Source organism: Algoriphagus limi (assembly GCF_024919275.1).
Classification (GTDB): domain Bacteria; phylum Bacteroidota; class Bacteroidia; order Cytophagales; family Cyclobacteriaceae; genus Algoriphagus; species Algoriphagus limi.
Genome location: NZ_JANWGH010000001.1, coordinates 1,465,996 through 1,523,666 on the forward strand (window position 1 = coordinate 1,465,996; position 57,671 = coordinate 1,523,666).

Consider the following 57,671-nt stretch of genomic DNA (forward strand, 5'->3'; position numbering starts at 1 on the left):
CATCACCACATCTCCGACTATTGTAGCATTGGGAGCTAGCCAGCAAGAGTCTCCAAAAACCGGCTTTTTCCCGTTTATTTCCATGATTAGGGCTTCTTTCATACTTGGAATCATTAGTGAAAAACAAATTTTAATTTTTTTTCGGACTTATAAACTTTTTATAGAAATTTGCGTTCTGTGTCTATACATTAATTAGGAAACTAAATCTTAAACAACTATGAAATTGATTGCTAAATCAGGCCTATTTGTAGCTGCAACTCTTTTGGTGTTTGCATGCGGTGGACCAAGTGAAACAGTAGAAACTTCTGAAGCACAGGAAGTAGCTGAAGCAACTGGTCAAACTTTAACCTTGGATCCAAATGCTACCACTATCTCTTGGGCTGGGTACAAGCCAGCTGGGAAGCATTTTGGTAAAATTCCTGCTACTACAGGTACCCTATCCGTAAATGGTGACAATATCACAGGTGGATCTTTCACTTTTGATATCACTGGTTTGAAAATTGAAGACTTGGAAGAAGGATCCGAAAACTATGGTAAACTTTGGGGTCACCTTCAGTCTGCTGACTTCTTCGATGCTGAAAATCACCCAACAGCAACTTTTGAAATCACCGGTGTAGAGCCATTCAATGCGGAAGATGTAATTACTGACAAAGAAGAATTTGTTACTGAATTCACTCCTGCTTCAAATAGCGAACTTACTCCAGAAACTCCTACTCACTGGATCAGTGGAAACTTGACCATGAGAGGAACAACTAAAAACATCAAGTTCCCAGCTGCTGTTTCCATCGAAAACGGAATCGTATCTGCAAAAGCAGGATTCAACATTGACAGAACTGCTTGGGGTCTTTCTTATGGAGATGAAGCTAATGCAGTTGATAAAGCAAAAGATCAGTTTATCTACAACACTGTCTCTTTGCAGTTGGATGTGAAAGCTAACTAAGGTCTACTAAACCAACGAATAGAAGGGGAATTCTCAGGAATTCCCTTTTCTGTTTTATATTGGTTTGTCATGGATTCTCACGCCAATATTGAAGTCAAAACCCGAAAAATCATTCATGTAGATATGGATGCTTTTTATGCTTCGGTGGAGCAATTGGATCATCCGGAATGGAGAGAAAAGCCATTGGTTGTGGGAGGAAATGCTGCTCGTGGAGTGGTAGCTGCTGCAAGCTACGAGGCTAGGAAATTCGGAATTCATTCAGCCATGTCCTCAGTTTTGGCAGCAAGAAATTGTCCCCAATTAATTTTTGCAAAGCCACGATTTGATCGCTACAAAGAACTATCAAATCAAATTCGGGAAATATTCTACGAATACACAGATCTGGTAGAACCACTTTCATTGGACGAAGCATTTTTGGATGTGACCGAAAACAAAATGGGTCTAAAGTCAGCAATCCTGATTGCCCGTCAGATTCGTGCAAAGATCAAAGAAAAAACAGGCCTAAATGCTTCTGCGGGAGTTTCTTACAATAAATTCCTTGCAAAGACCGCTTCGGATCTGAATAAACCTAATGGTCAGGCCGTCATCTTACCAGACGAGGCTGAGGCATTTTTAGAAAAACTACCCATCCGGAAATTCTTTGGGATCGGAAAAGTAACCGCCGAAAAGATGGAAAAACTGGGAATTTTTAATGGGAGGGATTTGAAGGAATATTCCCTACAGTTTTTGACCAAGAAATTCGGAAAATCCGGTTTACACTACTACAACATCGTTCGGGGAATCCACCTTTCTGAAGTTCAACCAAACCGTATCAGAAAATCCCTAAGCGCAGAAAACACCTTTGAAAAAGACCTGATTACTCCCAAAGAAATGGAAGACAATCTTTATCCTATTTATGAAGAAGTCACCCGAAGGGTAAAGAAGACCGGGATCAAGGGACGAACCATTACCTTAAAGATCAAATATTCTGATTTTACAATCCAAACCAGAAGTAAAACCCTAGAACAGTATCCCGATGAGAAAACCATTTGGGAAGTGGGGCTGGAACTTTTAAACCAAGAAGAAATCCCAAAACCTGTCCGGCTCCTAGGATTAGGACTTTCTAACTTGAACATCACCGAAGAACAAATTCATTTTGGGGAGCAACTGAAGATCCCTTTCGAGCAATCTTGAAATTAGCCAAGAATAAACTGATTAACTCCTGCCATTTTGTCCGATTTTTAGTAATTTCGCATCCTGAAAAAATCAAATTAGATGGATCAACTGATCAAAGACATTGATATTATTTCCGGAGAGGAAGCGCAAGCACTGGATTATAAAACCACCCCTGAGGAGAATACCGGAAAAACAAAGAAGATATATATCGAAAGCTACGGCTGCCAGATGAATTTTTCTGATTCTGAAATCGTAGCCTCCATCATGAAGGAAAACGGCTATGATACCACCGCCGATTTCCAACAAGCGGACGTTGTGTTTTTGAACACCTGTTCAATCCGAGAAAAGGCGGAACAAACAGTCCGAAATCGCCTGAACCACTTCAATGCTGTCAAAAAGAATAAGCCAGAAATGACAATTGGGGTCTTAGGCTGCATGGCTGAGCGATTGAAGGATAAACTTCTGGAAGAGGAAAAAATCGTCGACGTAGTAGTAGGGCCTGATGCTTACCGTGACCTTCCTAATTTGGTGAACGCTGCGGAAGATGGTAGAAAAGGAGTTAATACTTTCCTTTCCAGAGAAGAAACTTACGCAGATATCGCTCCAGTCCGACTCAATTCGAATGGAGTTACCGCATTTATTTCCATCATGCGCGGATGCGACAATATGTGTTCTTTCTGTGTGGTGCCTTTCACGAGGGGACGGGAAAGAAGCCGTGATCCGCATTCCATCGTTGCTGAAGCACGGGATTTATTCGAAAGAGGTTACCGCGAAGTAACCCTATTGGGCCAAAATGTAGATTCCTACAAATGGTCTCCTGAAGAAAACAATAAAGCAAGATTAAATAAGAAAGAGGAAGAGGTTAGTGAAGTAGTGAACTTTGCCAACTTGCTGGAAATGGTAGCTCAAGTAAACCCTTTACTTCGAGTACGATTCTCCACTTCCCATCCGAAGGATATCACAGATGAGGTGCTTTACACCATGAAAAAATATGAAAACATCTGTAACTATATCCACCTTCCTGTTCAATCCGGAAACTCACGGGTTTTGGAATTAATGAACCGAACCTATGATCGAGAATGGTACCTAGATCGAGTAAAAGCCATTCGAGAAATCTTGGGTGAAGAATGCGGGATTTCTTCGGATATGATTGCAGGATTCTGTACAGAAACTGAAGAGGAACACCAAGACACCTTGACTTTGATGGACATCGTCAAATATGATTTCTCTTACATGTTCTACTATTCAGAGCGTCCAGGAACTTTAGCCGCAAAGAAATACACCGATGATATTCCTTTGGATGTGAAAAAACGCCGACTAAATGAAATCATCGAAAAGCAAACTCAGCTTTCTTTGGAGCGTAATAAATTGGATGTCGGAAAGGAGCAAATCATCTTGATCGAAGGAACTTCTAAGAAATCTGAATTTGAATTGAAAGGACGCAACTCTGCCAATAAGGTGGTGATCGTCCCTTCCGAAGGATTGAAAATCGGAGATTATGTGAAAGTAAAAATTAAGGATTGTACTGCTGCTACCCTATTTGGGGAAGTTCTAGAAATTAATCCAGCCTTAGCATGATCACTCCTTCAGAAATACAAAGTGTCAAGCAGCGGTTTGGCATCATAGGAAACAGTCCACTTTTGAATCACGCGATTCAAGTTGCGATGCAGGCTGCTCCTACTGATATGACCGTTTTGATCACAGGTGAAAGTGGAAGTGGAAAGGAAAGCTTTTCTAAGATTATCCATTCACTTTCCCTCCGAAAACACGGAAAATTCATTGCCATTAACTGTGGAGCGATCCCAGAGGGAACCATAGATTCAGAGCTTTTTGGTCATGAAAAAGGTTCCTTTACAGGGGCTCACGAAGCTCGAAAAGGGTATTTTGAGGTGACAGATGGGGGATCAATTTTCCTAGATGAAATTGGAGAAATGCCATTGGGAACTCAAGCTCGCCTTCTTCGGGTGTTGGAAAATGGCGAATTCATCAAAGTTGGCTCTTCAAAAGTCCAAAAAACGAATGTCCGTGTAATCGCAGCTACCAATGTGAACCTCCTTCGTGCGGTGGAAAAAGGGAAGTTTCGCGAGGATTTGTATTATCGATTGAATACTGTTCCCATTTTCGTACCACCCCTTCGTGAACGTGGAGAAGATGTGGTGCTTCTTTTCAGGAAATTCACCTCAGACTTTTCTGAGAAATACCGGGTCAAACCTATCTCTTTAGATCCTGATGCTCAAGCCTTGTTGATGCGCTATCCTTTCCCTGGAAATATCAGACAATTAAAAAATATCGCCGAACAAGTTTCGCTTTTGGAACAAGATCGGGAGGTAGATGCACAGACTTTATCCAAGTATTTACCAACGGATAACAGTCGGCTTCCTATGCCAATTCCTTCTGGAAGTCAAGGTGGGGAATCCATGGATTTTTCAGAGCGTGATCTGCTTTATAAAGTCCTTTTCGACATGAAAAAGGATATGAATGAGTTGAAAAAACTAGTTTTGGATACCTACAAAAGCGGAGGCTTAAGTCAAAGCATTATTCAAAAGCACAGCGAGCTTTTTGAAGATATGGACACAGGAATACCGGTGAAAGAACCAAAAGAAAGCAGTCCAAGCTATCCATTACCTTTGGTTTTGGATTCTCAAAAAAGCAGCAATGGAAATTCGCCTGAATACGAAGAAGAGGCGATAGAAGACATCATGCACGAAGAAGATGACAATTCACTTTCTTTGGAGAAAAAAGAAAAGGAAATGATCGTCAAAGCACTTCGAAAGCATAATAACAAGCGGAAATACGCTGCCAATGATTTGGGGATTTCCGAGCGTACCCTTTACAGAAAGATCAAACAATATGGAATTGATCAATAGACTTTTTTCATTTCTTATGATAGTGTTATTGGGAGTGGGGCTGAACGGCTGCTCAGTAAGCTACAGTTTCACTGGAACCAATATTAACTATGAAGAGGTGCAGACCTTTTCGGTAGAAAACTTTTTCAATGATTCTGGAGGCGGTCCAGCGAATATGGAGCAGCGATTCACGGAATCTTTGAAAGAATTTTATCAGCGAAACACCCAATTGGAATTGGTACGGACAAATGGGGATTTACAATTTGCCGGAGCGATCAAGCGCTATACTTTGACTCCTCAGGCTGTTGTATCTAGTGGAAATCCAAATTTACCCGACCGAGCCGGTCAGATGCGGCTGACGATTTCAGTAGAAGTAGAATACATCAATCAAACCAATGAGGAGGAAAATTTAAAACAAAGCTTCTCCTTTTTCCAGGATTATGATCCACGAACCACTACCCTTCTAGATGTTGAGGATCGCCTAATTGAGGAAATTTTCAAGAATATCATTCAAGATATTTTCACAGCTACGGTGGCAAATTGGTAAAATCCCTATATTGAAAAAAAACTTGAAGTGAACGCCAATCAATTCAAAGACATCCTCAATAGGGCCGATAAACTTGAAAAATCGGATATTTTGCTACTTAGAAAGATCCAGGAAAACTTCCCCTATTTCCAAATTCCTCATGTACTGATTTCCCGGTATGAGATTCAAAAATCTCCAGAAAAAAATTCCGACTCCTTGAGCTGGGCAGCTATAACTAGCCCAGACCGAATTTGGCTTAAAAGCCTGATTGAAAAGCAGGAAGCGATTCAGGAAACCAAGCCGACTGTGGACATTCTGCCTGAAAAACCAAAAGAAAAGCTTGATCTAGCGGACCGTACCGCGAGCTTAGTACAATTGGATGAGAAGCTTAAAAAGAAAACGGATAACTCCCCACAAAAGGAAGAAAAACCGAAATCCAAAACCCGGAAAAAGCGTGCAAGTTCAGACGATCTAATCGAATCAATCAAGAAGAAGGAAAAGAAGAAAATCTTGGACTCCAAAAAGCAGGAGCAGATTGATTTGATCAAGGCATTCAGTAAAAAAGACATCAAATTGGCTACAATTCGTGAAATCGAAGCGAATCAAAACAATGAAAATCTGGCTGAAAGCAGCACTAAAATAAAGGATGAACTCATTACAGAATCCTTTGCCAAATTATTGATCAAGCAAGGTAAAAAAGAAAAAGCGCTTCAAATTTATAAGAAATTGAGTTTGATGTTTCCAGAGAAATCAGCTTACTTTGCGGACTTAATTGAAAACCTGAAAAATACCGACTAATTATATGTTTACTTTCTTGATTTCCGTAATTCTGATTTTGGCCATTCTTTTAATCTTGGTCATTTTAGGACAAAATTCTAAAGGTGGCGTAGGTGCAGCTTTTGGAGGTAGTGCTTCTCAAATCATGGGAGTAACACGAACAGGAAATGTCTTGGAAAAAGCCACTTGGGTTTTGGCTATTTCTATTTTGGTATTGTCTTTGGCATCTTCTGCATTCTACAGCACTCCAGAGGCAAATCAATTTCAGTCTCCTAACATTGAGAGTGCAAAGCAGCAAGTGGTAGCACCTGCATTTGGAGATCAGGAATCTCAAAGCATTTTACCTACTGAAGAATCTACCCCTGATTCCACAGAGAATCAATAAATAAGAGTTTTAATCAATTTTAATGAAGTCCGTCTTTCGAAAGGCGGACTTTTTTTGTACTTTGCTTGAAAGCGTTTTTTCAGCGGATCAAACTCACCCGTTTCTAAAACCTGCTGTTACTTTCAAATCCTATTTATGAATAATCAACCTCTCCGCTTGGAGGATCTACAGTTCGAAAACTGGCCTAACCTAATTTTATGGGCCGCTCCCATCATGTTTTTATTGGTATTTGTCGAATGGGGTATCAGTTGGTACCAAAAAAGAGATGCCTATGACACCAAAGATTTCTTAGCTGCCGCTTCCATTGGCTTAGTCAATGTAGGCATCAGTGCTATGATAAAGCTGGCAACTTTTGGGACAGCCTTGTTTTTTTACAATCTGGCTCCATTTAAAATCCCCGCTACCTGGTGGTCATTCATTGCCTGTTTCATTGCCATTGATTTTGCCCGCTATTGGGCACATCGGGTAGCTCACGAACAGCGATTCTGGTGGGCAACCCATATCACACATCACAACAGTTCGAAGTACAACCTATCGGTATCCTTCCGTCTCGGTTGGACCCAGCATATCAAAATCGTGTTTTTTATTCCTGTGATGCTGATGGGATTTGATCCTTTTGTGTTCTTCATCTGTCATCAGATTGCTGTACTTTACCAGTTTTGGATTCATACCGAATACATTACTAAACTTCATCCGGTCATCGAGTATATTTTCACGACTCCTTCCCATCATCGCGTCCACCATGCTAGTGATGAGCATTATTTGGATAAAAATTATGGATCGACCTTTATTATTTGGGACCGAATGTTTGGAACTTTTATGGAAGAAAAAGAGCGACCGGTTTACGGAATCACCAAACCTGTCACTTCCTATAATCCCATTTACCTAGTATTTCACGAGTGGCGAGACATTTTCAGAGATATCCGAAAAGCTCAAAATCTTAAGGAAATCTGGCTGATTCTTTTTGATAAGCCGGGAGCAGAAATCATCAAAAAACGTCAGGAAAGACAAAGCCGAAAGGAAAAAGAAATCGACAATACAAAGAAAGAACTAGCCGAAGCCAGCTAGTTCTTTTATCCCTTCACCTGCTGTAGGAGCAATCGCTTACTGATTGGAAGCAAGGTCTCTTCAATGGGAAATTCCTGCCGACTATGCAATCTGTAGGTTGCCGGATTCGGCAATTCCTTGATTTCCCGAATTAATTCCAGCTTCAAAGCCTCCAGAGTTCGGACCAAGGTTTTTTGAAAAATCCCAACCAACCACACCGAAATACTTCTAAAGCGCTCCCCCGCAATCTGCAACAATCCCGACTTATAGCGGTAAGCATGAATTTCTGATTTCTTTTCTCGAGTCATCAACACGAATCCTTCACGATTATAAATGGGTAGAATTCCAACCGGTTCAAACTCAACCTGATCCTCCACGAAATTGTAAATAGTCTTTCCTTCCTGAATTTGACCCTCGATTTTTGGCAAGGCGAAATCCGTGATTTGGCTTATCTCCTTCAACACTTCATGGTCTTCAGAGCGAGGTTCATAATTGAGTTTTTTCTCCTTGAAATCAATACTATCCAAGGCCTTGGGAAAGAATTCAGACAGATTTTTCTTTCCCGACTGCAGTTCAGATAAATTCCGGTGATGTTCGATCAATTCACCCAAATGCGGATAAAGTTGGACAGCCTTAAATCGTCTGTCAGTTTCCTGAAGATAGGCCAGCAATTGGTACTTTTTGTACTCAAAATCGATCAATCCTTCCGTGATCCAATTTTTTGAAAGTTTACTCATAGGTCTAAAAGCTTTGATAAAAAGTAATCATTTCTGACATTTTTTTCCATAGGTCTGCGAAATTTTGACAGATTTTAAAATGAGGCAGAAATCAAAACTTGAAAACACTGACACAATTGTAGCCGATTTGTCAGGGTTTTTTCAAAAAAATGGCTTGGCATAGGAATCGCTCAAAGGGCAGTAGGAATTTTAATCTAACCTTTAAACAATCTCATATTATGTCAAACGTGAACATCAAACCACTTGCAGATAGGGTGTTGGTACAGCCTGCTGCAGCCGAAGAAAAAACCGCTTCCGGTCTTTACATTCCGGATACCGCAAAAGAAAAGCCTCAAAGAGGTACGGTAGTGGCTATCGGGACTGGTAAAAAAGATGAACCATTGACTGTGAAAGTTGGAGACACTGTTTTGTACGGAAAGTATTCCGGTACCGAGCTGAACGTGGATGGCACAGACTATCTAATCATGCGTGAGTCTGACATTTTCGCAATCCTTTAATTGAATTAACGAAACCTAAAACTGAAAAAAGAAATGGCTAAAGAATTATTCTTTGACACCAATGCTAGAGACCGCCTGAAGAAAGGTGTGGATGCTCTTGCTGATGCAGTAAAAGTAACCCTTGGACCTAAAGGTCGAAATGTTATCCTTGACAAAAAATTCGGTGCACCTACCATCACTAAGGACGGTGTGTCTGTAGCAAAAGAAATCGAATTGGAAGAGCCTATCGAAAACATGGGTGCTCAGCTTCTTAAAGAAGTTGCTTCCAAAACTGCTGACAATGCGGGTGACGGTACCACTACTGCTACTGTACTTGCTCAAGCCATCTTCAATGCAGGTATCAAAAACGTAGCTGCTGGTGCAAACCCAATGGACCTTAAGAGAGGTATCGACAAAGCAGTAGCTGCTGTTATTTCTAAGTTGAAAGAAAACTCCAAAGAGATCTCTACTAGCAAAGAAATCGCTCAAGTTGCTACAGTATCTGCCAACAACGATGAAGAAATCGGTAAGATGATTTCTGACGCAATGGACAAAGTTGGTAAAGACGGTGTAATCACTGTAGAAGAAGCAAAAGGTACCGAAACAGAAGTCAAGACTGTAGAAGGTATGCAGTTTGACAGAGGTTACCTATCTCCTTACTTCGTTACCAACACTGAAAAGATGGAAGCTGAGCTTGAGTCTCCATTCATCTTGATCTACGACAAGAAGATCTCCTCTATGAAGGAATTGCTTCCAGTATTGGAGCCAGTTGCTCAGTCTGGTAAGCCATTGGTGATCATCGCAGAAGACGTAGACGGTGAAGCTTTGGCAACTTTGGTGGTAAACAAAATCAGAGGTGCACTCAAAGTAGCTGCTGTTAAAGCTCCTGGATTCGGTGACAGAAGAAAAGCGATGTTGGAAGATATCGCAATCTTGACTGGCGGTACTGTTATCTCTGAAGAAAGAGGCTTCAAGCTTGAAAATGCTACTGTTGACATGCTTGGCCGTGCTGAGAAAGTCAACATCGATAAGGACAACACTACTATCGTAAATGGAGCTGGACAGGCTGAAATGATCCAAGCTAGAATCGCTGAGATCAAAGCTCAAATCGAAAAAACTACTTCTGACTACGACCGTGAGAAGCTTCAGGAAAGATTGGCTAAACTATCCGGTGGTGTGGCTATCCTTTACATCGGTGCTGCGACTGAAGTAGAAATGAAGGAGAAAAAAGATCGAGTAGATGATGCCCTTCATGCTACTAGAGCTGCTGTACAAGAAGGTGTAGTAGTTGGTGGTGGTGTAGCCTTGATCAGAGCTTCTGAAGGCTTGGACAACCTAACTGGATCCAACGAAGATCAGGACACTGGTATCAACATCATTAGAATGGCAATCGAAGCTCCATTGAGAACTATCGTTCTTAACGCAGGTGGCGAGCCTTCTGTAGTGATCAACAAAATCAGAGAGAATGCTGGAAACTTCGGTTACAATGCTAGAGTAGATCAGTATGAGGATCTATTCGAGGCTGGTGTAATCGATCCTACCAAAGTGACGAGATTGGCTTTGGAAAACGCTGCCTCTATCGCTGGTTTGCTTTTGACTACCGAATGTGTAGTTGCAGATGTGAAAGAAGATGCTCCTGCAATGCCTCCAATGGGCGGCGGAGGAATGGGTGGAATGATGTAATCCAACCCAAATCATTAAAAAAGGAGGCCAAGGCCTCCTTTTTTGATTTGTACAGATTATCTTTTTTCAATGCAGTCCTAAAAAATACCCTCAAACTTTTTCTCCCAATTGGAATAATCGTATTTTGGCAGTTATACAGCCTGATCTTTACACATTGCATGATTCAATTTGATGCCATTTTTCTTGTGGATGACGATCCGATAAACAACCTCATCAATAAGCGTCTTTTAGGAAAAACTGAAATTTCTGATACGATTCTTGAATTTTTGGGAGCGGATATGGCATTGCAACACTTGGAAGAAATCGAGGCTGAAAAATCCCTTTTGATCTTTTTAGATATTAACATGCCTGTCATGAACGGCTGGGAATTTCTGGATTCTTACAAGGAAAAATTTCCTGACAGAAGAGACAAAATTGTTATCCTTTCAAGCTCGATCGATTTTCAAGACCGTAAAAAAGCCATGGAATATGAAATAGTTTCGGGATTTTTAGAAAAACCTCTTTCACTCGACAAAATCAATTATCAGCTGAGTAAGTATTAAACCTAGCTCTCCTATTTTTTCAAAGAATCTTTTCCTTCCTTATTCGATCACAGGAGCAAATCGATCCCACATATCTCGTATCAATCTATAGGGAATCAATGAAGTATCGGAATGTGCTCCCATTCTGACAATTACTAGATTTTCTGAAGGAATTACCATTAAAAACTGCCCATTTCTCCCCATAGCCTGATACATATCTTTGGGAGCAGAAGGAACTATGGGACCTTCAAATTCCCGCTGAATAGCAGGAAGTTTGAAAGAACTCTTTCCATTTAGCCAAGTGAGAAAACCATAACTCGGATTCAAGCCCTGAGAACTGGAAGTCATCTCTCGGATATAGTCGCTAGTGACAATTTGATTTCCATCCCATTGCCCCTGAGCTAAAAGAAGCAATCCGAATCTAGCCATACTTCTAGCATTGGAATAAAAGACGTGATTTTTACCGGTTCGCTGCCAAAACCCTCCCATACCAATGGGGTCACCTATTTTTTCTTTGAAATATGTTTCGAATGATTGACCACTTGCCGACTCCAATACATTTTTCAAAAGTGTATAGGAAGCATTATGATAACTCCAACGAGTTCCCGGTTTAGCCAAAAAGGTCAAACTTGATGGATCGGTATCATCCAAATCGACCCCTTGATCATTTAATCCCGTCGTCATAGTCAAATGATGGATGAGACGGATAGCCTTTTCCTGCTTTGGGCTCATGGAAGTCCAGCCTTTACCCAGATACTTTTCGGTCCGATCTTTACGCTTTAGTAATTTTTCTTCTTCAGCCATCCCCATTAAGGTAGCTGTGAGCGTTTTGCCAGCAGAAGCCCAATACCAAATCGACCCTTCATTCATTGGGCCCAGACCAGTTAGTCTATTCCCTCTGTATTCCTCGACAACAATTTTTCCATCTTTCAGAATGAGTAAGGCTCGGGTATTAGTGTTTTCCATCCAAGCCAAAAACTCCCCCAACTTCCCTTGGTTCCAACCTGTTTGATTCACGGGCATTTTCTCCCAAGTCTCCTCTCCTAAGGGAGGAAAATACAAGGAAGAAGATGTGCTATTTTGAGCCTTTAAGTTTGAAAAAAGCAGAAACCCAAACAGAAAGAAGCCAAGAGAAGAGAGGAACTGGAGTTTTTTCATAAAATGCTAAAGAGATTATTTACGCTGCGTGTCTTGAATGAAATTTTTCAAATCATCTCGGAAAAGTTTGGCTGAAGGCAAATGAGTATACATCATATGTCCAGCTTCATAATAAGTCATAATAATTCGATCGACAGCTTCTTTTGGAAGATCCAAATGAGAAATCGAATGTTCCACCCCATAGAAAACAGTCGCTAAATCATAATAGCCATTCATAATCAACACTTTCACATTCGGGTCTTTACTGAATGCCTCTGCCATATCCGGCAAAGTAGTCACAGCTGCATCCGCTCCCCAGAAATTATTTCCCTGATGTTTCCAATCCCATCGAAATCCTTCCTTGGAATAAGCCGAAGTTGAATACATCCAATCTTTGCTTACCCCTAATTGGCCGTGGAAATAATCCAAAAACGCCATGGTGTAGGCTGGAGAAATCGCATCACTTTGAGGATCTGTAAAAGCATCCATAGACATTGGATCGATATTGATGCCTTTATATCGGGAATCTAATCGGCCAACAGTATTTTCTTCATCTCGAAGCAATTCTTGGAAGTATTCAGAAGCCGTTATTTTTAAATCAGCTCGCTCCCAAACAGTGGAAGAAATCCCCGTGTAAGCTTCCAACTTTTGAGCTATTTGAGCTTTTTCTGAAGCACTGATTCGATTTCCTTTAAACAAAGCTGGTGCATATTCCTGCTCGGTAAATTCTCGTACCTCCTGAACAAAGTCAGGCAAACTTCCCCCCTTGTTGGCTACTCGATCATGGTACCAAGAAGTGGCCGCCATAGTTGGTAAGTAAACGATATAGGAGATATCCTCATTAGGTGCAAAAAATAAGGTTCTGAGGTCAAAAACAGCGGAAACCATAATTACTCCGTTAAGTGCATATCCTCTACCTAATAGATAATTCATCACTCCGGAGTTTCGAAACGTTCCATAACTCTCACCCAAAATATATTTTGGCGAATTGAGTCTGTCATGTTCTTTCAAAAACTGCATGATAAACAAACTCACACTTCGAATATCCTGATCAACTCCCCAGAAATCCTTGCCTTTGGCCTCGCCGATTGGGACGGACAAACCAGTTCCTACCGGATCCATCATCACCACATCAGCTACATCCAAAATGGAAAATTCATTATTCACCAATTCATAAGGAGCCGCTTGATTGTAATTGGGATCGTCAACCACTACTCTTCTTGGGCCCATTATTCCTAAATGCAACCAATAGGATGAGGAACCTGGACCTCCATTATAAGCGAAAACGATAGGTCTATTCTTCTCCGGATTTTTCTTGAAATACGCAGTAAAACCAAAAAGCGCAATCGGTTTATTGTTTTCGTCTTTTAGTTCCATCGTCCCGGCATGAGCTCTAAGATCAATGGATTTTCCGTCAATAGTTACTGAAATATCAGACTCAAAAACTTCCGCTTTGGGATCCGAATGAGTTTCTGAAGAGCTTGCCGCTTCTTGAGCCATAATCGGAATTAACAGCATCCAGACTAGACTCATGGTTAGTGTAAATTTTTTCATAGTGAGATCTATTGTTATGAATTTCACGATTTATTTTCCATCCGTCCATTGAATGACGTTTGCTAGGAAAGATAGCCAAAATCAATTGGCTTCACTAAACCGATTAGGCTGGAATTTTTAACTATTTAGATAAAGTGCACAGTTTCAATTTTCTATTCCAAAGCTTCTCCCAATTCCTTACCTTTGCAACTTACCAGCTTAAGGACATGATTTTCTTCTTCGAATCACCCCAAAAAGTAGTCTACGCAGTACAGACCCCTCAACCTTTTGCAACCGAAGACATCGAAAAACTCAAGTGGCTTTTTGGTGAAGCTCAACAAATTGAGCAAGCTTCCATAACCGGGAATTATGCCGGTCCGCGCAAAGAAATGATCACCCCATGGTCCACCAATGCCGTGGAAATCACAGGAAACATGGGTATTCCTGGAATTCAACGAATCGAGGAATTTTTCCCGCTTGAAGACGATAGTTCCATTGACCCTATGCTTCAGCATGCTTATCATGGACTAGACCAGGAGGTTTTCGATATTCATTTGGACCCTGCTCCAATTGAAAATATCACGGATATCGCTGCCTACAACGAACAAGAAGGTCTTGCATTAAGCGAAGAAGAAATTACCTATTTAGAAAAAGTTTCTAAGCAATTGGGTCGTCCCTTGACTGATTCGGAAGTTTTTGGCTTTTCTCAAGTTAACTCCGAGCATTGTCGCCATAAAATCTTCAACGGTACCTTTATCATCGATGGTGAAGAAAAACCAAAGACACTTTTTCAACTGATCAAAGAAACTTCCAAGCAGCATCCGAATCGGATCGTTTCTGCCTATAAAGACAACGTTGCATTCATTGAGGGACCAAAGGCCCAGCAATTTGCTCCCAAAACCCAGCATCAGGCTGACTTTTTTGAAACAAGAGAAATAGAAACGGTCATTTCTCTGAAGGCCGAAACTCACAATTTCCCTACAACCGTAGAACCTTTTAATGGTGCAGCTACCGGTTCGGGAGGAGAAATTCGAGATAGACTTGCTGGTGGTACTGCTTCTATTCCTTTAGCAGGTACAGCAGTGTATATGACCTCCTATCCACGCTCCGAAAAAGGAAGAAGTTGGGAAAAAAATTTACCTGAGCGCCCTTGGCTATACCAGACTCCAATGGATATTTTGATCAAAGCATCCAACGGAGCATCCGATTTTGGAAACAAATTTGGCCAGCCTTTGATTTCGGGATCCCTTTTGACTTTTGAGCATGATGAAGGAGAAAAGCACTTTGGCTTTGACAAGGTAATCATGCTGGCTGGAGGTGTTGGTTTTACCAATGCTCGATACGCCAAAAAAGAAGAACCAGGAGCAGGAGATCAAATTATCGTCATGGGCGGAGACAATTACCGCATCGGTATGGGTGGTTCTGCTGTTTCTTCCCTAAATACTGGTGAAGTTTCCAGTTCCCTCGAATTGAATGCTGTACAACGCTCCAATCCTGAAATGCAAAAACGGGTTTCGAACGTCATTCGAGCTATGGCTGAAAGTGATGAAAACCCAATCATTTCTATCCATGACCATGGAGCTGGAGGGCACTTAAACTGTCTTTCTGAATTGGTGGAATCTACTGGAGGAACCATTCATATAGACAAGCTCCCAGTTGGAGACCCTACGTTATCTGCCAAGGAAATCATTGGAAACGAGTCCCAAGAAAGAATGGGATTAGTCGTTGCCCCAAAAGACATTCCTACCCTTTCTCAATTGGCTGCCCGAGAAAGAGCTCCCTTCTATGTAGTGGGTGAAACTACGGGTGACATGCATTTCAAATTCGAGAACCAAAAAACTGGAGAAAAACCAGTGGATTGGGATTTAGCTTATATGTTTGGTTCATCTCCAAAAACAATTCTCGAAGACAAAACAGCAAATTTCCAATTCTCTGAACCAACATACAGCGCCGATCAAATAGCAGGATATATCCGTGAAGTATTGCAGTTGGAAGCAGTAGCTTGTAAGGATTGGTTGACCAATAAAGTCGACCGCTCCGTAACGGGTCGGGTAGCTACACAGCAGACTGTAGGTGAAATCCAACTTCCACTTAATGACGTAGCTGTGATGGCTTTGGATTTCACCGGAAATAAAGGGATCGCAACTTCCATCGGACATGCTCCGGTAGCAGCTTTATCCGACCCTGAGGTTGGTAGCCGATTGGCTATTGCAGAAGCCTTGACCAATTTGGTTTTCGCTCCAATTGAAGGTGGCTTACAGGGAGTATCACTTTCTGCTAACTGGATGTGGCCAGCCAAAAATCAAGGGGAAAATGATAGGCTTTACCGAGCTGTTCAGGCTTGTTCTGATTTTGCGATAGCATTGGGAATCAATATCCCAACGGGGAAAGACTCTCTTTCCATGACTCAAAAATATCCTGATGGAAAAGTAGTCTACGCTCCGGGAACCGTCATCATCTCCACAGTTGGCGAATGTTCTGTTATTCGAAAAACTGTTCATACAGCACTCAAGCCTGAGGAAAGAAGCAAGATTTATTACCTGGATTTCTCCAAAGATGAGTCCAAACTAGGAGGTTCTAGTTTCTATCAGGTATTGAACAAAATTGGTAATGAGGCTCCTGATGTGAAGGATGCAGATTACTTCAGTCATGCCTTTATGGCCGTTCAAAAATTGATCGAGCAGGATTTGGTTTTGGCAGGACATGATATTTCTTCCGGAGGATTAATTACAGCATTGCTTGAAATGTGCTTCCCAAGCCAAGGAATTGGCGTTCAGGTAAAGATAGACCGACTAAAAGAAAAAGATATTATCAAGGCTCTTTTCGCAGAAAAGCCAGGTGTCTTAATCCAAATTAAGGAAGTAGAAAAAGTCAGAACCATTTTGGACAATTATGGAATTGACTACATATCCTTAGCTGATGTGACTTTCGAACCGACACTTTCTATTCCAGAAATCGGATTAAACTTAGGAATCGAAGAACTTCGAGACAACTGGTACAAGTCTTCTTATTTGCTTGACAAAAAACAGAGCGGAGAAAAATTAGCGAAAAACCGTTTTGAAAATTATAAAATCCAACCTTTACGCTACGAATTTACTGAAGGCTGGTCTGGAAGCTATTCCAAGGCAGGTATTGATCCTTTCCGGCAGGAGAAAAGTAAAGCCAAGGCTGCAATTATTCGGGAAAAAGGTGTGAATGGGGATCGTGAAATGGCCTATTCACTATGGTTGGCAGGATTTGAGGTGAAAGACGTCCACATGACAGATTTGATTGCTGGAAGAGAAGATCTTAGCGATGTACAGATGATTGTCTTCGTGGGCGGATTCTCCAATTCAGACGTATTAGGATCAGCCAAAGGTTGGGCTGGAGCCTTCCTCTACAATGAAAAAGCAAAACAGGCTTTGGACAACTTCTATGCAAGACCTGACACCTTGAGTCTTGGTGTATGTAATGGTTGTCAGCTGATGGTGGAGCTAGGACTTGTAGGAAATACAGGAGCTAGTCGAGCTAAAATGCTCCATAATGAAAGCCACAAATTTGAATCTGCTTTCGTAAACGTGACTATTCCTTCAAATGACACTGTTATGTTAGGAAGTCTTAGCGGACAGCGTTTGGGAGTTTGGATCGCACACGGGGAAGGAAAATTCAGTCTTCCTGAAGCTGAGACCAATTACCATATCGGCATGAAATACAGCTACGAAGCCTATCCGGGAAATCCAAATGGTTCGGATTATGCAGTAGCAGGAATTGCTTCAAAGGATGGTAGACATTTGGCGATCATGCCACATATCGAACGAAGTTTGAAACCTTGGAACTGGCCATTTTATCCAATGAATCGGGAGGATGATTTTACCCCATGGCTAGAAGCCTTCATAAATGCGAAAAACTGGGTTGAATCCCATCATTGATAGAAACTCCCTCGGAAATTATTTCGGGGGAGTTTTTCTTTTTATTCTAGCATAGAAAAGATCAAAAAAGCTTAACTTTTTAACCTTAAAGGCTTTACATAGCCATTTATCGTAACCTTTTAACTTTTATTCATTATGAGGATTTTTATTCATAGAATTCAATTCCTTCTCCTAGGTATTCCTTTGTTTATTTGGTCTTGTCAGCAACCTTCTGAAACAAGAAACACAGCCACCGTTTATTTCGGTGGGGATATTCTAACTATGGAAGGAGATCAACCGAATTATGCCGAAGCACTAGTTGTCCGAGATGGACTAATCGAATATGTCGGTGAATCAGATGAAGCCATGCAAATGGCCGGGGAAGGGCATAAAATGGTTAATCTGAATGGGAAAACCCTTGTACCAGGATTCATTGATGGGCATGCGCATTTCGCAAACTTTGGATTACAGGCAGTCGGAGCCTTATTACTTGCACCTCCGGACGCTACCTGTAAGGATATTCCTACACTTATAGAATTATTGAAAGATTGGAACACCCCTGAAAACCGGGAATTGACTGGTTGGATCTTTGGAACAGGCTTCGACGACTCCGTTTTGGAGGAAAAGCGCTTTCCTACACGGCACGATTTGGATCAGGTCTCAACAGAGTACCCTGTCATGATTATGCATATTTCAGGTCATTTTGCGGCAGTCAATACCAAAGGCCTTGAAATCCTAGGTTTTGATGAAAATACTCCAGATCCAGAAGGAGGAATAATTCGAAGAGAATCAGATGGAAAAACTCCAAATGGTGTCCTCGAAGAATTGGCAGCCATTCCATACATGCTCAATGCCTTCATGCCTAAATCTCCGGAAAGTGCAGATATTTTTTTCCAAGCCGGGCAAGATATGGCTCTTTCCTATGGCTATACAACAGCCCAAGAAGGCCGGGCCATGCAAAATCATGAATTACTTGCTGCAAATGCAGAAGCTGGAGATTTAAAGCTAGATGTGGTAAGCTATATCGACTATGCTGTGATTGATCAATACATGGATTCCCAATGGAATAGTCGGGATTATATAAACCACTATCGAATTGGAGGGATGAAATTAACCTTGGACGGTTCGCCTCAAGGCAGAACAGCTTGGCGGACCCAGCCTTATCTAATCCCACCTGATGGACAAGGCAAAGACTATGCAGGATATCCAGCCATCCCTAATGATTCAACCGTTCAAGCTATTCTTGCCAAAGGGTTTGAAAATCATTGGCAAACTTTAATACACACCAATGGAGACGCGGCTGTTGACCAACTGATCCGAACACTTCGGCCCAATATAGAAAAATACGGATTGGATGATCGAAGAAATACGCTGATTCATGGTCAATATATCCGAGATGATCAGTTGGATTCACTTAAGGAAATGGATGTGATCGCTTCCCTTTTCCCACTTCATACTTTCTATTGGGGAGATTGGCACAAGCAGATTATCGGTGATGAATTGGGAAATAAAATCAGCCCGGTGCGAACAGCATTGAACAAAGGCGTAAAAATCACTATTCATACCGATGCTCCAGTAGCCTTACCAAATTTAATGAGGGTGGTTTGGACCGCTGTAAACCGAACTTCTCGATCTGGAGCAATCATTGGAGAGGATGAACGGTTAACCCCCTATGAAGCACTTCAAGCTATTACGATTTGGTCTGCCTATCAGCATTTTGAAGAGGATAGGAAAGGAAGCTTAAAAGCTGGAAAGTTAGCTGATCTCGTGATTTTGGATCAAAATCCTCTCAAAGTAAAATCTGACGCAATCAAAGATATCCAGGTCCTTGAGACCATTAAAGAAGGACAAACTGTATTTTCTAAATCCAATTAAAATGAAAAAAATCATTCTACTTTTTCTCCCGCTTTTTCTACCCTTTTTGCTAGAGGCTCAGGAATCGAGTACCAGTTCAGCAGATGATTTAGCCAAGCAACTCCAAAACCCAGTTGCAAGCCTGATCAGCGTTCCGTTTCAAAACAATTTCGATTTTGGAATAGGACCGAATGACGGTACCCGATATACCTTGAATTTCCAGCCTGTCATTCCAATTAGTATTGGGGAAGATTGGAATCTCATAGCTCGGGTAATTGTACCGGTAATTTCCCAAAACAATGTTTTTGGAGAAAGCGGAAAACAATCAGGCCTGAGTGATGTACTTGTAAGCGGGTTCTTTTCTCCAAAAGAACCAACAAGTGGCGGACTTATATGGGGCATTGGACCAGCTCTCTTAATCCCAACTGCCAGCAATAATTCATTGGGAACTGAAAAGTTTGGTTTGGGTCCTACAGCCGTTGCCTTGAAACAGGTAGGCAGTTTTACAATCGGTGGATTGGTTAATCATATTTTCTCTGTAGCAGGAAATGAAAACCGAGCCGACGTGAATTCTACATTTATTCAACCCTTCATCGCTAAAAATTTTCCTGGAGGAAAAGCGATTACCCTCAACACCGAACTAACTCAAAATTGGGAAGCAGATGCGACTTCAGGTACACTTAATTTGGTTGGTTCCAAAGTTATCACAATTGGAAAGCAAGCCTCCCAAATCGCAATTGGCCCTCGGATCCATTATGGAAATGGGAATTCAGCGAGCTGGGGAATCCGAGCTATCTTTGTTTTGCTTTTTCCCAAATAAAACCCTGCACCAACAGACATTCACTCCAAATCACCCTTGCGCAACAAAAAGGTTACGCGTGATTTCTATCAAAATCAGTTAGGATTCAAGTAGCATTTGTGACTGCCAAATCCCTAAAGACATAAAAAATCTTTTTTTATTCCGCTTTTTAGCTTTTTTTAATGGATAAAGAAGAAAGAATCCCCAAAGATTCTTTTTCAAATAGACCCAATATGATCCTAATTATTTCCATCCTTTTGGTTTTGGCTTTCATATTAATAGCCATCGTCAAATTCGACATTCACCCATTTTTAGTTCTGTTTGCAGCCGCGCTTATCTATGGATTATTAGCTGGAATGCCTATGGATTTAATCATTCAATCCATTTCCGAGGGGTTTGGAGGGGTTTTGGGATCCGTAGGTTTATTGATTTTACTAGGGGTGATTTTGGGAACTTTCTTGGAAAAAACAGGAGGTGCCCTAGTAATTGCTGAAAAAATCCTGAGTTGGATTGGTAAAAAATCTGTCAACCTCACCATGATGTTGGGAGGCTATGTGCTATCTATTCCCGTTTTTGGAGATTCCACTATCATCATGATGAATCCCATTGCCAAATCCTTGGCAGTAAAAAGTAATCGTTCCTATGCAGGAACTATGATTGCATTATCTCTTGGGGCCATGTGTAGTCATTCTTTAGTACCCCCTACTCCAGGACCAATTGCCACAGCTGGAATTCTAAACGCGGATTTGGGACAAATGATTTTCTGGGGAATTATTGTTTCCTTGTTGACCTTAATTCCGGGTTACATCTTTGTCAACAAATTTGTTTCAAAAATCCCATTGGAAGCAAGTATTGAAACTGATGAGGAAACTGTATCCAGAAAGGAATTCCCATCGGCTTTCAAATCATTCCTTCCAATCATCATCCCATTATTACTGATCATTTTGGCCTCCATTGCCAATTACCCAACAAAACCTTTTGGGGAAGGAAGTATGCTAAATCTGATCAAGTTTTTAGGTTCTCCCGTGATTGCCCTTCTGATCGGTGCACTTCTTTCTTTTACCCTTCCCAAAAAATTGGACAAGAAAATGCTGTCTGCGAGTGGATGGATTGGAAAGGCCTTGTTGATAGCTGCCCCGGTTATTTTCATCACAGGAGCAGGTGGTGTATTCGGGAAAATGCTTCAGAATTCAGGAATCGGAACATTGGTCAGTGAAGGAATGAAAGATGCCAATTGGGGAATATTCCTTCCTTTCTTGATCGCTTTTGCCTTAAAAACTGCTCAAGGTTCAACAACTGTAGCCATGATCACCACGGCTTCTATCATTGCTCCATTGATGGGACCTTTGGGGTTGGATACGGATACGATGAAAGTACTCACTGCTCTTTCTGTTGGTGCGGGTGCTATTGCGATATCTCACGCCAACGACAGCGGATTTTGGGTTGTGACACAGCTATCGGGAATGACCGTCAAACAAGGAAATCAATCACATAGCTTAGGCACCCTAATTATGGGAATATCAGCAATCTTTATTATTTACCTGATTAGCCTTTTTGTGGGATAAATCACCTAGCAGTCCACCCTCCATCTACAGTAACCATAGAACCAACCATATAGGTTCCAGCATCCGAAGCTAGAAAAATAGCAGCTCCCTGAATTTCTTTGAGCTCGCCCCATCGCGCCAAGGCAGTTGCCCCAACGATGAATTTTTTCCCTTCTTCCGTATTAGCAATCGGTTCATTCATTTCAGTCAAAAAAGGACCGGGACAAATAGCATTGACTGTAATATTCCAAGGAGCAAGCTCCAAAGCCAGCGCTTTGGTCATATTGACAATAGCCCCTTTGCTTGCGGTGTATGGAGTTCGATTTGCTAAGCCCACCAATCCAAGTGTACTCGCTAGATTAATGATAGCTCCCCGTTTATTTTCTTTCATATTGGGAATGACTGCCTTCGATGCCAACCAAGTTCCGGTAACATTGATATCCATGACTTTTTTGAAATCCTCCTCCGAAAGTTCATCAATTGAACCCCGAATATTGATCCCTGCAGAATTGATCAAGGTATCGATTTCCCCAAAAGCACGAATGGCTGCTATAGCCATAGCCTCCATCTCAGCAGCATTCGTTACATCTGCGGCATAACCCAAAGTTTTTACTCCATATTGCGTAGCTATTTCTTCGGCTGCGGAATCACATTCGGATTGGTTGCGGCTCACCAGCATCACATCCGAACCTGCGGATGCCAATCCTGCAGCCATTGCAAATCCCAATCCTTTGGAACCGCCCGTGATGATGGCAGCTTTTCCTTTTTGAGAAAAGAGTTCGATTCCTGGAAGTTTACTAAAGTCTGTCATTTTGAATTTATGTCAATAAGTTGTTTTTCGAATAGCTGAGGCATTTTTGTACGTGTTCTTCCTCCAAAGCCAGTTTTTCATCTGTCGTCAATATACTAGTTTCAGGTAGCTTCCCTTCAAATTCATGCTTCCGAATCATGGCTAAATGCTGGGCAAATTCTAAAGCAGAAGGGTTATCAAAAGTAGCCCAATAATGATCAGTCAAGCAAGGAATTTGGAGTGGATCTCGGGTAATCATTTCTAAAGAAAAATGAATGCTAGGATTATGTTTTTTGCAGAGATCCATCCCCTTTTTCAAATCCACAATACCTTCCCCTAACGGAACCTCCGAAAGCAAAAATCCATCCTCGTATTCCTTTACTCCCATATCTTTGACGTGGGTAGAAAATGCATAAGGAGATAAGGTTTCTATGACTTCATTTGGATCTTCGAGCAAGGAAACATTATTTCCAAAATCTACAGTTGCACCAACCCATTCCGAACCCAAGTTTTCCAAAATCTCTACCAATTCGGCTGCTTTCCAATCTTTATGATTTTCAACCGCCAATTTGACCTGATGCTTACGAACCACCTTTTCTGCCAATTCTAAAGAGTGGATGGCATTTGCCTTAAATTCAGCAAATTGATTTTTGGAATCAAAGTTTTCATATCTTCTTCCGTTCAAGCAAACCGTTCTAAAAACGGAAACTCCGGCCTCCTTGGCAATTCTGATCTCTCTTTCAAATCGTTCTACATCTGCCTCATCCTTAGGAAGCCCAATGCTTCCCTCTAAATACATTCCTGATTGATTGGATACATTTCTAAGATTTTTGCCAAATTCTTCATCCCAACCGCTAACCATTGTTTGAACTCCTCCAGCTCCAAGCATTTGACAGTGTTTCATCAAATTCAAGGCATTTAAAAAGGGTGGATACTGATCGCTTTTTAATCTTCCCCCATAGCGCATCCCGTATGAATGCACGACCACCCCCATGGAATAGTCTTTCAGAAATTCCGGGATTTTGGGAAAGGGAACCGAAAAAGCCATTGCAGCCATACTACTTTGTTGAATAAAATCTCTTCTACTAATGCGATGCTTCACGATTTTAAGGGTTAGAGTCCGTTTGATTCAATTTAGCGATATGTGCATTCAATTCCGTCTCAGACCAAGGATAGACTCTTCCTTGGGAAGTATGCCGGGTTCCACCCACTAGCCTTGGAGGAATAGGCCCCGCATGGTTCCCCCATTCATTCCGAATGTAGGTCAAGATAGCTGCAATACTACGATCATCCATCGTGGAATGGGATGGCATGACAGGCAAAATTTCAGGAGCATCATACAATTTTCCTTTTACGGAAATTGGACCTTCTATTCCATGCAAAAGGATCAACGCCAATCTTCTTTCATCTCCAATTACCCATTCCGAACCGTTCAATGGTGGCCCCATTCTGTTTACTCCCGCTCCATTTCCACCATGGCATCCCGCACAAGAAGCGAGGTACTTTTGTCTACCTTCAGTGAATAATTTCTGGGAATTTTCATCCAAAGCCAAAGCCCCTTCCTTGCTCTTTTCAGGGGAAAAACCATCCCATTTAAAAAGATTCTTCGCCCTCGCAAGAGCAGAATTATCAGAGATTGGATTATTATCTCCAAAAAGCAGAGGTTGCCCATTTAGGGTGAATTTCCCCAAATTATCTGGATTACCTCCTTGTGTAGCCAAACCAGAAAGTATCGCTTTGGAAGTCCAGTGATTGGAAGCTTTCTCGATTTGTGCAACAAGTGATTGAACCTCAACCAAATCTCCTCCCTGAACAATGGCTGAAGTCAACATTTCCAAGAAAATTGCTTTCTCTTGACCTTCTGTCTCACTCCATTCTGAATCACCCAAATAGGATAAAAACTCATATTCCTGCCCTTGAAGACTACTCAGAATAGCATCCCGAAAGACCGGATCTTCTTCAAATTCATTTAACACCGATGTGAGAATTTTCATCTGATCACCGGGATCAAATACGTAAGAACTCAAAGCCACTTGCAACTTAAATCGAGGGGATGCTTGATTCAGATTATTCTGGATTACCTCTGCCAAAGTCGAGGCGATTTCGAAATTTTTCTCTGCAAAAGGCTCCAATAAGCGAAGGACGTGGGTTTTTACTGCATAGTCAGCTTTTTCCAATACCTCCAATAAAAACTCAGGATTTAAAACCTGAAGACCTTCCAAAGTCCACAATGCGTGAATCTTTCCCAAGTCGGTTTTTGCTTGGCTGGAGATGAAATTTTCTAATTGAGAAGCTAGATTTTTTTGACCTGATTCGACCAAAAGTCGTTGAGCCATATCTCGATACCAACCGTCAGAATGTTCTAAATAGGGAATCAATTCTTCGACTGGAAGACCTCCAAGTTTTTCAGGAGATCGGAAAGAAGTTCTTTTCGGAACAATCCTCCATATCCTCCCCATATGACCTGGGTGATCCAATTTTCGATTTAGTGTTTGTTCCTTCAAGTAATCCGTCATGTAAGACCCATGCTGTACAATTCCCTGATACATATCGGCTATGTAAAGACCTCCATCTGGCCCTACTGTAGCAAAAACAGGTCGAAAACGTTCATCCGTTGAGGCCATAAATTCTCTTCCGGGATTTGGGTCTTTGGCTTCTAAATAAATCCCATTTTCGGTCACTACATTGCGTTTGATCAAGTTGCCGGCATTCTCCATCACAAACATGTTCCCATGATATTCTTGGGGAAGCAAAGAACTTCGATAGACTGTCGGGGCACTGGCAGAAGTAAATTCCAAAAGTCGCTTAGCAGAATCCAAAGTCCCGGGTATATAACCGCGATTGACCGCAGGATTAGATCGAATAGGATAAACCCGCCTATCAATGGTCAACCCGTAATCTATTCCACTACTCGGCTGGTGGTTCTCATTTCTACCAATGGAATTAGGTGGAAGCAAATCTCCATGAAGTTGGGACCAATTGTAATTATAAATCAGCCTCCCCTGATCATCCTGAGAAATACCCCACTGCCCTCGAAATTCGGTGCTATCTCGAATCCATTCTCTATTTACTAATTTGTAGCGAATACGAGATTTGGCGCTGTAATACCAATTATCCAGATTTCTAAGAAAACCATTATCCGAATGCTCGGGAATTCCATTTGCGGCATAGGTGGAATCGAGCAAAACTTTGCGATCTGCTTTCCAGTCACCATCCAAATCCTCCGTAATCCAAAGGGAATTATTTTCTGCTATCAAGGCTCCATTTCCAAAAAGTCCTAATGCTCGGGGCATGATCAAGCTATCCAAATAGGTGATCCGATGATCCATCTCTCCATCCCCATCTTGATCTTCCAAAATTGCAATTCGTCCTACCCGCTGATGCTCCTCACTTCCCTCCAGATCATTCATATATCCCCGCATTTCCACTACCCACAACCTTCCCCATTGATCAAATTGGATAATGACTGGGCTTTCAACCAGGGGTTCTTGGGCTACTAATTGAACTTCTAACCCCCTATCAATCTGAAAAGACAAGATTTCTTCCTCCGGAGAGCGAACTGGGCTATCGGGCGTTTCGGGTAAGGGCCCAGGTTCTTTACATGAAGCCAATGCCGACAATCCAAAAAACATCCATATCCGAAGATTCTTCACGCTTAATAAGGTTATTTTGAGTTGGGCTAGAGAAAAATCTCTTCTTCCTAAAATGAAATATATTTCCCTCAATACCAAACAAATATTGGTAAGCGGTTGACTTTGCAAATGAAAAATGCATCAATTCATTTCAAAGCCAAATTCAACAAGAAAAGAATAGCACAGATTCAAAATCTATTTCACTTCCCCCTTTCCAAAAACCATTTTTACCTTCAATCATCACAATTTTCCAAGATTAAAATCCGAACTTGTTTAGGCGGGAATTATTCTCATTTTCGCATTCAGAGTTCCTATGAAGCACTTTCTCATCGTCATATTACTAGCCTTTAGTATCGCAGGTCCGATGACCTTGGGATTGACAGCTTTTGAGCTTCGATTTTTTCAACTGAAGGAAAATATGGAAAGCCGCATTAATCGAGACCCGAATGATGAACGGGTTAAGACCTTGGTATTTACAAAAGAGGAATCACAAAGCCTGTTGAAGTGGGAGCATGATCGGGAATTTGAGTACCGGGGAGAAATGTATGATGTGCTCGAAGTCCATGAAAAAGGTGACCAAATAGAGTACTTAGTTTGGCACGATCAAGAAGAAAGTGAGCTAAAAAGAAGCAAGTCAGAATATGAAGAGTCTTCTCAAGAAAATCATTCCAGGCATCAAAAAAGGAACAGTTTTCATGTGATTTTATTTTTTGAGGATTTACCTTCTATCAAGTTTTGGAGTGTTACTAATCAACTAGCCTTTCAAGAAGCTTTGAACCCGATCTGGGAAAACCCTGATCATAGACCACTTTTTTCACCACCTAGGGAAATCTGAAACTCTTATTTCTTTCTGTTTTAAAACAGTTTTTTATCTACAAACCCAATAGACATGAAATACATCATGACTTGGGTTCTTTGTTGTGCTTTGGTTTTTGTATCCAAAAGTCAAACTATTTCGGTCAAAGATCAGGTAAGCAATGAACCCATTCCCACTGTGGTGGCTCACGATCCATCTACAGGAAGGGTATTATATGCAAATGGCAAGGGGCAATTGGACATTTCCTCTTTTGCAGATTTAGAAATTATTCAAATCAGTAGCTATGGCTACCAGACAGTGAGGTTGAATTTTCAGGAACTGACAAGTTTACCGGATGCGACCTTATACCTTGAAAAAAGCAATATCAACCTCGGTGAGGTGGTTGTTGCAGCAAATAAATGGAGACAAAACAGCGATGATGTTCCTCAGAAAATTGTCACCATTGCCCCATCAGAGATTCGATTTCAAGATCCTCAAACAGCAGCAGATCTATTAGGCATATCTGGTAAAGTCTACGTTCAAAAAAGTCAGCAAGGCGGAGGGAGCCCCATGATCCGGGGCTTTGCTACAAATCGCCTGCTTTACTCCGTGGATGGCGTTCGGATGAATAATGCAATTTTCCGAGGTGGAAACCTCCAAAACGTCATCAATTTGGATCCATTCGTCATCAGTGATGCAGAAGTTCTATTTGGGCCTGCTTCCGTAATTTATGGAAGTGATGCTATTGGTGGAGTAATGAGTTTTGAAACGATCAAGCCGGGATTTTCTCTCGATGATGAGACACTGATTGAAGGAACAATCGTCTCCCGTTTCTCCAGCGCCAACAAGGAAAAGACAGGACATGCTGACCTTCAAATAGGTTGGAAAAAATGGGCATTGGCTACTAGTTTTTCCAGCTGGGATTATGATGATTTGCGACAAGGTTCCCATGGGCCAGAGGATTACATCAAGCGAAATTATGTCGAGCGAATTAACGGGGAAGATGTGGTTTTGACTTTAGAAGATCCAGCGCTAATCCAGATTCCTTCAGGTTACTCGCAGAAAAACTTCATGCAAAAAATCCGATTCCAGCCCTCTAATGATTGGGAGTTTAATTACGGGTTTCATTATTCTGCCACTTCTAGCTATGGACGTTACGATCGACATAACCGAGTTCGAAATGGCTTGCCTCGCTATGCAGAATGGGACTATGGCCCCCAAAAATGGATGATGAATCATCTGAAGGTTACCCACAATCAAGCTGGCGTTTTATATGATCGGGTGAATTTGAGTCTAGCCCTTCAGAATTTTGAAGAAAGCCGAATCGACCGAAGTCTGAATGATCCTATCCGAAACACCCAAATTGAAAAAGTCACTGCTTATTCCGCAAACCTTGATTTCAGTAAAAGCATCAATTCTAAAAAATTCCTTTTCTATGGATTGGAATGGGTGAAAAATAAAGTGAATTCCGCTGGATTTACCACTGATATCGAAACAGGCGAAGAAGAGGAAGGGCCTACCCGCTATCCCAAATCAGATTGGAATTCCTTTGGGGCTTATGTGAATTTGGAATCCAAAATTCATGAAAAAGCTACGCTCCAAAGCGGATTGCGCTATAGCTGGTATGGAATAGAAAGCCAATTCGATACCCGATTTTACCCCTTTCCCTTTGAGGAGGCGAACTTGGGAAATGGAAATCTTACCGGAAGTGTAGGAATCGTTTATCGTCCAGAGGAGTCTTGGGTCTTAAGTAGCAATTTGGGAACAGCCTTTCGATCACCCAATGTAGATGATATTGGGAAAGTATTCGATTCCGAACCCGGGGCAGTCACCGTTCCTAATCCGGATTTGAAACCTGAGTATGCCACCAATATTGATCTAAGTCTTGCCAAACTTTGGGGAGATGCTTTCAAGGTTGATATTACAGGTTTCTACACCCATTTGGCAAATGCATTAGTGCGTAGGAATTTCCAATTAAATGGACAAGACAGTATTCTCTATGATGGAGAATTGAGTCAAGTCCAAGCCATTCAAAATGCAGCTGAAGCTCGAGTGTATGGAATTCAAATTGGTGTAAAAGCGAAATTGACCAAAAACCTCTCCATTTTCGCTGATATCAATTTCCAGGAAGGAAAAGAGGAACTGGATGACGGAAGTACTAGTCCTTCCCGGCATGCTGCCCCCTTATTTGGAGTGACTCGCTTGGATTATCAGGCAAGTCGGCTTAGGGCTCAACTATATCTCAACTTCCAGGGTGAAAGGAGTTTTGAAAATTTGGCACAAGAAGAACGTGCAAAGGATGAAATCTACGCCAAGGACGAAAATGGAAATAACTACTCCCCTTCTTGGTATACGCTCAACTTAAAAGTCAGCTATCCAATTCTGGATATTCTGCAATTGAATGCAGGGATTGAAAATATCACCGATCAGCGCTATAGACCCTACAGTTCGGGGATTTCAGGAGCTGGAAGGAATTTTATTTTCTCCTTAAGAGCAAGTTTTTAAATCAAATCGAAAAGTCTGGAGCATCTTAGCCCAGACTTTTTTATTTTAAGCTATTGAAGCAAAACTTTTATGATTTCACTTCCAAAGTCCAAGTCAGAACTCACTTCTCTAATCAGCACAGGTCTGACTGAAGCCGAAGCAAAGCGTCGTTTGGAGGAAGTGGGTCCAAACTCTCTCAAGGAGAAAAAAAAGAAAGCTCCATTCCAACTTTTTCTGGATCAGTTCAAAGACTTTATGATCGCCATCCTGATCTCTGCCTCTTTAATCGCAGGAGTCATCGGAGAATGGTCAGATACCATCATTATCCTGGTGATTGTCATTCTCAATGCCATCATGGGATTTATTCAGGAATACAGGGCTGAAAAGGCCTTGGAAGCCCTGAAAAAAATGAGTGAAACCCATACTAGAGTCATTCGAAGTGGAAAGACCCAAACTATCCATTCCAGCGAACTTGTACCCGGGGATATCCTGATTTGTGAAGCTGGAAATATGATTCCGGCAGATATCCAACTATTGGAAGGAAATGCGGTCAAAATGGATGAATCCTCCTTGACTGGAGAATCTGTCCCTGTGGATAAAACGGCCTTTATTGAAGAAATAGACTCTCCAGACATCAATTCGGATCGCCACCTTTTTAAAGGCACTTTTCAGACTAATGGACGTGGGGTGGGTATAGTGCTCAAAACCGGAATGGACACCCAGTTCGGAAAAATCGCTGACCTACTTCAGGAAGGAAGTCCTGAAACTCCCCTTCAGATTCGAATGAGGAAATTTGGGAAGACTATCTCTCTTCTGATTTTGCTGATCTGTTTGATCATTTTTGGACTGGGACTTCTCCGAGGTGAAGAACCCCTTGAATTAATGATGGTTTCGGTAAGTTTGGCAGTTGCTGCTATTCCAGAGGCTCTGCCTGCCCTAATCACCATTGCTCTTTCCTTAGGAGCTGCCCGGATGGCAAAAAAGGAAGCGCTAATCAGAAAACTCCCAGCTGTGGAAAGTTTGGGTTCCATCACTTTTATCTGCACTGATAAAACAGGCACCCTGACCAAAAATCAGATGACCGTAGTCCGGCATTCATCGGATGAAAAAGAACATGTGGCTCCAGGTTATGACAACCTTCAACTCGCCTTGGCTTTGAACAATGACGTCAAAGTGGGAAAGGACGGAAACTTACTGGGAGAAGCCACCGAACTTGCTTTAGTGCAACATTTGATTCAAAATTTAGGAGAAAAAACCTATCAGGAAATCCTAAATGATTTTCCAAGAATCGGAGAAATCCCATTTGATTCAGACCGAAAGCTTATGAGCACTTTCCATCAAATGGGTGATCAGGTTTTGGTAATCTGCAAAGGAGCTTCCGAGTGCATTATTGGGGTATTAAATGATCAAAATGATCTTCAAAAAATCAAAAAAGACTCTCAGGAATGGGCTGAAGCTGGGGAGCGGGTTTTGGCTTTTTCTGGAAAGGTTTTAGATAAACTCCCTCCAAAATCAGAATGGGATAAAATCGAAAGCGAGCTTTCATACTGGGGATTGGTGGGGATGATTGACCCTCCACGAGAAGAAGTCAAGGAGGCAATTCAAGAATGTAAGACAGCTGGAATCCAGCCAGTAATGATTACTGGAGACCACCCTGCAACTGCCAAAACCATTGCCAAGGAGGTTGGGATTTTTGAAGAAGGGGATTTGATATTGAGTGGATCTGAACTCCGGGAAATGTCCGATGAGGATTTTGCCAATCAGGTAGAAAAAACTACGGTTTATGCACGCGTTTCCCCAGACCAAAAACTTCGAATTGTCCGTACTCTTCAGCAAAAAAATCAATTCGTGGCTATGACAGGAGATGGGGTAAATGACGCTCCTTCTCTCCGGGCGAGCACGATTGGAATTGCAATGGGAATCACGGGAACTGATGTCAGCAAGGAAGCCGCTCATATGATTTTGTTGGATGACAATTTTGCAACCATTGTACGGGCTATTCGGGAAGGACGTAGGATTTTTGATAATATCCGGAAGTTCATCAAATACATCATGACCTGTAATGGAGCGGAAATCTGGACGATTACCATGGCTCCTTTATTAGGGCTTCCTATCCCATTACTTCCTATCCATATTCTTTGGATTAATTTGGTGACAGATGGGATTCCAGCCTTGGCTTTAGCAAAAGAAAAAGCTGAAAAAAATATCATGGATCGCCCTCCTCGTCCACCCAAGCAAAGCCTTTTTGCAGAAGGCCTAGGATGGCACATTCTGTGGGTTGGAATATTAATGGCTGGAATTACCCTTTTCACTCAATATTGGGCGATACGCCAAGGGTGGCATTGGCAGACTATGGTCTTTACCGTTCTAGCATTTTCCCAGTTAGGACATGTCATGGCTGTTAGAAGTGATCGAAGCCCTCTATACAAACTTGGCATTTTCACCAATACACCCCTGATTCTTTCAATTATCGGAACGTTAATTTTGCAAGTTCTTATCATTTATCTCCCCTTCTTTAATCGGATATTTCACACTGAAGCTTTAAACCTTCCTGAATTGATTTTCAGTGTAGGAATGGGATTGGTGGTTTTCCATGCAGTAGAGTTTGAAAAATGGATAAAATCTTTTCGCCAAAAGAAAGAGGAAGCCAAACTCAAGCATTGACGTTCTCCACTCACCTATTTTTAATTCGATTCTTAATCCATTCTAATTATCTTCCCCCTTTCGAAAACCCAAAACTATTCCTGTGTCAAAACCATTTTCTACTGAAGAAAAACTCGAAAAACTACCTCGGAACTTAGGGCTTTGGGGTGTTTGGATGCTCGTAGTCAACGGCTTTATTGGAGCCGGAATTTTTGGATTGCCTTCAGGAGCAGCAGCATTGGCGGGAGAATACAGCGTCTGGATTTATGCATTCTGTGCGCTGCTCATGCTCCCAGTCATCTTAAGCTTTGCTGAAATTGGAAGTTATTTCCGAGGAACTGGAGGACCAATCCGCTATGGAGCCTTAGCATTTGGAGGATTTGTGGGTTTTCAGGGTGGATGGCTTTATTACCTAGCCCGATTGATTTCATTCGCTGCAAATACCGTCTTGCTCACTGATAGCATTGCCTATTTTATTCCAATGGCAGGCGAAGGTGCAGGTAGATTAGTAACTGTTTTTCTCACAATTGTGGGATTGAGCATCATCAATATTTTGGGTTCCAGTGAATCCATCCGCTCCATGACTTTTTTCACCATTATTAAATTTGGAGTCTTGATCGGATTGGTCTTTGGAGGCTTCCTATTATTAGGTGATTCTGTTATACCAAGCTTTGATAGCCCCGTACCACCAGCTGGAGATTTGGGAGCTGCGGCGCTATTATTAATTTATGCATTCGTAGGTTTTGAAGGAGCAATCGTCCCAGCAGGAGAAGCCAAAAAACCCGAACGGGACATGCCTCTAGGGTTAATCCTGGGATTGATAGTGGTGGTGATTTTGTACATGCTCATCCAATTGGTGACCATGGCTGCTGTGCCCGATCTTTCCGATTCCAATACTCCCCTTTTAGATGCGGCATCAAGCCTTTTTGGTGAATTCGGAGCCTATATTTTGATGATAGGAGTAAGCACCTCTGTTATTGCCAATTTGATCAGTTCCATGTTTTCAGCCACTCGTATCACTTATGCCCTTTCCTTGGAAAATTCCCTACCCTCTTGGTTTGGTCAGGTGCATAACAAATTCCTAACCCCAGCCAATTCGGTTTTATTCTTTGGAATTGCTGCCTTTATCTTGGCGGCAATGGGTTCATTTCGGACTTTGGCTGCTATGACCGTATTGTCCAGACTTTTCCTTTTCATTATGACCTGTGCGGCAGTTCCTGCCCTTCGTCCCAAATTTAAAGCCCCTAATCGATTCATCCTGAAAGGTGGATATACCATTCCGATTTTGGGAATACTCGCCTGTATTTGGTTGATGTTTCAGGTGAGCTGGACTTCCGTTTGGATGACTGCCATTTTTGTGGGAATTGGAACAGGCTTATATTGGATAGGGAAAAGACAAAATAAAGATTAAGGAAAGCTTTCCCTACTTTTCATTTTAAACAATAAACCTGATGTCAACAGGTAAGCTGGCCATTCGAACCGTTTATTTCAGCATGTTGGGAAATATCCTACTTGCTGGGATAAAATTCTTAGCCGGCATTTTTGGAAATTCCTTTGCTCTCATTGCCGATGGCATCGAATCATTGGTAGATGTTTTTTCAAGTATTTTAGTGCTTTTTGGGTTAAAATATGCCCAAAGACCTGCCGATGATAACCATCCCTATGGCCATGGAAAAGCAGAAGCTCTTATCACCTTTATGGTTGTGGGTTTTCTAATTGTATCCGCTGCCACCATTGCTTTTCAAGCGATAAAAAACATCCAAAACCCTCATCCTACCCCTGAATATTGGACGTTAGGGATTCTTGGAGCAATTATTCTTTGGAAAGAAATCTCTTATCAAATTGTCCTTTCCAGAAGTAAGAAACTTCATTCCTCTTCACTTAAGGCAGAAGCCTGGCATCACAGAAGCGACGCCATAACCTCAGTAGCTGCTTTTATTGGAATCCTGATTGCAGTGATTGGAGGAGAAGGTTTTGAAGTAGCCGATGATTATGCTGCCCTATTCGCCAGTGGTTTCATTCTTTACAATTGCTATTTGATTTTCCGACCTGCTTTGGGTGAAGTAATGGATGAAAATAATTACGAGGAACTCACAGCAGAAATTCGAAAAATCGCCTCCAAAGTTCCTGGAATAAAAGGAACCGAGAAATGCTATATCCGGAAAGCAGGGATGAAATACCATGTAGACCTCCACGCGAGTGTTGATGGAGATTTGAGTGTTAAAAAAGGCCATGATATCGCTCATAACCTGAAAGACACACTAAAGTTAGAACTCCCTGAATTGGGACACATCCTGATTCATATTGAGCCTTTCTAAGGTTTATTTGACAATGGGTGACGAAAAAACCGAATACCCAATTAAATCCGGTAATTTCCTACCATGAAATCCATCTACACCACCTCCTTTAAAAGTCCTGTTGGAGAGTTAATCTTAGGTTCTTTCGACAATCAACTTTGCCTTTGCGACTGGAAATACCGAAAAATGCGTGCGCCCATTGATGAGCGGATTCGAAAAGGCTTGGGAGCTGAATTTGTAGAAGGAGAAAGTGAAATCAACAAAGAAACCATCCGTCAATTAGAAGCCTATTTTGCAGGGGATCTTACCCAATTTGATATCCCACTTTTACCATTTGGCACAGATTTTCAAAAAGAAGTTTGGAAAAAACTGACTGAAATACATTACGGAGAAACCCGCTCCTACCTGCAACTTTCGAAGGATTTGGGAAATACTGATGCCATCCGAGCCGTGGCTTCAGCCAATGGTGCAAACGCAATTTCAATCCTAATTCCCTGTCACCGAATTATCGGTTCGGATGGAAGCCTTGTTGGATATGCCGGAGGACTAGAAGCCAAAAAGAAACTTCTCAAACTTGAGAAAGCTGAAACACAAACTGACAAAGCCCAATTGAAATTCTTTTAAAGCTGGATTTAATTCAACAATTCAAAGCTTTGCTTGGCAATTTCCAATTCTTCATTGGTTGGGATAACCAGCAATTTAACCTGTGAATTCTCAGATTGAATTTCCTGTACCGGCTGTTTAGGCCCTGCATTTTTTCCTGCATCCAATTCAATTCCCAAATAGTCCATCCCTTGGCAAACCAATTGACGAGTCAAACGGTCATTTTCACCAACTCCTCCCGTAAAAATGATAGCATCCAGCCCATTCAAGACTGCTGCGAAGGAACCGATATATTTTTTGATTTTGTAGGCATAGAGATGATAAGCTAGTCTGGCCTCAGGATCATTAGCATTATATTTCTTCTGGATATCCCGCATATCACTGAATCCTGTCAAGCCCAACATTCCGCTTTTCTTATTGAGTATCTGGAAAACATCCTGTAAGGAATAACCCAATTCCTGAGCCAAGTGAAAGATCACAGACTGATCTATGTCTCCCACGCGGGTTCCCATCACCAAGCCGTTCATTGGTCCGAATCCCATACTGGTATCAATGGACTTTCCATCCTCAATCGCTGCCATGCTACAGCCATTTCCTAAGTGAATGCTGACGATACGTTTTCCTTCCTTCCCTAAATATTCCCGAGCTCTTTCGGAAACATATTTATGGCTCGTTCCATGAAATCCATAGGCTCGAATACCATGCTTTTCATAGAATTCATTGGGAATAGCCATTCGAAAAGCAACCGGTGGTTGAGTTTGGTGAAAAGCTGTATCAAATACCGCTACCTGCTTAGCATCGGTGAAAATCTTCTCAGCTACTTCAATCCCCAGAAAATTGGCGGGATTATGAAGAGGTGCTAAAGGAAAAAGTTCTTTGATCTTAGCTTTAACTTCTTCAGTAATGAGTTGGGTACTTGCAAATTTCTCCCCACCATGAACCACTCGATGACCAACTACCTTCACTTGCCTTGGATCGGTAATCACTCCGATTTCTGGATCAATAAGCAATTTTGCTACTTCCTGCAATCCTGCTGAATGATCAGAAATCAGCATTTTTTCGGAAAATTCTATAGGCTCCTTCTTTGAAAAAGCCCGGTAATCCACCCGGGAACCTTCCTGCCCGATTCGGTCAACCATGCCAGAACAAATCACTTTTTCTTCCGGCATGCTGATCAATTGATACTTGATGGAGCTACTGCCTGAATTAATCACAAAAACATTCATAGCATTAGGATTCTTGAGCTTGGATTGCAGTGATAACAACCGTGTTGAAAATATCGATGACAGTACAGCCTCGACTCAAATCGTTGACCGGTTTGTTGAGTCCTTGAAGCATAGGCCCGATTGCGATGGCACCTGTCTCCCGCTGTACGGCTTTGTAGGTATTATTTCCGGTATTCAAATCCGGGAAAATCAAAACGCTGGCCTGACCTGCCACCTCTGAATTTGGAAGCTTTTGCTTTCCAACTACAGGATCTACCGCCGCATCATATTGGATAGGGCCTTCAATTTTCAAATCCGGTCTTCTTGATTTCACCAATTCGGTAGCAGCCCTCACTTTTTCCACTTCCTCACCAGACCCTGAAGAACCAGAGGAATAAGAGAGCATGGCAATTTTAGGTTCAATCCCAAACATCTGAGCTGATTCAGCTGAGGAAATGGCGATATCCGCTAACTGTTCTGTAGTCGGATTTGGAACTACTGCACAATCTCCGAAAACAGAAACCCGATTCGGTAAACACATGAAAAAGACAGAGGAAACAGTATTTACACCTGGCTTGGTTTTGACAAATTGCAAAGCAGGGCGAATGGTATGCTGAGTAGTATGAATAGCACCTGAAACCATCCCATCCGCATCTCCTTTATAAACCATCATGGTGCCAAAATAGGACACATCATGCATCAAATCACGAGCAGTTGCCAAAGAAAGTCCTTTGTTTTTTCGAAGTTCATAAAGTGTCATCGCATAATCCTCAAAGCTTGGGGATATTGCTGGATCCTCGATATTCACCTTATCCAAATCCATGGATAGGTTGAGCTTGGAGATATTGCTTCGAATTTCATCCCGATCACCTAAAATGGTCAATTCTACAATTTCTTGTCGAAGCAACATATCAGCAGCTTTCAGAATCCGCTCGTCATTTCCTTCAGGTAGAACGATGTGCTTTTTATGACTCTTAGCTCTTCGAACAATCTGATACTGAAACATTCGAGGAGTTAAAATAGTCGAATTGAAGGAAGTGATCCGTTCTGAAAGGGCTTTTTCATCCACATGTGAATCAAACAATCGAATAGCCAACGCAATCTTATCCTTATCATTGGGAGCAATTCGAGCCCGAATTTGATTTACATTAGTTACAACCATGAAAGTCCCATCCTCGACTTGAAGAACTGGCACCACCGTCTCCAATCCTTCAATCAACTTTACAATGGTTGATTCCGGATACATACCACCTGATACAATCACCCCTGCTACTTTTCCAAAATTCCGGGAAATATTTGCCTGAAGCGAACCTACCAAAATATCTCCCCGGTCTCCCGGTGTTACCACCAAGGTATTTTGATCCAAGCGATCCAAAAAATTATGCAACTGCATAGCCCCCACGATAGAATGATCTACGCGATTGGTTAGAAACTCTTTTCCAAATAGCAACTTCGCTCCCAAAGACTCCATGATTTCTCCCATGGTTGGATTGCTCAATTGCTGATGGGAAGGAATAACATTCACAAGTATACTTTCAGGAAGCACATAGCGAAGTCTCCTTTTCACCTCATCTAATTTGCTGGGTTGAACCTTATTGGCGATCAAAGTCAAAACCTGCACTCCCCTGCTCAAATAGCTATTGGCACTAGCCAAAGCCAAATCCACAATTTCTGAAGTGGAACGATCTGCTCCATTTAGGATAATTGCTGCTGGAATCCCCAAGTTTTTGGCAACGGTGATATTCCCATCAAACTCCACATTTGTGTTGACATCCGTAAAGTCAGTGCCCTCCACAACCACAAAATCTGCATTGTCCTTCAGGATATTAAACTTCTCAATGATACTATCTATCAGGTAAGCCTCATTCCGATTATTGATCTCCTTGATTGCATTTTTACGAGTAAAGGCATACATCTCCTCGTAGCTTTGCGTAAGATTAAACTGCTTGGAAATTAACTCCAACCTCCGATCCCGGGATTTTTTACTTCCTGAAATGATAGGTTTGAAATAAGCTAATCGCTCCGCCTTACTGGCCAGCATATTCATAAGCCCTAAGGCAAAGATGGATTTCCCGGAAAACGGCTCTGTGGTAGTTAAATAGATTGCACTAGTCATAGTATGAAAATAAAAATTCGATTTTTATCGAAGACAAAATTGGACAGGGTATCCCTAAAAATACCTGACAAAGATCAGTTCGCAAGGGGATTTTTTGAATGAAGAGTTGAGAATGAGGAATGATGAATTGAGATTTACTAATTACGATTTACGATGTGCGAACCCTCCAAGGGATTGGTATTCCTGTAATTTGAGTAATTTTTAAAATTCTTCATCAGAAAAAGAAAAACCCTTGGAGGGTTTCATATTTTATGAAAAAATGATGAATGATGAATGTCGAATAATGAATAATGAAGTAGGATTTACGATGTTGGATGGACGAAGCTTGAGAAAAGAGAAAATATCTAAAAAGCTCTGAAAGAGCGACATCATAATAACCCGGGGTTTTAACCTCGGGACAAAAGAAAAATACCTCAACAGCGCTGGGCCTCATTACATGGTAGAAACACGAATATCTCGTCCCAGCAAGATGGCCATCTTCCGATAGGTAGAGAAACCAGGAATGAATAATTAATTAAGAATTAGTGTGATAAGTTGATGTTTTTGAAAAAGGGAATAATATCGAATGATGAATGTAGAATGTCGAATGATGATGTGGAATCCCCTACCTCCAATTTTGCCACTTTACAACTTTTACACTTTACAACATTCCAACTTTGCCACCTTAACGCCTTCCAACCTTACCACTATACAACCCTTTCAACTCAACCCTCCCGCAACCAAAAATCCTATATAAGTCCCCAAAGCATTTCCCAAGCTTCCTACCAAGACCCCGGGAATTAGCAAATCAGGCCGGTTAAGACTTTCCGCTGCAGCAATGGCGGTAGTATTTCCTCCCACATTGGCCTGTGAAGCCACAGCTATCACATCCCAATCCATCTTCAATAGGGAACCGATTCCAAACACAAACAAGCCATGAATCAAAACCAGTAAACCTACAAAAAGCATCAGCGTTCCTGCCAGTTCTTCCACCCCTGAAAGTGCTCCAATATCGCAGAGCGTCCCTATCACAGCGAGGAAAAGGATAATCATAAAAAATCCCAAGGTATGTTTTCCCTGCAATTGCTGAACGGATGGGAATTGGGCCAAAATCAAGGCTAGTGTCGTCAAGGTGATAATCTCAGGAATAGCAGGAAAATAAACCTGAACCACCTTACTGATAATCATAGCCATCAAACCCAAAGCAAAAATCGAAGCCAAGGAAGACATGGAGATGGCCTCCACCTGAGGAATTTTTTCACCTGATTCAGCAGACTTTAATTTCTTTCTTGGGAAAAGCTTTTGCAGGTATTTGGGCAAGATCAAGGTGGCAATAATCCAAGGCGTACCAATCAAATTATCCACCACGGTCGTGGCTGCGAAAAGGGCTCCTTGTTCATTCACTCCATAACTCAAAGCAACTGCATTGAAATTAATGCTTCCACCAATGTAAGTTCCCGTGTACATCCCGGCCACTGCTCCTGCCAATTCTCCTATCGCAGCTTCAGGTTTTACTAAAAACCAGGACACCATCACTCCCACAACTGTACCCACGGTACCTATGGCAAACATGAGTAAAAGTGGAATCCCTGCATTTTTCAAACTTTTCAAATCCACCTCCAAAAGAGCAATAAATATCCCCAATGGAGCCACATATTGAAAAACCCCATCATAAACAGGGCTACCTTCCATGGCAGAGGGAATTAAACCTACATTGGCAAAAACAGCACAGATCAAAATGGCCCAAATGGGGGTTCCCACAGTCCTTCCCCATGAAAATCGGGTCAGCCAAATGGCAAAATAAACCCCTAGGCAAAGAACGGCAGCGATGAAAATGGGATCTTGTTGGAAACTCATAATGGAAAAATAGAGAATACTGGCTTTTATACTAAACCAGCTATCAAATTATTTAGGAAATGCTAAATCCATTGAATTTTCAACTTAGATTAGTTAAATTTTGATATTCAACTCTTTAATTATGAAAAAATTTTTAACCGCCCTAGGCGCTGGCTTCATTCTTTTTGCTTGTAGTCCCAGTGCCGCTCCTCCTGTTTTGACAGAAATATCCACTCCGGGTTATCATCATGGCCGGGTGGTTTGGTACAATCTCGCATCCCCTAATCCTGAAGTCTCGAAAAATTTCTACGAGGAGGTTTTCGGATGGACTACCATTCCTTATGGAGATAAAAACCGGGAAATTTGGGTTTTCAAAAACGGAGATCAACCTGTAGGCTTAATGGCTAGGTATAACAGCGACAACAATTCCGGAGAATGGATCGGCTCAATCTCAACAGCAGACGTAGACGCTTCCGCTTCAGAAGCAAAATCTTTAGGAGCAAAAATTCTCAATAAACCCGTTGCAGTAGAAAATCAGGGAACAGTCGCCTTTATTCAAGATCCTCAGGGAGCGAATTTTTCACTGATCAATTTGGCGAAGGGTGATCCCGAGCCAAAACTCGCCCAACATAATTCCTTTTTGGGAATGGAACTTTGGTCCAATGACACTCAATCTTCTCATGATTTTTATACTGAAATCGCAGGCTATGAAACAGAGATGCGAAAGGAAGGCACCATCGATTACACCGTTTTCAAAATGGGTGATATGAATTGTGCCGGAATGCTGGCCAACCCTGCTGAAAATGTTCGATCTCACTGGCTTCCATACATCCGGGTTGCTGATGTACAGCAGAGTTTGGCAAAGGCAAAAGCAAGTGGTGCTACCGTTTTACTCGAACCAAATGCAGGTATCCGAAATGGGTCTGTGGCTATTATCCTTGACCCAACCGGTGCTCCTTTAGCCCTTCAAGTTTACAATCCTTAATTCGATCATCATGAAAAAGAAAATCATCACATTTATAGCAATCATCGGCATTTCCATGATTTTACCAGCCTGCTCCAATATGCATATGACTGGAGGAGTTGGATTAAACTTTAGCGGTGGTCCCTATGGCATGCGCGTCACTCCTTCTGTGAATGTCGGCATGTATGGAGGTGGGTATAGATGGTAAAATCAACTTCAGATTTCAAGTTTAAATAACAATAGTGAGCATTACTCTCTTAATAAGGAAAAATAATGCTCACACTTTTTATTGGGTATTTATTCAGTTGGACAACTTAAAAACCCTAACTATCCAAGAAACAATTATCGAATTACATTAAATATTTTACTATGAATTCAAAATCAACCTCTCGGCTTCTAATGGCATTGGTCGCATGTTTTTTTCATCTCCAAGCCATAGCCCAAGAAAAACCAAACATCCTAATTATTTTCCCTGATGATGTAGGATGGAGCAATGTAAGCGCCTATGGTCACGGATTGATGGGCTATACCACTCCAAATATTGACCGAATAGCAAAAGAAGGAATCATGTTTACCGAACATTATGCCCAACCTTCTTGCACTGCAGGTCGAGCTGCCTTAATTACTGGACAGTATCCTATTCGTAGCGGGATGACCACAGTAGGAAGACCCGGTGCCGAACTGGGTTTGAAAAAGGAATCTCCAACCCTAGCTGAAGTTCTAAAAGAACAAGGCTATGCCACGGGACAATTTGGTAAAAATCACTTGGGTGATCGAAACGAGCATCTCCCAACTGTCCATGGCTTTGATGAGTTTTTCGGAAATCTTTACCATCTAAATACTCAGGAAGAATATCAGCAAGTTGATTACCCAGAAGACCCTGAGTTCTTTAAAAAATATGGAACACGAGGTGTACTTCATACTTGGGCTACAGATGAAGATGATCCAACCGTAGATCCTCGATTTGGAAGAGTTGGAAAACAGCGAATTGAAGACACGGGCCAACTTTCAAAAGAAAGAATGGAAACCGTAGATGAAGAGTTTATAGAAGCTTCCTTTGATTTTATGAAAAGGGCTCAGGAGAATGATAAGCCTTTCTTCGTCTGGCTGAACCCAAGTAGGATGCATATGTTTACCCATCTCAAACCAGAAAACAGATACCTAGCAGCTCCTTATACCACAGAGCATGATTTTTATGGAAGTGGTATGATGGAACATGACATGCAGGTAGGAATGATTCTGGAAGAACTTGAGAAAATGGGTGTTCTTGAAAATACCATCGTTATCTATTCTACCGATAATGGCCCTGAACATAGTGCCCGAACACATGGTGGAACCACTCCATTTAGAGGCGAAAAAATGACAACCTACGAGGGCGGTGTTCGAGTACCTATGATGGTCATGTGGAAAGGTCACATCCCTGAAGGCAAAGTACTTAGAGGAATTCAATCTCACATGGATATCTTCACCACCCTCGCGGCTGCAGCAGGAGTACCGGATGTGGTAGAAAAAATGAAAAAAGAGCGCAAACAGTATATCGATGGAGTCAACAACCTGGATTACTGGCTAGGCAAAAGTGATGAAAGTGAGCGCAATAACTTTATTTACTATCACGAATCGGGTATTCGTGCAGTAAGGATTAATCAGTGGAAATTACACTTTGAAACAAGTGAAAATTACTACGCACCTTACCAGAAACAGAAGTTTCCGATTATGTATAATATCCACTTTGATCCCTACGAGAGTTTTGATAACATCACTGATCGGTCAGATATTATTCAAAGAAAACAATTTATCAACGAGCCAATTCAGGAGCTACTCGGTGAGCACATTCAATCCCTTGTAGATTACCCTCCCGTACAAAAAGCCGCTACCTATGACTTCTCAGAATTGATGAAGCAGCTACAAGAGGGTAAACAATAAAATAAAATCCTATACTTTAATTACAATTCCACCCCAAATAGTCTTGGGGAGGAATTGTAAATTTTAAAAACTCAAAGTGAAAATTGATTTGCTCTATGAATTTTTTTTAGAAACAGGCGCAATACCGAAGCAGGTTAGGAATTCAATTGGAAGGAAGAGATTAACAAAAATTCCCAAAAAGAGGACACAATTAAATATAATTAACCTTGGATGTTATTTCTTGTTATTTTCAAAAAATAACCTACCCAAAAATTAAAGGGCTAAAGTTTAATTCGACTGTATAATGTGCTATTTTCCAAAAAAAATTTGGAATAATGTTTTTTTAAATGAAAAAATTAAAGCTTCTAACATTTTTGCTAAGCATGATTCAATCGGTATGCTTATCTCAGGAATCAAAAATGGATTCATTAAAAAGGCTTATAAATGAAGCAAAAGATGATACCACCAAAGTCATACAACTCAATCAAATCGCAAAGGAGTATAGATTTCGTGATCTTGACAGTTCTTTCATTTTAAGTACCCAAGCCCTTCAACTTGCTCAAGCCAAAAATTGGAAAAAAGGGATGGCAGATGCGATTTTGATCCGAGCATCCCTAAAATTATTTATGGGAGAACTTGACACAGCCTTGGCCTGGAGCCAGAAATCACTGGCATTGTTCGAAATCGATGACAATAAAAGCGGGCAAGCAGAGGCACTGAATGTAATATCCTTTGTTTATGAAGACCGGGGAAATTTTGAAAGTTCATTAGAAACACAATTAAGTGCCCTCAAACTTGCGGAAGAACTTAGCGATAAGAGTATGATCGCAAAGCATGAAAACAATATTGGTAATATTTATAATAAAATAGGAGATTATCCAAAAGCACTTGAATATTACCTTAAAGCTTTGAAAAAAAAGGAGGATTTGGGTGATACAAGGGGTATTGCTATTAATAGAGGAAATATTGGCCTCCTATATAGTTACTTGGGAGAGGACGAAAAAGCATTGGCCTTTTATTTTGAAAGTTTAAAATCTTACGAGAACCTGCAAGACAAAGGAGGAATAGCTACTACGCTGGGTAATATTGGAAATACTTACTCTGCAATTGGAGATCATTCCAAAAGTCTCGAATATTCTTTAAAGGCATTAAATATTACTGAAGAGCTAGGTGTAAAAAGAGAAGTTATTCGAATCGTTGGCAATATTGGCGACCACTATTTTGGTCAAAAAAACTACCCTGAAGCCCTTAAGAATTTCTCCAGAGCATCTGAAATGGCTGAAGAACTAGGTGATAAATATGCATTAGCGATTTGGATAGGAAGTTCTGGATTTGTTTACATGGAGACCGGAAATTTTAAAGCGGCCGAAGAATCATTTCAAAAATCAGTTCAAATTGCAGAAAGTGTTGGCGCGAAAGATATTTTGAGAAGAATGGAAGAAGGACTTTCTAACCTTTATGAGGTTACGGGCAGGCACAACCTAGCCTTGATTCACTATAAAAAGGCTATACAATTGAAGGACTCACTATTTAATCAGGAAAAAGCAAAAGAATTTACAAGAAGGGCTTTGACCTATGAATTTGAAAAAAAAGAAGCACTTCAAAAAGCAGATCAAGAAAGAAAAGACGCCCTTGCACAAGAAGAGCTACAACGACAGAAACTAATTCAATCGGCTTCTACCCTTGGCTTTTCAATTGTACTGGTTTTTGCATCAGTTTTTTTCATTCAAAGAAATAAAATCAAAAAAAACAAAAAGCTTAGTGATGAATTATTACTCAATATTCTTCCCTCAGAAGTAGCTGAAGAACTAAAAATCAAAGGAAGTTCTGATGCTCGTTTTTTTGATGAGGTGACGATAATGTTTACTGACTTTAAAAATTTCACACAGGTAGCAGAAAAGTTATCGCCAATGGAACTTGTAAATGAAATAGATCGATGCTTCAAGGCATTTGATGATATTATTGGCAAGTATAATGTAGAAAAAATAAAAACTATTGGAGATAGCTATATGTGTGCTGGAGGTTTGCCTGTAGCAAATAATACTCATGCTGAGGATGTTATCAAGGCTGCTTTGGAGATACAAAAAACTATTTCAGAAAAGTTTAATAAAAATTCAGAAAAAGGCACAAACCTACTCGAAATGAGAATTGGTATTCACACCGGGCCTGTTGTTGCTGGTATCGTTGGTACTAAGAAATTTTCATACGATATCTGGGGTGATGCAGTTAATATAGCATCTAGGATGGAAAGTGCTGGAGAGCCAGGAAAAGTGAATATAAGTGGTAGAACATATGAATTAATAAAAGATAAATTCATATGTTTTTATCGCGGAAAAATACGAGCAAAAAACAAAGGGGAAATAGAAATGTATTTTGTTGAAAGTGCTTGAATTTAATTTATAGTATTAAAAAAGAGATAAAAACTTTTCATATGAAATAATCCCCCCCCCAATTAGCCTAGTTTTTTACTATGCTTTTTATTCTCATAGGTTAGTAATTCTTCCATACTGTTTCATATTTCCTTTTCCATTAAACAAATATTCCCCGACTGTACAAAAAGCCGCTACCTATGACTTCTCAGAATTGATGAAACAGCTACAAGAGGGTAAACAATAAAAACCTTCATTATTGGAGGCTATCTCAAAGTCCCCTTTTTGTCAGACTGAGCGAAGTCGAAGTCTCTTGTTGATCAAATGGCATCGATTCGACACCGCTCAACATGACAAAGGACAAATATGAGACAGCCTCTTTTTTTTATGGACTATTTGGTTTCCCTTAGAGGTAGCCTTCTCAGCAGGACTTTTAGGGTTCTTTAACCTCGGTCAAATAAGGCTCAGGAAACAATGCATCTCTGGACCCGTTACCATATACCATCACATAAAATCCTGAAAATGAAAAAACTACTTTTATTATTCTCGCTATCCCTCCTGACATCTTATGGAGTTTTTGCCCAAACTGATTTTGAACTAGACACATCTCAAAGCATGCTCATGACCGGTAAGGGCCCCGGTCAAGACGCTACCATCAATCCTTTTGAAGGAGAAGATTGCTATGCCGTGGTTAAAAACACCGGAAAAAGAGAGTTTTATATTCGTGTTCAAAAGGAAGGAAAAATCATTGAAGAGCTTACCATTTTGAAAAAGGAAGTCAAAAAGGTAAAGCTCCTGAAAGGCTACGAATTGTACTTGGATCCAAATCGGGATGGCAAGGCAAAAGCCAGAGTGAGTTATGAAAAAATAGAGGAATAAATTGTCAATTTGATTTCGGGTGTAGTATTCTGCTACACCCTTTTTTAGCTTTAATCCATTTTTCAGCCTGCTTTTCAAGCAATTAAAAAGGCAAAACATCGAATATAGGGCAAATGACGTATTTAGATTTTTTCATGGAGTAAATAGATTTACCGAATACTTAGTGCCTAAATAATACTAACGACATGAAAAATCTATTAACCCTCATTACACTAATGGCCATGAGCTTTTCCCTACAAGCTCAAGACAATGCCACCTCGAGAGGAGGACTTTCCTTCGCGAGTTTTAATGACTTCAACCCAAAAAAGGATATCCAGTTTGCTTATGATAAACCGATCAAAAATTCCACCAAGGCCGGCTTGGTAAAGGGATCCATACACTTCAAGGACATTACTAGTGGAGCAGTACTCCTTGGTAAAGGTCAGGGAAGAGAAACCGTAACGGCATGGGCAGTACTTGAAGGAGTCAGTGATCAGACGCGTCAGGAAATCGCGGATGAATTTGCTGCTAGTTTTCAGGAAAAACTAGCTTCCATCGGCGGTTTGGAGCTGACTGAAAGCGCTGCTTTCAAATCAACTCCTACCTATGCCAAAAACTCTGAAAAAGCCAGCAAAACAGAAGATAATGGAAAACTGATCGGTCAAGTGAAAGTAAAAACTGCCGACGGAATGGCTTACAATCGCTTTGATTTTGTATTCACACCTGGACCATACAGCAAGATCGCCAAAGAAAGCGGTAGTGATGTGTACTCTTACGACATTATTGTGGATTTTGCCCGATTCGACATAGAAGCAACCAGATGGAAAACCGATGGCTATGGTCCTGGCTATGACTTTATCAATACCAAGACAAGTTCCAATGTCATGCCGCAGATTTCTATCAAACAAACCAATTCTGCCGATAGAACCAAGCTAGTGAATACCAATTTCACCCTGATTAATGAGAAAAAGCAAATGGCGAATATCCTTTTGCTGAAAAACCTCTTCTACAATGAAAACTACGCGACGGAAATCGATGCCTATAATGGAGCTTTTCCGGAGGAGATCAATAAAGGTATTTCTATCAATACCAGAAATACCGGAACCTTTGTCATCAAGGCCGATGAAGCCAAATACAAAGAAGTGGTACTAAAAGCCCTCAATGCCTACGCTGATTTAATCATAGAGCAGATCAAAGCGGTGAGATAAGTTTTTCAAAACATCTTCCAAGCCCCGTCAATGATTTGTCGGGGCTTTTTTATGTTTTAAAAAATTCAGATATCAAAAGCTAAATCCTTGTTGAGTTGAGTATCCAGCTATTAGGGATTTGTAATCCCGAATCCTACATAAGGCTACATTTCCATCTTGCTGGCACTAATTCAACATTTCCAAACACAATAAGGTGCGCCAGCGCTGGAGATATTACCGATCATTATACCCCGGGTTAAAACCCGGGGCTATGGATATTTCGCTCCTACGGAGCTTTTTAAGATTAGACCACTCCTAAATTAATTTAGCCAACGTGTGCGGTGGGCTGACGCAGCAGCTGGGTGCGCGTAAGCTATGTGGGCTGAAGCTTGGCTGCGTCTTGACTTTTTGATTCTTTTTTGTCAAGAAAAAAGAATGAAGAAATCGTTTCCATCTTGCTGGCTCTAATTTCCCATCTCCAAACAAAAAATCCTGCGCCAGCGCTGGTTTATTAGGCGCCTTTTATCCAGGGGTTGAAACCCCTGGCAATTAACATATCGCTCTTACGGAGCTTTTGGTGTTCGCTAGCTCTGCCACCGTTCATGCCTGCATTTGACACAGGCAGGTCTCCACAAACGGATTTCAAAAAAGTAATTGATAAGTGGTGAGTGAAGACACTCACCTCGGCAAGAGAGATAAGATCACCCAGAAAATAATGTCTAAGCTATTCAGGATTTGCAATCCTGAATCCCATAATTGGAAATCTGCACCGATAACTATTTACATTTTACTTCTTACCCTCCCAATTCCGTATCAACGAAACTTTCCTTAAGCAAAAATTCCCCAAACCAATTATATTCGAAGCAAGTTAGTTGAGTATGGAACAGTTTATCTCCTATTTTGAAGATTTACCCGCCCTCTATAAGTTGATTTGGGTGGTGGCTTGTTTGGGCTTGGTTTGGACCTTGGAATTAGTTATCCCCCTAGTTCGGCATCAATACAATAAAATCAAGCATGACGGAATCAATCTGGTATTCCTTAGCATGTCCATGGTGATTAATGTGCTGGTTGGCGTGGCTACCGTGGGTGTTTTTTATTGGATCAGCACCTCCAAGGTAGGTTTGCTTCAGTGGGTAGAACTCCCCTTTTGGGCAGAGCTCCTAATCGCCGTGATGGCCCTTGACTTTTTTGCGCAGTATGTGGCGCATTACCTTTTACATCGGGTTCGATGGATGTGGAAATTCCACTTGGTTCACCACAGTGACACGAAGGTGGATGCTACCACAGGTACTAGACACCATCCCGGGGATTATTTCATCCGAGAGCTCTTCTCTATTGGGACTGTGATTATTTTCGGGATTCCGGTGGCCTTTTATGTCTTTTACCGAATCTGCACGGTATTCTTTACCTATGTGACTCACGCGAATATTGAATTGCCAAAGTGGATTGATAAGCCATTGAGCTTGGTCTTTATCACGCCTAATGTGCACAAGTTCCACCATCACTATGAGCGTCCTTGGACCGATACGAATTTTGGGAATATCTTCTCCATTTGGGACAGACTCTTTGGTACCTTCGTCTATGATGACACAAAGAAAATCCAATACGGAGTTGACGTCACCGACCCTTCAAAAGATGAGGACCTACGCTATCAGTTGGGTCTTCCCTTGAATAAAAACATAAAAACAGATTAATTAACTTAACACAACTCTCTATCAAACTCCTCGGGAAAAATCTCGGGGAGTTTTTTTAGGACTTTTTGGTAAAAAATGATTTGATCGCTTCAGTAATCTTCTCCACTTCCTCCTCTTTTAGCCAAGGATTCAAAGGCAAGGAAAGTCCTTGATTGGCAAGAGTCCGAGCATTCGAAAAATCTCCCTCCATATAATACGGCTCCATATCAGGAATGATCTGCGGATAATGAATGGCTGTTCCTATTCCATGTTCTGCCAAAAACTCCCTGAGCTCATTTCTCTTGTCAGATTTCACCACAAAAAGATGAGCATTGTGATTGGATTCCATCAGGCCTTGAGGCAATTCCGAGCCTTCTATGTCCGACAATTCCTCCAAATAAATCTTGGCCAAGGATTTCCGTTTCTGCTGTTGCTTTTCAAAATCCTCCAGCATCACGGTAAGAAAAGCAGCCTGAAGTGTATCGATTCGGCTATTCCGTCCTACGAGCATATGCTCATCGCGCTTAGGTTGCCCATGATTGCTAAGGAGGCGGATTTTTTCAGCTAACCTCTCATCTTGAGTCAGGCACATGCCCGCTTCTCCTAGGGCACCTAGATTTTTGGTGGGATAAAAACTCAGGCAACCCACGGAACCCCAAATTCCGGCAGCTTTTCCATCCTGAAAAGCTCCAAAAGCTTGGGCAGCATCTTCGATGACTGAAATCCCTTTGATTCGGGCTACTTCAGCCAAAGCATTCATATCCACCATCCTTCCATACAAATGAACAGGGATCACGGCATTAGTTTTTGGGGTAATCGCCTCCACCCAATCCGATCGAAGGAGTCCATTTACATCTGTATCCCAGAATATAGGTTTGGCTCCCACCATTCGAACAGCCTCAGCCGTACTTACCCAGGTCAAAGCCGGTACAATCACCTCATCCCCTTCTCCAATCTCCAAAGCCCGAAGGGCCAGTTCCAAGGCATCGGTTCCATTGGCACAGGGGATGGCATAAAGAGAATTGAGTTTTTGTTGGATAGTCTTCTCCAAAATCTGAACCTCCTCTCCACCGGAGAAAATGCCTTTTTCCAAGACTTGGGAAAACTTCATTCGAAGTCTTTCCTGAAGATCTGAATCCATGCGACTGAGATCAAGAAATGGAATCTGCATCGAGAATCTGGGCTAAGTGTTCACAAATCGCTTTTCTTGAAAATTGGGAAATTTGAGCGGAAGGCTGATTGAATGCTTCTTTATTTACCCATTTTCGCAATACTGCTCGAATTTGATCTCCATCTCCATAAGAGAGCACCTGCCCTGCTCCACTTTCCTTAAGAATTTGAGCAGAGTCTCCATTCGGATCTCCCAATGCCAATACAGGAACACCGGTTGACATGTATTCGAATAGCTTGCCCGGAATATTTCCCTGAGCGTTTTTGGTATCCGTCAAAATCAGAAGAAGTAAATCTGCTTTTGCATAAAAGCCAAAAACCTCCTGATGGGTGACATATCCAGGAAAATCAACTGCTTTGGAAAGCCAGGTATCCTTTGCCACAAAATCCCTTACCTGCTCACTTACCTTCCCTACAAAAGTCAGGAGGATATTATTGCTGGATTTTTCGAATTCGGCTTTTAAGGCTTCCAAAAATGGAATGGGATTACGTATCGAGTCGATTACTCCCGTGTAAACGATATGAAATTCCTCTGCAGATCTTTTCTTGGCCTGAAACCCTTCAGGAATATCATCCGGATCAAAACCATTGGTGATTAGGTCTATTTTCCGATTTCCAATTTTGGATAAATCCCGTTGGAAGGTAGGAGAAATCGTCATGACTCGATCGGCCTTTTCCAAGACCTCCTGTTCCAATCGCTGATGCTTCTTTCGAACAGAAGAAGTCATAGGCAGTGTATCTAAAAACTCCCATTCCGACCAAGGGTCACGGAAATCTGCAATCCAATAAATTCCGGTTTTCTCCTTCAGTGCTTTCCCAATCAAATGCATGGAATGAGGTGGCCCTGTAGTAATAATGGCATCAAACTGACTGGATTTCAACAGGTCTAATAGAAATTTCACAGAAGGTTTCACCCAAAAGACACGGGGATCGGGAACCATAAAATTAGCTCGAATCCAGACCGCAGCCTTTTCCAAAAGGCTCATTTCCTTTTGCTCCAAAATGCGGGCAGGATGGGTTTTCTTTTTTCCTCTCAATTTCCCCAACACCCCATAAGGCTCCCAAATGGGAAATTTGATCACCTCTAAATCAGGGCTTATCTCCTTCTCCAAGGAAGGGTCTTGAATATCGAAATCAGGGTTTTCGGGAGTAAAAATCACGGGTTCCCAACCGAATTCAGGAAGATACTTGGCAAACTTCAGCCAGCGCTGCACACCAGAACCTCCACTCGGCGGCCAATAATAGGTAATAATCAAAACCCGTTTTTTCATTCTTGTACAAAGTACTAGTTAGCGGGCAGAAAGTGCAAATGGGGGATTTAAAAATTGAAAGATTGGTTGATAGTGGTAAAGTTGGAAAGCTATAGGTGATTCTTCAATATTCATCATTCTGCGTTCGACATTCATTATTTCTTCTCAAATCAGGAAACCCTCCAAGTGTTTTTATTTTTCTGATGACGATTTATAAAAATTCTGCCAATTAAAGGAATACCAATCCATTGGAGTGTTCTTAAACCATCCATCGTAAATCGTAAATAAAAAAGGGAAAGTCTCCTTTCCCCTTTTCGTACTTCGTATCTCTAATTTCGTTTTTCCCTTATTCTCCTTGAGCAAGTGAGTAGCCTCTCTGTCCGTCGAAGGTATAAAGATGCTCAGTCTTGATAAAGTCAAAGCCCAAGTCCTGGATTTGCTTCAATAGATCCAAAACGTGATCGTGTGAAATAACTTTTTGATCAGCAGTCTTGAATCGGCATCTCCAGTGATCAGTACAGAAAGTTTCTTTCAAACCTTCTGGGAATACTTTCACCCCTCGGTTGGTGATCAGGTGTAATTGCAATCCATCTGCATTGGCTTTTCGCAAGCGCTCACCAATGATATTTGGATTTCTTCCGTCCTCATCCCAGTCAATAAACACGTCCACTCCAACCAATTCTTTTTTCTGCTTAGCTTTTGGCTTCAGTTTAATGTTCATTGGCTCGGTAGCATCTTCTCCGAATACCGCTGGAGTCATTTTCTCAGGCCTCTGTCCCAATCGCTCTATTACCGCGTCAGCAAATTCCTTGGTAGAAGCTTTCTTAGAAGAAAGTCCTTCTTGATAAATATCTCCGGTATGGATTCCATCCTCCAAAGTTTTCATCCAAGCGTTGGAGATTTTCTCTGCTACCTCTGGCTGTCCGATGTGAACCAACATCATGATGGCTCCATTCAACAATCCAGATGGATTGGCGATACCTATTCCAGCGATATCTGGTGCAGAACCGTGAATCGCTTCGAACATAGCTACTTCTTCACCAACGTTAGCAGAACCTCCAAGTCCTACAGAACCAGTCACCTGAGCAGCTACGTCAGAAATGATATCACCATAAAGGTTAAGAGTAACGACTACGTCGAATGTTTCTGGTCGGTCAGCGATCAACGCAGTACCGATATCGATGATTTTGTGATCCGCTTGAATCTCTGGGTATTCCTTCGCGATCTCATCAAATTTCTTATGGAAAAGACCATCAGCCAACTTCATGATATTGTCCTTGGTCATACAGGTCACCTTCTTTCTGCCATATTTCTTAGCATACTCAAAAGCATAGCGGATGATTTTTTCAGAACCTGGCTCAGAGATCAATTTCAAAGTCTGATAAACTTCCTGAGTTTGTCTGTGCTCGATTCCTGCATACAAGTCCTCCTCATTTTCCCTAATGATCACCATGTCGGTTTTTGGGAAATTGGTTTTCACGAACGGAGAGAAAGCCTTACAAGGTCTTACGTTTGCATAAAGACCGAAAGATTTTCTGGTTGTTACATTTAGGGACTTAAAACCTCCTCCCTGAGGAGTGGTGATAGGAGACTTCAAAAAGACTTTGGTTTCACGTAGAGAATCGATCGCCTTTGGCTCCATTCCAGAGGAAATTCCTTTGAGATAAACCTTTTCGCCGATCTCAATTACATCATATTCTAATTGCGCACCAGCAGCATCCAGAATGCGAAGCGTGGCTTCCATGATTTCAGGACCGATTCCATCCCCGTAGGCTACGGTAATCTTTCTTTTTGAAGACATATATTTTGAGGTTTAGTTTAAAATTTGATGCTGCAAAAGTAAGGAAAAAATACTGGACAGAGGCCCGAAAATCATTAAATTGAACTAATGGATGTCATTAGAATTTGTTTGAATCCCAAGAATGAAATTGTATTTTTCAAAGTATGAATTTGGGATTGAATGCCCTAGACGTATATTTGTTTCGAACAGAAATTAATTCCTATGGACAGTTTTCTAAATATTCTGACTGAACAAAAAGAAGGAGTACTCTACCTTACTATCAACCGGGAAGACAAAATGAACGCTTTGAATTTCGCCACATTGGAGGAATTGAGGGAGATTTTTGACCGGGTGATGGAAGATAGAGCCATCAAAGCTGTGATCATCACTGGAGCTGGTGAAAAGGCTTTTGTGGCTGGTGCAGATATCCGGGAAATTGCCGAATTGAACGAGGTGAATGCCCGAAAATTTGCTGAAAATGGTCAGGAGATTTTTTCTGTGATTGAAAACTGTCAAAAGCCGGTTATCGCCGTCACCAATGGATTTACCCTTGGAGGAGGTTGTGAATTGGCGATGGCTTGTCATATGAGAGTGGCCACTTCCAACGCAAAATTTGGACAGCCGGAAGTAAACCTTGGAATTATTCCGGGCTATGGAGGTACACAGCGTTTGACCATATTAGTAGGACGAGGAAAAGCCAATGAACTCATGATGACAGGAGATATGATCGGCGCGGAAGAAGCTTTGAGCTTGGGATTAGTTAATCACGTCCTCCCTACCAAAGCAGAAGCAATGGCTAAGGCTGAGGAAATCATCCATAAAATCATGTCTAAGGCGCCTTTGGCTATTGGAATGATCGTAGATTGTGTGAATGCAGTCTATCTTTCTGAAGAAAACGGCTACCAAACCGAAGCAAATAGCTTTGCACGTTGTGTGAAATCCGGAGATTACAAAGAAGGAACTTCAGCGTTTTTGGAAAAGCGCAAACCGATTTTCAAGGGAGAATAAAGGGGTTCCCATTCCATGAGCAACCTCAAAAAACTTGCCGGCCAAACTGCCATTTATGGGCTCAGTAGTATCCTTGGCCGGTCTATCAACTTTTTACTGATTATTGTTTACACGGCCTACCTCAGCAAAAATGCTTTGGGAGCCTTTACGGGTATATATGCCCTGATTGGATTTTTGAATATCATATTTACCTATGGCATGGAAACCAGCTTTTTCCGCTTTGCCACGGGTAAAAACCTTTCTCCTCAGCGAGTTTACAATAATACCCAAAGCCTGCTAATAACTTCCAGTCTTCTCTTGGGTTCGGGTACTTTCCTGCTCGCACCTCTTTTGGCGGAATGGATGAATTATCCCGGACAGGAATATTTATTCCGTTGGGTAGCGCTGATTTTGACATTCGATGCGATTTTGGCAATTCCATTCGCTAAACTTCGATTGGAAAATAAGGCGGTAACTTTCGCAATAGCCAAGCTCACCAATATCACCTTGAATGTTGGCTTCAACCTGATTCTGATCATCGGTTTCCCGGTTTGGATTGAAAATGGAGTAATTCCCGAAGGCTTTTTAGGTTATCGATTGGATTGGGGAGTTGAATACATCCTTCTCGCCAACTTACTGGCTAATGGTCTTATTATTCCCTTGGTTTGGTGGAAAGCAGGTTTCATTTCATTCAAGCTAGAAAAAAGCATTCTCCAACCCATGTGGCGCTATTCCCTTCCCCTGCTTTTTATGGGATTGGCGGGAGTGACCAACGAACTCATTTCCCGACTCTTGTTTGAATACGTGCTTCCTGAAGGATTTTATCCGGGATTAGATAGTCGGGCAGCTGCAGGGGTTTTTGGAGCAAACTTTAAGTTAGCAATCTTGATGAACTTGGTGATCCAGGCTTTTAAATATGCAGCTGAGCCTTTCTTCTTCAGGGAATCAGAGAATAAAAATTCACCCCAACTTTATGCCAGAGTGATGCATGCTTTTATTATTTTCTGTGCATTTCTAATGATTGCCATTTCGGTTAATCTGAATTGGCTGGGACCACTATTCCTTCGAAGTGAGGGATATGCAGATGGACTTTATATCGTTCCGGTTTTGTTGATGGGCTATCTTTTGTTGGGGGTTTATTTTAATCTGTCCATTTGGTTTAAGATCACCGATAAAACTCAATACAGCTTTTGGATCACCTTAATTGGAGCAATCGTAAGTATTGCGGTTGTCATTTTCCTGGTGCCGGTTTATGGTTACATGGGAGCAGCACTGAGTACACTTGCCTGCTATTTGGTAATGTCCGTTGTCTGCTTCCATTTTGGACAGCGATTTTATCCCATTCCCTATCAAACAGGAAAAGACATCTTCTACCTTTTGGTTGCTTTTGGGCTGAGCTATTTGGGATTTTATTGGAATCCCGAAAATGAGATTTTGGGACTTTTCCTGAAAAACGCAGTACTGATTCCTTTTGTAGCTTTATTTTTCCTGATGGAGAAAAAAGAAATCCAAGATTATCTTTCTAAAAAGCGTTAAATGCTGGGATGATTTGCCCAGCAAAGCTGTTCTTTTGCAAAACAATTCCTTTTGAGAAAAGGCATTATGTTTGTGATTCAATCCTATAGAGTGAGAATAAACGTGACTTTAAAAAATATATTCCTCAGCCTCCTGATTCTGACCCTAGGAATCCTGACCGAGGCGAATGGACAAACCAAACTTTCGAAAAAGCAGCGAAAAATTCAGGCAAAGGAAGCACTGGCAGATCGGAATTTTATTGAAGGATCTAAGCAGCTGACTTTGGGGGATTACCAAAAGGCTTATGGTTACCTCCAAAATGCTTTGGAACTTAAGCCAGACGAACCTGCCATTCACTACAAATTGGGTGAATTGTTTGCCCGAATTAATGAGCCTGAAAAAGCACTTCCTTATGCCGAAAAGGCAGTGGCTTTGGAGCCCGATAACAAGTATTATGCATTGCTGGTAGCAGAAATTTACAACAAGCTCAAACAGCCTTTGAAAGCTGCAGAAATCCTTGATCAACTCACAGCTGATGGAGAACATAATCAGCAATACAATCTGGATTTGGCTTCCATTTATTTACAAGCAGGGGAGTTTGATAAAGCCTTGGTGGTGCTCAACCGAGCAGAGGCTTATTTCGGAATTTTAGAACCGATCACTCAGCAAAAGCAACGAATCTATCTTCGCAAAAATCAATTGGATGAAGCGATCCGCGAAGGGGAAAAACTTATAGAGAATAGACCTGGGAATCCGAACTATGTTCAAGGCTTGGTTGAAATCTTGTACAATAACAACCGGATTGATCAAGCAATCGAGTTAGTCAATCGGGAAATTGAAAAATATCCTAATCAACCAGAACTTCAACTAGCAGCCTATACTTTACTGAAATCCAAGGGAGAACAAGAAGAATCAAAAGTTTTTCTTTATCGGGCTTTTGCCAGTCCAGACCTAGATCCCGAATCAAAAGCCAGAGCCTTTGCGGGGATTCTAGAGGAAATCAAAACACCTGAAAGGGAGCAATTATTGGACTCTCTTAGCACGCTAATGTTGCAGGATGAAGTAGAAAATGCCGCTATCTATGAAGTGCTTGGCGACAGGGATGCAAAGGAAAATAAGCAGGAAGAAAGTGTAGACTGGTACAAAAAATCCATTCAACTCAATCCTAAAAATCCACGGATTTTAGAGCAGGTAATTTTGAACTCTTTTGGTGAAGGAGCAAATCTGGAAGAGCTGGAAAACTTTACTACGATTGGTGTCGATGAATTTCCTGAAAGCCCTGAGTTTTGGTTTTATGACGGAGTCGTCAAATCAGCCCTAAAGAAAGACAGTTCAGCAGTGAATTCATTAAATGAAGCCATAAACTTGAACAAGAGTCAAAACAGACAATTGGATCAAGTTGCCTTCGGTTCATTGGGGAGTTCACTCTATAATTTAGGAGAGAAAGATTCAGCATTTTACTACTTCGAAAAGGCCTTGGAACTCAACCCAAATGATGAGCAGGTTTTGAATAATTACGCCTATTTCCTTTCCCTTGAAAAGCGTGATTTGGAGAAGGCAAAACAGATGGCTGAAAAAGTAGTGCGAAGATTTCCAGAGAATGGCACTTTTTTGGATACATACGCTTGGGTTCTTTTTCAATTGGGAGAATATCAGGAAGCTTATCAGAATATGGAGAGGGCTTTGCAATACGAATCTGAACCCAGTGGTACCCTTTTGGAGCATTTCGGAGACATTTTGTACCACATTGGCCGAAAATCCGAAGCGGTAAGCTATTGGGAAAAAGCC

General features: G+C 41.5%; 44 protein-coding genes (2 of these 44 only partly in view). 31 read left to right on the forward strand and 13 right to left on the reverse strand.

Annotated features, from left to right (window positions below; all coding sequences use genetic code 11):
* Positions 1-102: the start of a gamma carbonic anhydrase family protein gene (locus NY014_RS06405; protein ID WP_259413731.1), read on the reverse strand. 420 nt of this gene lie to the left of the window's left edge; 102 of the gene's 522 nt are visible here — the first part of the coding sequence; it begins with the start codon at positions 100-102; its stop codon lies off the left edge, out of view.
* A 115-nt stretch (positions 103-217) separates the two neighbouring features.
* Between NY014_RS06405 and NY014_RS06410 the strand changes: the two genes are divergently transcribed.
* The 8 genes from NY014_RS06410 to NY014_RS06445 all read left to right on the forward strand — a co-directional run bounded on the left by NY014_RS06410 (position 218) and on the right by NY014_RS06445 (position 7,697).
* Complete coding sequence (locus tag NY014_RS06410; protein ID WP_259413732.1) at positions 218-940, forward strand: YceI family protein; 723 nt, start codon at positions 218-220, stop codon at positions 938-940.
* Positions 941-1,009: 69 nt separating this feature from the next.
* Entirely contained in the window at positions 1,010-2,113 is a 1,104-nt protein-coding gene (gene dinB / locus NY014_RS06415; protein ID WP_259413733.1) for a DNA polymerase IV, read from the forward strand.
* Positions 2,114-2,194: 81 nt separating this feature from the next.
* Positions 2,195-3,673 (forward strand): tRNA (N6-isopentenyl adenosine(37)-C2)-methylthiotransferase MiaB, encoded by a 1,479-nt coding sequence (gene miaB, locus NY014_RS06420; protein WP_259413734.1) that lies wholly within the window; start codon positions 2,195-2,197, stop codon positions 3,671-3,673.
* Positions 3,670-4,962 carry a sigma-54 interaction domain-containing protein gene (locus tag NY014_RS06425; RefSeq protein ID WP_259413735.1) on the forward strand — a complete coding sequence of 431 codons (1,293 nt, stop codon included), beginning with the start codon at positions 3,670-3,672 and terminating at the stop codon, positions 4,960-4,962. Before miaB ends, NY014_RS06425 begins: the two co-directional genes overlap by 4 nt.
* A gap of 16 nt (positions 4,963-4,978) precedes the next feature.
* The gene (lptE, locus tag NY014_RS06430) at positions 4,979-5,488 is read left to right on the forward strand and encodes an LPS assembly lipoprotein LptE (RefSeq protein ID WP_259414139.1); all 510 of its coding nucleotides are present in this window, start codon (positions 4,979-4,981) and stop codon (positions 5,486-5,488) included.
* Positions 5,489-5,515: 27 nt separating this feature from the next.
* The gene (locus NY014_RS06435; RefSeq protein ID WP_494337111.1) at positions 5,516-6,265 is read left to right on the forward strand and encodes a DUF8458 domain-containing protein; all 750 of its coding nucleotides are present in this window, start codon (positions 5,516-5,518) and stop codon (positions 6,263-6,265) included.
* Positions 6,266-6,269: 4 nt separating this feature from the next.
* On the forward strand, positions 6,270-6,629 hold the full coding sequence (secG, locus tag NY014_RS06440) for a preprotein translocase subunit SecG (protein WP_135073590.1): 360 nt from the start codon (positions 6,270-6,272) through the stop codon (positions 6,627-6,629).
* 135 nt (positions 6,630-6,764) lie between these two features.
* Entirely contained in the window at positions 6,765-7,697 is a 933-nt protein-coding gene (locus NY014_RS06445; RefSeq protein ID WP_259413737.1) for a sterol desaturase family protein, read from the forward strand.
* 5 nt (positions 7,698-7,702) lie between these two features.
* Here NY014_RS06445 and NY014_RS06450 read toward each other — a convergent pair whose 3' ends face one another.
* Positions 7,703-8,413, reverse strand: a complete 711-nt coding sequence (locus tag NY014_RS06450) for a hypothetical protein (protein WP_259413738.1) — start codon at positions 8,411-8,413, stop codon at positions 7,703-7,705.
* A gap of 218 nt (positions 8,414-8,631) precedes the next feature.
* Between NY014_RS06450 and NY014_RS06455 the strand changes: the two genes are divergently transcribed.
* From NY014_RS06455 to NY014_RS06465, 3 genes are all read left to right on the forward strand, one after another.
* Complete coding sequence (locus NY014_RS06455) at positions 8,632-8,910, forward strand: co-chaperone GroES (RefSeq protein ID WP_135073596.1); 279 nt, start codon at positions 8,632-8,634, stop codon at positions 8,908-8,910.
* A 33-nt stretch (positions 8,911-8,943) separates the two neighbouring features.
* Positions 8,944-10,572 (forward strand): chaperonin GroEL, encoded by a 1,629-nt coding sequence (groL, locus tag NY014_RS06460; RefSeq protein ID WP_259413739.1) that lies wholly within the window; start codon positions 8,944-8,946, stop codon positions 10,570-10,572.
* A gap of 158 nt (positions 10,573-10,730) precedes the next feature.
* Positions 10,731-11,114: a response regulator gene (locus NY014_RS06465; RefSeq protein WP_259413740.1), complete on the forward strand. Its 384-nt coding sequence runs from the start codon at positions 10,731-10,733 to the stop codon at positions 11,112-11,114.
* A 39-nt stretch (positions 11,115-11,153) separates the two neighbouring features.
* Here the strand turns inward: NY014_RS06465 and NY014_RS06470 are convergent, their stop codons facing one another.
* Both NY014_RS06470 and NY014_RS06475 read right to left on the reverse strand, forming a co-directional pair.
* The gene (locus tag NY014_RS06470) at positions 11,154-12,251 is read right to left on the reverse strand and encodes a serine hydrolase domain-containing protein (protein WP_259413741.1); all 1,098 of its coding nucleotides are present in this window, start codon (positions 12,249-12,251) and stop codon (positions 11,154-11,156) included.
* A 15-nt stretch (positions 12,252-12,266) separates the two neighbouring features.
* Positions 12,267-13,784 (reverse strand): S10 family peptidase, encoded by a 1,518-nt coding sequence (locus NY014_RS06475; protein ID WP_259413742.1) that lies wholly within the window; start codon positions 13,782-13,784, stop codon positions 12,267-12,269.
* Positions 13,785-13,990: 206 nt separating this feature from the next.
* Here NY014_RS06475 and purL point away from each other — a divergent pair, with 206 nt between their 5' ends.
* The 4 genes from purL to NY014_RS06495 all read left to right on the forward strand — a co-directional run bounded on the left by purL (position 13,991) and on the right by NY014_RS06495 (position 21,868).
* Positions 13,991-17,671, forward strand: coding sequence for a phosphoribosylformylglycinamidine synthase (purL, locus tag NY014_RS06480; protein WP_259413743.1), 3,681 nt, complete (start codon positions 13,991-13,993; stop codon positions 17,669-17,671).
* A gap of 135 nt (positions 17,672-17,806) precedes the next feature.
* Positions 17,807-19,525 carry an amidohydrolase gene (locus NY014_RS06485; RefSeq protein ID WP_259413744.1) on the forward strand — a complete coding sequence of 573 codons (1,719 nt, stop codon included), beginning with the start codon at positions 17,807-17,809 and terminating at the stop codon, positions 19,523-19,525.
* 1 nt (position 19,526) lies between these two features.
* Positions 19,527-20,324 (forward strand): hypothetical protein, encoded by a 798-nt coding sequence (locus NY014_RS06490; RefSeq protein ID WP_259413745.1) that lies wholly within the window; start codon positions 19,527-19,529, stop codon positions 20,322-20,324.
* A 212-nt stretch (positions 20,325-20,536) separates the two neighbouring features.
* A complete protein-coding gene (locus NY014_RS06495; protein WP_259413746.1) occupies positions 20,537-21,868 on the forward strand; it encodes a GntP family permease in 1,332 nt (443 codons plus the stop codon).
* A 1-nt stretch (position 21,869) separates the two neighbouring features.
* Here the strand turns inward: NY014_RS06495 and NY014_RS06500 are convergent, their stop codons facing one another.
* The 3 genes from NY014_RS06500 to NY014_RS06510 are packed head-to-tail and all read right to left on the reverse strand — an operon-like array spanning position 21,870 to position 26,290.
* Positions 21,870-22,658: an SDR family NAD(P)-dependent oxidoreductase gene (locus tag NY014_RS06500; RefSeq protein ID WP_259413748.1), complete on the reverse strand. Its 789-nt coding sequence runs from the start codon at positions 22,656-22,658 to the stop codon at positions 21,870-21,872.
* A gap of 7 nt (positions 22,659-22,665) precedes the next feature.
* Positions 22,666-23,739 carry a sugar phosphate isomerase/epimerase family protein gene (locus NY014_RS06505; protein WP_354003168.1) on the reverse strand — a complete coding sequence of 358 codons (1,074 nt, stop codon included), beginning with the start codon at positions 23,737-23,739 and terminating at the stop codon, positions 22,666-22,668.
* Positions 23,740-23,743: 4 nt separating this feature from the next.
* The gene (locus NY014_RS06510) at positions 23,744-26,290 is read right to left on the reverse strand and encodes a DUF7133 domain-containing protein (protein WP_259413749.1); all 2,547 of its coding nucleotides are present in this window, start codon (positions 26,288-26,290) and stop codon (positions 23,744-23,746) included.
* 292 nt (positions 26,291-26,582) lie between these two features.
* On the opposite strand from NY014_RS06510, the gene NY014_RS06515 reads away from it, so the two are divergent.
* The 6 genes from NY014_RS06515 (at position 26,583) to NY014_RS06540 (ending at position 35,113) form a co-directional block, all read left to right on the forward strand.
* Positions 26,583-27,104, forward strand: coding sequence for a hypothetical protein (locus tag NY014_RS06515; protein WP_259413750.1), 522 nt, complete (start codon positions 26,583-26,585; stop codon positions 27,102-27,104).
* Positions 27,105-27,158: 54 nt separating this feature from the next.
* A complete protein-coding gene (locus NY014_RS06520; protein WP_259413751.1) occupies positions 27,159-29,570 on the forward strand; it encodes a TonB-dependent receptor in 2,412 nt (803 codons plus the stop codon).
* A 69-nt stretch (positions 29,571-29,639) separates the two neighbouring features.
* Positions 29,640-32,213 (forward strand): cation-translocating P-type ATPase, encoded by a 2,574-nt coding sequence (locus NY014_RS06525; protein ID WP_259413752.1) that lies wholly within the window; start codon positions 29,640-29,642, stop codon positions 32,211-32,213.
* A gap of 82 nt (positions 32,214-32,295) precedes the next feature.
* Positions 32,296-33,603: an APC family permease gene (locus NY014_RS06530; RefSeq protein ID WP_259413753.1), complete on the forward strand. Its 1,308-nt coding sequence runs from the start codon at positions 32,296-32,298 to the stop codon at positions 33,601-33,603.
* Between the two features lie 40 nt (positions 33,604-33,643).
* Complete coding sequence (locus NY014_RS06535; RefSeq protein ID WP_259413754.1) at positions 33,644-34,510, forward strand: cation diffusion facilitator family transporter; 867 nt, start codon at positions 33,644-33,646, stop codon at positions 34,508-34,510.
* Between the two features lie 63 nt (positions 34,511-34,573).
* Complete coding sequence (locus NY014_RS06540) at positions 34,574-35,113, forward strand: methylated-DNA--[protein]-cysteine S-methyltransferase (protein WP_259413755.1); 540 nt, start codon at positions 34,574-34,576, stop codon at positions 35,111-35,113.
* A gap of 8 nt (positions 35,114-35,121) precedes the next feature.
* Here NY014_RS06540 and NY014_RS06545 read toward each other — a convergent pair whose 3' ends face one another.
* From NY014_RS06545 to NY014_RS06555, 3 genes are all read right to left on the reverse strand, one after another.
* Positions 35,122-36,318 (reverse strand): acetate/propionate family kinase, encoded by a 1,197-nt coding sequence (locus NY014_RS06545; RefSeq protein ID WP_259413756.1) that lies wholly within the window; start codon positions 36,316-36,318, stop codon positions 35,122-35,124.
* A gap of 4 nt (positions 36,319-36,322) precedes the next feature.
* Complete coding sequence (gene pta / locus NY014_RS06550) at positions 36,323-38,413, reverse strand: phosphate acetyltransferase (RefSeq protein WP_259413757.1); 2,091 nt, start codon at positions 38,411-38,413, stop codon at positions 36,323-36,325.
* Positions 38,414-39,112: 699 nt separating this feature from the next.
* A complete protein-coding gene (locus NY014_RS06555; protein WP_259413758.1) occupies positions 39,113-40,249 on the reverse strand; it encodes a DUF819 family protein in 1,137 nt (378 codons plus the stop codon).
* A 121-nt stretch (positions 40,250-40,370) separates the two neighbouring features.
* Between NY014_RS06555 and NY014_RS06560 the strand changes: the two genes are divergently transcribed.
* The 7 genes from NY014_RS06560 to NY014_RS06590 all read left to right on the forward strand — a co-directional run bounded on the left by NY014_RS06560 (position 40,371) and on the right by NY014_RS06590 (position 49,202).
* Positions 40,371-41,213, forward strand: coding sequence for a VOC family protein (locus NY014_RS06560; protein WP_259413759.1), 843 nt, complete (start codon positions 40,371-40,373; stop codon positions 41,211-41,213).
* 10 nt (positions 41,214-41,223) lie between these two features.
* Positions 41,224-41,400 carry a hypothetical protein gene (locus NY014_RS06565; RefSeq protein WP_161971792.1) on the forward strand — a complete coding sequence of 59 codons (177 nt, stop codon included), beginning with the start codon at positions 41,224-41,226 and terminating at the stop codon, positions 41,398-41,400.
* A gap of 161 nt (positions 41,401-41,561) precedes the next feature.
* The gene (locus NY014_RS06570) at positions 41,562-43,115 is read left to right on the forward strand and encodes an arylsulfatase (protein WP_259413761.1); all 1,554 of its coding nucleotides are present in this window, start codon (positions 41,562-41,564) and stop codon (positions 43,113-43,115) included.
* Between the two features lie 326 nt (positions 43,116-43,441).
* Positions 43,442-45,484, forward strand: coding sequence for an adenylate/guanylate cyclase domain-containing protein (locus NY014_RS06575; protein WP_259413762.1), 2,043 nt, complete (start codon positions 43,442-43,444; stop codon positions 45,482-45,484).
* 501 nt (positions 45,485-45,985) lie between these two features.
* Positions 45,986-46,342: a hypothetical protein gene (locus tag NY014_RS06580; protein WP_259413763.1), complete on the forward strand. Its 357-nt coding sequence runs from the start codon at positions 45,986-45,988 to the stop codon at positions 46,340-46,342.
* A 185-nt stretch (positions 46,343-46,527) separates the two neighbouring features.
* Positions 46,528-47,529, forward strand: coding sequence for a hypothetical protein (locus NY014_RS06585; RefSeq protein ID WP_259413764.1), 1,002 nt, complete (start codon positions 46,528-46,530; stop codon positions 47,527-47,529).
* Between the two features lie 857 nt (positions 47,530-48,386).
* Complete coding sequence (locus tag NY014_RS06590) at positions 48,387-49,202, forward strand: sterol desaturase family protein (protein WP_259413765.1); 816 nt, start codon at positions 48,387-48,389, stop codon at positions 49,200-49,202.
* A 55-nt stretch (positions 49,203-49,257) separates the two neighbouring features.
* On the opposite strand, the gene NY014_RS06595 is transcribed toward NY014_RS06590, so the two are convergent.
* The 3 genes from NY014_RS06595 to NY014_RS06605 all read right to left on the reverse strand — a co-directional run bounded on the left by NY014_RS06595 (position 49,258) and on the right by NY014_RS06605 (position 53,402).
* Entirely contained in the window at positions 49,258-50,352 is a 1,095-nt protein-coding gene (locus NY014_RS06595) for a DegT/DnrJ/EryC1/StrS family aminotransferase (RefSeq protein ID WP_259413766.1), read from the reverse strand.
* Entirely contained in the window at positions 50,333-51,622 is a 1,290-nt protein-coding gene (locus NY014_RS06600) for a glycosyltransferase family 4 protein (protein ID WP_259413767.1), read from the reverse strand. The genes NY014_RS06595 and NY014_RS06600 overlap by 20 nt, the downstream gene beginning before the upstream one ends.
* 325 nt (positions 51,623-51,947) lie before the next feature.
* Positions 51,948-53,402, reverse strand: coding sequence for an NADP-dependent isocitrate dehydrogenase (locus NY014_RS06605; RefSeq protein ID WP_259413768.1), 1,455 nt, complete (start codon positions 53,400-53,402; stop codon positions 51,948-51,950).
* Positions 53,403-53,603: 201 nt separating this feature from the next.
* On the opposite strand from NY014_RS06605, the gene NY014_RS06610 reads away from it, so the two are divergent.
* The 3 genes in view from NY014_RS06610 to NY014_RS06620 are tightly spaced (at most 51 nt apart) and all read left to right on the forward strand, a layout consistent with a single transcriptional unit that may run on beyond the window.
* Entirely contained in the window at positions 53,604-54,389 is a 786-nt protein-coding gene (locus NY014_RS06610) for an enoyl-CoA hydratase/isomerase family protein (protein WP_259413769.1), read from the forward strand.
* A 15-nt stretch (positions 54,390-54,404) separates the two neighbouring features.
* Positions 54,405-55,904: a lipopolysaccharide biosynthesis protein gene (locus NY014_RS06615; RefSeq protein WP_259413770.1), complete on the forward strand. Its 1,500-nt coding sequence runs from the start codon at positions 54,405-54,407 to the stop codon at positions 55,902-55,904.
* Between the two features lie 51 nt (positions 55,905-55,955).
* Positions 55,956-57,671, forward strand: the 5' portion of a protein-coding gene (locus tag NY014_RS06620) for a tetratricopeptide repeat protein (protein WP_259413771.1). The gene runs 66 nt beyond the window's last position; only the first 1,716 of its 1,782 coding nucleotides appear in the window; the start codon lies at positions 55,956-55,958; its stop codon lies beyond the right edge, outside the window.

Bases quoted from the DNA above. Each gene is read 5' to 3' on its own strand.
- NY014_RS06410 (WP_259413732.1), top strand. From the start codon at position 218: ATGAAATTGATTGCTAAATCAGGCCTATTTGTAGCTGCAACTCTTTTG.
- dinB (WP_259413733.1), top strand. From the start codon at position 1,010: ATGGATTCTCACGCCAATATTGAAGTCAAAACCCGAAAAATCATTCAT.
- miaB (WP_259413734.1), top strand. From the start codon at position 2,195: ATGGATCAACTGATCAAAGACATTGATATTATTTCCGGAGAGGAAGCG.
- NY014_RS06425 (WP_259413735.1), top strand. From the start codon at position 3,670: ATGATCACTCCTTCAGAAATACAAAGTGTCAAGCAGCGGTTTGGCATC.
- lptE (WP_259414139.1), top strand. From the start codon at position 4,979: ATGATAGTGTTATTGGGAGTGGGGCTGAACGGCTGCTCAGTAAGCTAC.
- secG (WP_135073590.1), top strand. From the start codon at position 6,270: ATGTTTACTTTCTTGATTTCCGTAATTCTGATTTTGGCCATTCTTTTA.
- NY014_RS06445 (WP_259413737.1), top strand. From the start codon at position 6,765: ATGAATAATCAACCTCTCCGCTTGGAGGATCTACAGTTCGAAAACTGG.
- NY014_RS06450 (WP_259413738.1), bottom strand. From the start codon at position 8,413: ATGAGTAAACTTTCAAAAAATTGGATCACGGAAGGATTGATCGATTTT.
- NY014_RS06455 (WP_135073596.1), top strand. From the start codon at position 8,632: ATGTCAAACGTGAACATCAAACCACTTGCAGATAGGGTGTTGGTACAG.
- groL (WP_259413739.1), top strand. From the start codon at position 8,944: ATGGCTAAAGAATTATTCTTTGACACCAATGCTAGAGACCGCCTGAAG.
- NY014_RS06465 (WP_259413740.1), top strand. From the start codon at position 10,731: ATGATTCAATTTGATGCCATTTTTCTTGTGGATGACGATCCGATAAAC.
- NY014_RS06470 (WP_259413741.1), bottom strand. From the start codon at position 12,251: ATGAAAAAACTCCAGTTCCTCTCTTCTCTTGGCTTCTTTCTGTTTGGG.
- NY014_RS06475 (WP_259413742.1), bottom strand. From the start codon at position 13,784: ATGAAAAAATTTACACTAACCATGAGTCTAGTCTGGATGCTGTTAATT.
- purL (WP_259413743.1), top strand. From the start codon at position 13,991: ATGATTTTCTTCTTCGAATCACCCCAAAAAGTAGTCTACGCAGTACAG.
- NY014_RS06485 (WP_259413744.1), top strand. From the start codon at position 17,807: ATGAGGATTTTTATTCATAGAATTCAATTCCTTCTCCTAGGTATTCCT.
- NY014_RS06490 (WP_259413745.1), top strand. From the start codon at position 19,527: ATGAAAAAAATCATTCTACTTTTTCTCCCGCTTTTTCTACCCTTTTTG.
- NY014_RS06495 (WP_259413746.1), top strand. From the start codon at position 20,537: ATGATCCTAATTATTTCCATCCTTTTGGTTTTGGCTTTCATATTAATA.
- NY014_RS06500 (WP_259413748.1), bottom strand. From the start codon at position 22,658: ATGACAGACTTTAGTAAACTTCCAGGAATCGAACTCTTTTCTCAAAAA.
- NY014_RS06515 (WP_259413750.1), top strand. From the start codon at position 26,583: ATGAAGCACTTTCTCATCGTCATATTACTAGCCTTTAGTATCGCAGGT.
- NY014_RS06520 (WP_259413751.1), top strand. From the start codon at position 27,159: ATGAAATACATCATGACTTGGGTTCTTTGTTGTGCTTTGGTTTTTGTA.
- NY014_RS06525 (WP_259413752.1), top strand. From the start codon at position 29,640: ATGATTTCACTTCCAAAGTCCAAGTCAGAACTCACTTCTCTAATCAGC.
- NY014_RS06535 (WP_259413754.1), top strand. From the start codon at position 33,644: ATGTCAACAGGTAAGCTGGCCATTCGAACCGTTTATTTCAGCATGTTG.
- NY014_RS06540 (WP_259413755.1), top strand. From the start codon at position 34,574: ATGAAATCCATCTACACCACCTCCTTTAAAAGTCCTGTTGGAGAGTTA.
- NY014_RS06545 (WP_259413756.1), bottom strand. From the start codon at position 36,318: ATGAATGTTTTTGTGATTAATTCAGGCAGTAGCTCCATCAAGTATCAA.
- pta (WP_259413757.1), bottom strand. From the start codon at position 38,413: ATGACTAGTGCAATCTATTTAACTACCACAGAGCCGTTTTCCGGGAAA.
- NY014_RS06555 (WP_259413758.1), bottom strand. From the start codon at position 40,249: ATGAGTTTCCAACAAGATCCCATTTTCATCGCTGCCGTTCTTTGCCTA.
- NY014_RS06560 (WP_259413759.1), top strand. From the start codon at position 40,371: ATGAAAAAATTTTTAACCGCCCTAGGCGCTGGCTTCATTCTTTTTGCT.
- NY014_RS06565 (WP_161971792.1), top strand. From the start codon at position 41,224: ATGAAAAAGAAAATCATCACATTTATAGCAATCATCGGCATTTCCATG.
- NY014_RS06570 (WP_259413761.1), top strand. From the start codon at position 41,562: ATGAATTCAAAATCAACCTCTCGGCTTCTAATGGCATTGGTCGCATGT.
- NY014_RS06575 (WP_259413762.1), top strand. From the start codon at position 43,442: ATGAAAAAATTAAAGCTTCTAACATTTTTGCTAAGCATGATTCAATCG.
- NY014_RS06580 (WP_259413763.1), top strand. From the start codon at position 45,986: ATGAAAAAACTACTTTTATTATTCTCGCTATCCCTCCTGACATCTTAT.
- NY014_RS06585 (WP_259413764.1), top strand. From the start codon at position 46,528: ATGAAAAATCTATTAACCCTCATTACACTAATGGCCATGAGCTTTTCC.
- NY014_RS06590 (WP_259413765.1), top strand. From the start codon at position 48,387: ATGGAACAGTTTATCTCCTATTTTGAAGATTTACCCGCCCTCTATAAG.
- NY014_RS06595 (WP_259413766.1), bottom strand. From the start codon at position 50,352: ATGCAGATTCCATTTCTTGATCTCAGTCGCATGGATTCAGATCTTCAG.
- NY014_RS06600 (WP_259413767.1), bottom strand. From the start codon at position 51,622: ATGAAAAAACGGGTTTTGATTATTACCTATTATTGGCCGCCGAGTGGA.
- NY014_RS06605 (WP_259413768.1), bottom strand. From the start codon at position 53,402: ATGTCTTCAAAAAGAAAGATTACCGTAGCCTACGGGGATGGAATCGGT.
- NY014_RS06610 (WP_259413769.1), top strand. From the start codon at position 53,604: ATGGACAGTTTTCTAAATATTCTGACTGAACAAAAAGAAGGAGTACTC.
- NY014_RS06615 (WP_259413770.1), top strand. From the start codon at position 54,405: ATGAGCAACCTCAAAAAACTTGCCGGCCAAACTGCCATTTATGGGCTC.